The 57,671-nt window shown below is 73.1% G+C and carries 48 protein-coding genes, 1 tRNA gene and 2 riboswitches (2 of these 51 cut by a window edge); of the genes, 30 read left to right on the top strand and 19 right to left on the bottom strand.

The genetic code is table 11. The annotated features are described in order from the left end of the window. On the top strand, positions 1-1,914 hold the 3' portion of the coding sequence (locus AC0B61_RS00495; protein ID WP_471738363.1) for a putative bifunctional diguanylate cyclase/phosphodiesterase. It extends 204 nt beyond the left edge of the window; the window shows 1,914 of its 2,118 coding nt (coding positions 205-2,118); its start codon lies off the left edge, out of view; it ends in the stop codon at positions 1,912-1,914. 247 nt (positions 1,915-2,161) lie between these two features. Then, positions 2,162-5,674, top strand: coding sequence for a protein kinase domain-containing protein (locus tag AC0B61_RS00490; RefSeq protein WP_471738362.1), 3,513 nt, complete (start codon positions 2,162-2,164; stop codon positions 5,672-5,674). A gap of 161 nt (positions 5,675-5,835) precedes the next feature. Here AC0B61_RS00490 and AC0B61_RS00485 read toward each other — a convergent pair whose 3' ends face one another. Next, positions 5,836-6,465 (bottom strand): GTP cyclohydrolase II, encoded by a 630-nt coding sequence (locus tag AC0B61_RS00485; RefSeq protein ID WP_471738361.1) that lies wholly within the window; start codon positions 6,463-6,465, stop codon positions 5,836-5,838. Between the two features lie 279 nt (positions 6,466-6,744). On the opposite strand from AC0B61_RS00485, the gene gdhA reads away from it, so the two are divergent. The 3 genes from gdhA to AC0B61_RS00470 all read left to right on the top strand — a co-directional run bounded on the left by gdhA (position 6,745) and on the right by AC0B61_RS00470 (position 10,216). After that, positions 6,745-8,160, top strand: a complete 1,416-nt coding sequence (gene gdhA / locus AC0B61_RS00480) for an NADP-specific glutamate dehydrogenase (protein WP_471738360.1) — start codon at positions 6,745-6,747, stop codon at positions 8,158-8,160. A gap of 176 nt (positions 8,161-8,336) precedes the next feature. Continuing rightward, complete coding sequence (locus tag AC0B61_RS00475) at positions 8,337-9,212, top strand: AraC family transcriptional regulator (protein WP_471738359.1); 876 nt, start codon at positions 8,337-8,339, stop codon at positions 9,210-9,212. A 239-nt stretch (positions 9,213-9,451) separates the two neighbouring features. Beyond that, complete coding sequence (locus tag AC0B61_RS00470; RefSeq protein WP_471738358.1) at positions 9,452-10,216, top strand: VOC family protein; 765 nt, start codon at positions 9,452-9,454, stop codon at positions 10,214-10,216. On the opposite strand, the gene lnt is transcribed toward AC0B61_RS00470, so the two are convergent. Both lnt and AC0B61_RS00460 read right to left on the bottom strand, forming a co-directional pair. After that, positions 10,192-11,778: an apolipoprotein N-acyltransferase gene (lnt, locus tag AC0B61_RS00465; RefSeq protein ID WP_471738357.1), complete on the bottom strand. Its 1,587-nt coding sequence runs from the start codon at positions 11,776-11,778 to the stop codon at positions 10,192-10,194. The two genes, AC0B61_RS00470 and lnt, sit on opposite strands and share 25 nt — an antisense overlap. Before the next feature lie 94 nt (positions 11,779-11,872). Then, positions 11,873-12,064, bottom strand: a complete 192-nt coding sequence (locus AC0B61_RS00460; RefSeq protein WP_471738356.1) for a hypothetical protein — start codon at positions 12,062-12,064, stop codon at positions 11,873-11,875. A gap of 135 nt (positions 12,065-12,199) precedes the next feature. Here AC0B61_RS00460 and AC0B61_RS00455 point away from each other — a divergent pair, with 135 nt between their 5' ends. Beyond that, positions 12,200-13,429 (top strand): tetratricopeptide repeat protein, encoded by a 1,230-nt coding sequence (locus AC0B61_RS00455; RefSeq protein WP_471738355.1) that lies wholly within the window; start codon positions 12,200-12,202, stop codon positions 13,427-13,429. A 51-nt stretch (positions 13,430-13,480) separates the two neighbouring features. Here the strand turns inward: AC0B61_RS00455 and cobN are convergent, their stop codons facing one another. Then, positions 13,481-17,104 carry a cobaltochelatase subunit CobN gene (cobN, locus tag AC0B61_RS00450; RefSeq protein WP_471738354.1) on the bottom strand — a complete coding sequence of 1,208 codons (3,624 nt, stop codon included), beginning with the start codon at positions 17,102-17,104 and terminating at the stop codon, positions 13,481-13,483. Further along, positions 17,101-17,283, bottom strand: a complete 183-nt coding sequence (locus tag AC0B61_RS00445) for a hypothetical protein (RefSeq protein WP_471738353.1) — start codon at positions 17,281-17,283, stop codon at positions 17,101-17,103. Before AC0B61_RS00445 ends, cobN begins: the two co-directional genes overlap by 4 nt. A 65-nt stretch (positions 17,284-17,348) precedes the next feature. Continuing rightward, a riboswitch (cobalamin riboswitch) is annotated at positions 17,349-17,434 on the bottom strand. 238 nt (positions 17,435-17,672) lie between these two features. Between AC0B61_RS00445 and AC0B61_RS00440 the strand changes: the two genes are divergently transcribed. Genes AC0B61_RS00440 through AC0B61_RS00430 form a run of 3 tightly spaced genes read left to right on the top strand, consistent with a single transcriptional unit; the run spans position 17,673 to position 21,156 of the window. Then, positions 17,673-19,016 carry a hypothetical protein gene (locus AC0B61_RS00440; RefSeq protein WP_471738352.1) on the top strand — a complete coding sequence of 448 codons (1,344 nt, stop codon included), beginning with the start codon at positions 17,673-17,675 and terminating at the stop codon, positions 19,014-19,016. Next, positions 19,013-19,639, top strand: coding sequence for a precorrin-8X methylmutase (locus AC0B61_RS00435; protein WP_471738351.1), 627 nt, complete (start codon positions 19,013-19,015; stop codon positions 19,637-19,639). The genes AC0B61_RS00440 and AC0B61_RS00435 overlap by 4 nt, the downstream gene beginning before the upstream one ends. Then, on the top strand, positions 19,636-21,156 hold the full coding sequence (locus tag AC0B61_RS00430) for a precorrin-2 C(20)-methyltransferase (protein ID WP_471738350.1): 1,521 nt from the start codon (positions 19,636-19,638) through the stop codon (positions 21,154-21,156). The genes AC0B61_RS00435 and AC0B61_RS00430 overlap by 4 nt, the downstream gene beginning before the upstream one ends. Before the next feature lie 122 nt (positions 21,157-21,278). On the opposite strand, the gene AC0B61_RS00425 is transcribed toward AC0B61_RS00430, so the two are convergent. Beyond that, a complete protein-coding gene (locus tag AC0B61_RS00425; RefSeq protein WP_471738349.1) occupies positions 21,279-23,018 on the bottom strand; it encodes a TIGR03767 family metallophosphoesterase in 1,740 nt (579 codons plus the stop codon). A gap of 334 nt (positions 23,019-23,352) precedes the next feature. On the opposite strand from AC0B61_RS00425, the gene AC0B61_RS00420 reads away from it, so the two are divergent. Both AC0B61_RS00420 and AC0B61_RS00415 read left to right on the top strand, forming a co-directional pair. Further along, a complete protein-coding gene (locus AC0B61_RS00420; RefSeq protein WP_471738348.1) occupies positions 23,353-24,606 on the top strand; it encodes a cobalt-precorrin-5B (C(1))-methyltransferase in 1,254 nt (417 codons plus the stop codon). A gap of 137 nt (positions 24,607-24,743) precedes the next feature. Next, entirely contained in the window at positions 24,744-26,273 is a 1,530-nt protein-coding gene (locus AC0B61_RS00415; RefSeq protein ID WP_471738347.1) for a UDP-N-acetylglucosamine 1-carboxyvinyltransferase, read from the top strand. 22 nt (positions 26,274-26,295) lie between these two features. On the opposite strand, the gene AC0B61_RS00410 is transcribed toward AC0B61_RS00415, so the two are convergent. From AC0B61_RS00410 to AC0B61_RS00385, 6 genes are all read right to left on the bottom strand, one after another. After that, positions 26,296-26,496, bottom strand: coding sequence for a hypothetical protein (locus AC0B61_RS00410; RefSeq protein ID WP_471738346.1), 201 nt, complete (start codon positions 26,494-26,496; stop codon positions 26,296-26,298). A 21-nt stretch (positions 26,497-26,517) separates the two neighbouring features. Then, positions 26,518-27,021, bottom strand: coding sequence for a DinB family protein (locus AC0B61_RS00405; protein WP_471738345.1), 504 nt, complete (start codon positions 27,019-27,021; stop codon positions 26,518-26,520). A gap of 56 nt (positions 27,022-27,077) precedes the next feature. Further along, on the bottom strand, positions 27,078-27,821 hold the full coding sequence (locus AC0B61_RS00400; RefSeq protein ID WP_471738344.1) for a cobalt-precorrin-6A reductase: 744 nt from the start codon (positions 27,819-27,821) through the stop codon (positions 27,078-27,080). Beyond that, on the bottom strand, positions 27,821-28,582 hold the full coding sequence (cobM, locus tag AC0B61_RS00395) for a precorrin-4 C(11)-methyltransferase (protein WP_471738343.1): 762 nt from the start codon (positions 28,580-28,582) through the stop codon (positions 27,821-27,823). Before cobM ends, AC0B61_RS00400 begins: the two co-directional genes overlap by 1 nt. Then, on the bottom strand, positions 28,579-29,817 hold the full coding sequence (cbiE, locus tag AC0B61_RS00390) for a precorrin-6y C5,15-methyltransferase (decarboxylating) subunit CbiE (RefSeq protein ID WP_471738342.1): 1,239 nt from the start codon (positions 29,815-29,817) through the stop codon (positions 28,579-28,581). Before cbiE ends, cobM begins: the two co-directional genes overlap by 4 nt. 217 nt (positions 29,818-30,034) lie before the next feature. Next, positions 30,035-30,481, bottom strand: coding sequence for a gamma-glutamylcyclotransferase family protein (locus AC0B61_RS00385; protein WP_471738341.1), 447 nt, complete (start codon positions 30,479-30,481; stop codon positions 30,035-30,037). A 147-nt stretch (positions 30,482-30,628) separates the two neighbouring features. On the opposite strand from AC0B61_RS00385, the gene AC0B61_RS00380 reads away from it, so the two are divergent. Beyond that, the gene (locus tag AC0B61_RS00380) at positions 30,629-31,678 is read left to right on the top strand and encodes an EamA family transporter (protein ID WP_471738340.1); all 1,050 of its coding nucleotides are present in this window, start codon (positions 30,629-30,631) and stop codon (positions 31,676-31,678) included. On the opposite strand, the gene AC0B61_RS00375 is transcribed toward AC0B61_RS00380, so the two are convergent. Continuing rightward, a complete protein-coding gene (locus AC0B61_RS00375) occupies positions 31,605-32,237 on the bottom strand; it encodes a dihydrofolate reductase family protein (RefSeq protein WP_471738339.1) in 633 nt (210 codons plus the stop codon). The genes AC0B61_RS00380 and AC0B61_RS00375 overlap by 74 nt on opposite strands. A 183-nt stretch (positions 32,238-32,420) precedes the next feature. Here AC0B61_RS00375 and AC0B61_RS00370 point away from each other — a divergent pair, with 183 nt between their 5' ends. Further along, positions 32,421-32,996, top strand: a complete 576-nt coding sequence (locus AC0B61_RS00370; RefSeq protein ID WP_471738338.1) for a TetR/AcrR family transcriptional regulator — start codon at positions 32,421-32,423, stop codon at positions 32,994-32,996. A gap of 142 nt (positions 32,997-33,138) precedes the next feature. On the opposite strand, the gene AC0B61_RS00365 is transcribed toward AC0B61_RS00370, so the two are convergent. Beyond that, positions 33,139-33,702, bottom strand: coding sequence for an EF-hand domain-containing protein (locus AC0B61_RS00365; RefSeq protein WP_471738337.1), 564 nt, complete (start codon positions 33,700-33,702; stop codon positions 33,139-33,141). A 134-nt stretch (positions 33,703-33,836) separates the two neighbouring features. Further along, complete coding sequence (locus AC0B61_RS00360; RefSeq protein WP_471738336.1) at positions 33,837-34,247, bottom strand: cytidine/deoxycytidylate deaminase family protein; 411 nt, start codon at positions 34,245-34,247, stop codon at positions 33,837-33,839. Positions 34,248-34,479: 232 nt separating this feature from the next. After that, a riboswitch (ZMP/ZTP riboswitch) is annotated at positions 34,480-34,576 on the top strand. Positions 34,577-34,596: 20 nt separating this feature from the next. Here AC0B61_RS00360 and AC0B61_RS00355 point away from each other — a divergent pair. Beyond that, a complete protein-coding gene (locus tag AC0B61_RS00355; protein WP_471738335.1) occupies positions 34,597-36,054 on the top strand; it encodes a glycine hydroxymethyltransferase in 1,458 nt (485 codons plus the stop codon). On the opposite strand, the gene AC0B61_RS00350 is transcribed toward AC0B61_RS00355, so the two are convergent. Further along, complete coding sequence (locus AC0B61_RS00350; RefSeq protein ID WP_471738334.1) at positions 36,030-36,356, bottom strand: aldehyde dehydrogenase family protein; 327 nt, start codon at positions 36,354-36,356, stop codon at positions 36,030-36,032. The genes AC0B61_RS00355 and AC0B61_RS00350 overlap by 25 nt on opposite strands. A 251-nt stretch (positions 36,357-36,607) precedes the next feature. Between AC0B61_RS00350 and AC0B61_RS00345 the strand changes: the two genes are divergently transcribed. Continuing rightward, positions 36,608-37,609 carry a class I SAM-dependent methyltransferase gene (locus tag AC0B61_RS00345; protein ID WP_471738333.1) on the top strand — a complete coding sequence of 334 codons (1,002 nt, stop codon included), beginning with the start codon at positions 36,608-36,610 and terminating at the stop codon, positions 37,607-37,609. A 124-nt stretch (positions 37,610-37,733) separates the two neighbouring features. Here AC0B61_RS00345 and AC0B61_RS00340 read toward each other — a convergent pair whose 3' ends face one another. After that, positions 37,734-39,410: an APC family permease gene (locus tag AC0B61_RS00340; RefSeq protein ID WP_471738332.1), complete on the bottom strand. Its 1,677-nt coding sequence runs from the start codon at positions 39,408-39,410 to the stop codon at positions 37,734-37,736. Between the two features lie 338 nt (positions 39,411-39,748). Then, positions 39,749-39,833 (bottom strand) — tRNA-Leu (locus AC0B61_RS00335). A 344-nt stretch (positions 39,834-40,177) separates the two neighbouring features. On the opposite strand from AC0B61_RS00335, the gene AC0B61_RS00330 reads away from it, so the two are divergent. Beyond that, positions 40,178-40,744 (top strand): ATP-binding protein, encoded by a 567-nt coding sequence (locus AC0B61_RS00330; RefSeq protein WP_471738331.1) that lies wholly within the window; start codon positions 40,178-40,180, stop codon positions 40,742-40,744. Between the two features lie 63 nt (positions 40,745-40,807). Here the strand turns inward: AC0B61_RS00330 and idi are convergent, their stop codons facing one another. Next, positions 40,808-41,395, bottom strand: coding sequence for an isopentenyl-diphosphate Delta-isomerase (gene idi, locus AC0B61_RS00325; protein WP_471738819.1), 588 nt, complete (start codon positions 41,393-41,395; stop codon positions 40,808-40,810). A gap of 645 nt (positions 41,396-42,040) precedes the next feature. Between idi and AC0B61_RS00320 the strand changes: the two genes are divergently transcribed. From AC0B61_RS00320 to dxs, 14 genes are all read left to right on the top strand, one after another. Next, on the top strand, positions 42,041-42,796 hold the full coding sequence (locus AC0B61_RS00320) for a phosphocholine cytidylyltransferase family protein (RefSeq protein ID WP_471738330.1): 756 nt from the start codon (positions 42,041-42,043) through the stop codon (positions 42,794-42,796). Continuing rightward, on the top strand, positions 42,784-43,845 hold the full coding sequence (locus AC0B61_RS00315) for an iron-containing alcohol dehydrogenase family protein (protein ID WP_471738329.1): 1,062 nt from the start codon (positions 42,784-42,786) through the stop codon (positions 43,843-43,845). Before AC0B61_RS00320 ends, AC0B61_RS00315 begins: the two co-directional genes overlap by 13 nt. 91 nt (positions 43,846-43,936) lie before the next feature. Further along, positions 43,937-44,674, top strand: coding sequence for a CDP-alcohol phosphatidyltransferase family protein (locus AC0B61_RS00310; RefSeq protein ID WP_471738818.1), 738 nt, complete (start codon positions 43,937-43,939; stop codon positions 44,672-44,674). 89 nt (positions 44,675-44,763) lie between these two features. Continuing rightward, positions 44,764-45,609 (top strand): glycosyltransferase family 2 protein, encoded by an 846-nt coding sequence (locus AC0B61_RS00305; RefSeq protein WP_471738817.1) that lies wholly within the window; start codon positions 44,764-44,766, stop codon positions 45,607-45,609. Positions 45,610-45,754: 145 nt separating this feature from the next. Further along, a complete protein-coding gene (locus AC0B61_RS00300) occupies positions 45,755-46,696 on the top strand; it encodes an ABC transporter permease (RefSeq protein WP_471738328.1) in 942 nt (313 codons plus the stop codon). Next, on the top strand, positions 46,689-47,498 hold the full coding sequence (locus AC0B61_RS00295) for an ABC transporter ATP-binding protein (RefSeq protein WP_471738327.1): 810 nt from the start codon (positions 46,689-46,691) through the stop codon (positions 47,496-47,498). Before AC0B61_RS00300 ends, AC0B61_RS00295 begins: the two co-directional genes overlap by 8 nt. Positions 47,499-47,784: 286 nt before the next feature. Next, positions 47,785-48,729 (top strand): squalene synthase HpnC, encoded by a 945-nt coding sequence (gene hpnC, locus AC0B61_RS00290; protein ID WP_471738326.1) that lies wholly within the window; start codon positions 47,785-47,787, stop codon positions 48,727-48,729. 41 nt (positions 48,730-48,770) lie between these two features. After that, a complete protein-coding gene (gene hpnD / locus AC0B61_RS00285) occupies positions 48,771-49,628 on the top strand; it encodes a presqualene diphosphate synthase HpnD (protein WP_471738816.1) in 858 nt (285 codons plus the stop codon). A 127-nt stretch (positions 49,629-49,755) separates the two neighbouring features. Continuing rightward, the gene (hpnE, locus tag AC0B61_RS00280) at positions 49,756-51,189 is read left to right on the top strand and encodes a hydroxysqualene dehydroxylase HpnE (RefSeq protein WP_471738325.1); all 1,434 of its coding nucleotides are present in this window, start codon (positions 49,756-49,758) and stop codon (positions 51,187-51,189) included. Positions 51,190-51,383: 194 nt separating this feature from the next. Beyond that, positions 51,384-52,472 carry a polyprenyl synthetase family protein gene (locus AC0B61_RS00275; protein ID WP_471738815.1) on the top strand — a complete coding sequence of 363 codons (1,089 nt, stop codon included), beginning with the start codon at positions 51,384-51,386 and terminating at the stop codon, positions 52,470-52,472. A 7-nt stretch (positions 52,473-52,479) separates the two neighbouring features. After that, positions 52,480-54,576 (top strand): squalene--hopene cyclase, encoded by a 2,097-nt coding sequence (gene shc, locus AC0B61_RS00270; protein WP_471738324.1) that lies wholly within the window; start codon positions 52,480-52,482, stop codon positions 54,574-54,576. Continuing rightward, the gene (locus tag AC0B61_RS00265) at positions 54,573-55,253 is read left to right on the top strand and encodes a phosphorylase family protein (protein ID WP_471738323.1); all 681 of its coding nucleotides are present in this window, start codon (positions 54,573-54,575) and stop codon (positions 55,251-55,253) included. The genes shc and AC0B61_RS00265 overlap by 4 nt, the downstream gene beginning before the upstream one ends. Before the next feature lie 2 nt (positions 55,254-55,255). After that, positions 55,256-56,284, top strand: coding sequence for an adenosyl-hopene transferase HpnH (gene hpnH, locus AC0B61_RS00260; RefSeq protein WP_471738322.1), 1,029 nt, complete (start codon positions 55,256-55,258; stop codon positions 56,282-56,284). A gap of 234 nt (positions 56,285-56,518) precedes the next feature. Further along, positions 56,519-57,671 carry the 5' portion of a 1-deoxy-D-xylulose-5-phosphate synthase gene (gene dxs / locus AC0B61_RS00255; RefSeq protein ID WP_471738321.1) on the top strand. 758 nt of this gene lie beyond the right edge of the window, so only the first 1,153 of its 1,911 coding nucleotides appear in the window; it begins with the start codon at positions 56,519-56,521; its stop codon lies beyond the right edge, outside the window.

The following is a 57,671-nucleotide window of genomic DNA, read 5'->3' as shown; positions in this document are numbered from 1 at the left end:
GCGCACTTCACCGACCCGGTGCTGCTGTCCCGGGCCGTCGAACTGCTCCAGGCGCAACCCCTCACCGACGACCGCGGTCCCGCCCTGACCGGCGCCTTCGCGGCCGGCTGGGCCGCCGCCCTGCGCGAGCGCACGCTGAGCGAGCAGGAGGCGATCCGCACCGCCGCCGACACCGCCCGCAAGGAGGCCGAACGGGCACTGCGCGCCTCCGAGGCGCGGTTCCGCGCACTGTTCGAGAGCGCCGCCATCGGCATCGGCATCGGCGACACCGACGGCAACATCCTGGCCGTCAACAAGGCCCTGCAGGAGCTGTTCGGCGCGGGGCCGGCGGACATGATCGGCCGCCGGGTCGGCGACCTCGTGCACCCCGACGACACCCCGGGCGTGTGGGAGGCCTACGAGGAGCTGATCGGCGGCAAGCGCGACTACTTCCAGTTCGACAAGCCGTACTACCGCCAGGACGGCGAGGTGGTCTGGACCCACCTGACCGTCTCGCTGATCCGCGACGACGACGGCTCCCCGCAGTACCAGGTGGCCATGCTGGAGGACGTCACCGACCGCTACCGGCTCCAGGAGCGGCTGCGCCACCAGGCCACCCACGACCCGCTGACCGGCCTGCCCAACCGCGCGGCCTTCTTCGAGCGGCTGGAGAAGCTGTTCGAGGAGCCGGATCCGGGCGACCGGTTCGGCCTCTGCTACGTCGACCTCGACGGCTTCAAAGTGGTCAACGACAGCCTCGGCCACGACATGGGCGACCAGCTGCTGGCCGCCGTCGCCGCCCGGCTGAAGGCCGCCCTCACCCCGCTCGGCCACCTGGTGGCCCGGCTCGGCGGTGACGAGTTCGTCGTGCTGCTGGAGAAGTGCCGCGGCGAACAGGAGGCGGTGTCCGCCGCGAAGACGGTGCTCAAGGCGCTCGCCGGCCCGGTCCTGATCGGCGACCACAAGCTCGCCGTGGGCGCCAGCGTCGGCGTGCTGGAGCGGCGGGTGTCCACCACCACCCCGGGCGCGGCCGTGCGGGCCGCCGACCTCACGCTCTACCGCGCCAAGGAGGCCGGTCGCGGCCGCTGGACGCTGTTCGACCCCAAGGAGAACGCCCGCGCGGTCAGCCGCTACGCGGTGTCGGTGCGGATGCCCGCCGCCCTCGACCGCGGCGAGTTCTTCATCGACTACCAGCCGCTCTACCGCCTCGCGGACGGCCGGCTGGCCGCCGTGGAGGCGCTGGTGCGCTGGCGCCACCCGCAGCTCGGTGTGCTCGGCCCGGACGAGTTCGTCACCACCGCCGAGGAGACCGGGCTGATCATGCCGCTCGGCCGCTGGGTGCTGGAGCAGGCCTGCGGCCAGGCCGCGGACTGGATCAAGCGGTTCGGTGACGCGGCGCCGCAGCTCAACGTCAACCTCGCGGTCCGCCAGGCCCGCAGCGCCGCGCTGGTCACCGACCTCGGCCGAATCCTGGACGGCACCGGCCTGGACCCGGCCCGGCTGCAGCTGGAGATCACCGAGTCGACCGTGGTCGGACCCGAGGACGAGGCGCTGCGCACCCTGCACGGGCTGGTCGACCTCGGGGTGTCGCTGGCCGTGGACGACTTCGGCACCGGCTGGTCCAATCTCTCCTACCTGCGCGACCTGCCGGTCTCCGGACTGAAGATCGCCGGATCCTTCGTCGGCGACCTGCACGAACCGGGCAAGGACGAGTCCACCGGGTGGCGGATCGTCAGCGGCCTGGTGTCGATGGCGCACGCCCTCGGGCTGACCGTCACCGCCGAGGGCGTGGAGACCCGGCGGGACGCCGAACGGCTGCGGACCATGGGCTGTGACTGGGCGCAGGGCTGGCACTTCGGCCGCCCGGTGCGGCCGGCGGAGATCGCCCGGCGGATCACGGAGGAGCCGAAGGGCCGCCCGGTCGAGGAGCGTTGAGGCGCGGTTAGGGGGCGGGCGTACGGGGGGCCGGGTTGGGGTCCGACTCCGGTGCGCCGAGCCCCGGTTCCCGGCTGTCGGTCGCGCTTGCGTACCGGTCCTGCGACGGGTCGGTCCTGATCCGCGAAAGCGCCCGACACCCTTGCCCGCCATGCGGGATGATGACGCGTCAAAATCACCACCCCGGTACCGGCGCGCCCATGGTCACGGCCCCGCGCCGGTCCGGGCTGCGGGAGGGGATCGCCGCATGGGCACGACGGAGGGCGCGGACCCGGCCGAGGGCGACCGGCGCGGGCCGAGGTCCCGGTCGGGGGCCGGCGCCGAGCCGGGGGAGCAGCCGCGGAGCAGGGTGGAGCGGTGGTCACGGGGTCGGTGGCGCGGCTCCGAGGCCGGACCGGACGGGACGTCCCGGCTCGGGTCCGTCCCGCCGACCCGGGTGGACCCGGAGGCCGCGACCCGTCGGGTACGGGGCGTCGAACCGCGCCACGACTCGGAGGCCGCGACCCGTCGGGTGCCCGCGGCCGAGCCGCGCTTCGACCCGCAGGCGCCGACGAAGGTGCGCACGGGCGGTCGGGGCCGGTCCGACCCGGACGCGGTGACGGAGGTCGTCCGGCCCCGGCGTGGCGCCGCGCCGGGGCCGTCCTGGCAGGACAGCGTCGGGCCCGGGCCGAGCCCAGGCGGCGGCCCCGTCCCGGCTGGGGCCCCCGACCTCGACCCCGGCCCTGACCACGGCCCCGGGGCGGGTGGGCCGCGCGGCGCCGGTGCCCCGTCCGAGGACGCCTTCCCGGAGGCCCTGCGGGCCCGGTTCGTCCCGCTGGGCCGGGCCGGGTCCGGCTCCGAGGGCACCGTCTGGCATGTCCGGCGCACCGACGGCGGCGGCGACGCGGCCGTCAAGGTGGCCGCCATCGGGCAGCCGATGGACCACGACCTGCTCGACCACCTGCGCAACGACGGCTTCCGACGGCACGTCCCGCACCTGATCGACTTCGGGCGGGTCCGCCACCACGGGGCCCTGGTCGACTGGGTGGCCATGGAGTACCTGCCGGTCACCCTCGCCGCGCACGTCGCCGAACTGTGGCGCCGGGGCGGCCACACCGACCGGCGGACCACCGAGCAGATCGTCTACGAGCTGGTCGCCCTGCTCGACTTCTGGCAGCAGCGGATCAAGCGCAACCCGCTGGACTTCAAGCCGGCCAACATCCTGGTGCGCCCCGGCAGCGGAGCCGGCGAGTTCGTGATCGCCGACTTCGGCGGCGTCGACCGGCTCACCGACAGTCGCCGGTTCAGCTCCGCGATGATGGTCACCGTCGCCTACATGGCCCCCGAGCAACTGGCCGGCAAGAACCACCAGGCCGGGCCCTGGTGGGGCCTCGGCAACGTGCTGTACGAACTGTTCGTCGGCCGCCCCCGGTTCCTCGGCGCGGACGGCGAGCGCGCCGCCGACCAGGAACTGGAACTGGAACTGGTCATGGGCGAGGAGGTGGACCTCTCCGCCGTCCTCGACCCGCGCCAACTGCTGCTCCTGCAAGGTCTGTTCACCAAGAAACCGGAGGACCGCTGGACCGCGCCGCAGGTCCGCGGCTGGCTCGCCGGCGGCAGCCCCGAGGTGATCCGCCGTCGGCCTCAGGCCCACGCCCGGGCCCACCGGCCGGTCACCTTCCTCGGCAACCCGTTCACCGATCCGGTGCGGCTCACCGGGGCGCTGCTCAAGAACTCGGGCGCCGCGGCGCGCTGGCTCTCCACCGGGGGCGCGGAGCGGCTGCGGGACTGGCTGCGCGACGAGGTCGAGGACACCGTCTTCGACCTGCACTACCTCACCGACGTGGCCCGCGCGCCCGGCTCCCGGCGCGAGGCCGTGGCGGCCGTCGCCGTACTCGCCCTCGGCGCCGCCTTCGCCCCGTCCGCCACACCGCACTACCGCGACCGCCCGATCGACACCCCCGGGCTGGAACGCATCCTCACCGAGCCCGACGGCGCCGAGATCGTCGACGAACTGGTCCGCGGCGGAGCACCGGCCGTCGTCGCGCGCTACGACTGCTTCCACCCCGAGTGCGCGGGCGAGCACTGCTCACGACTCCTCGCGCTCGGCGGACTGCCGGACGTGCTCGCCGAGGTGGACCGGCTGGCCCGCACCGTCGGCGGCGGGCGGCGCGGCGGCGACGGACTCAGCCCGGAGGAACGCGAGGAGGCGCACCGGCAGGCGGTCTGGTTGAGCATCCGCCCCGAGGAACGCGCGCGGCTGCTGGGCCGGCTCTCGCCGCTGCCCGTCGCGCTGCACCGGCTGCCCCTGCCCGACCGGGTGTCGGAACTGGCAGCCCTGGTGGCGGCCGTGGCGGTGGACGGGGCGCTGACGGTCGGCGCCGGCGCCCGTACGGCCGTTCGCGCGGCGGCCCGGAAACCGGCACCCGACCCGGCCGCGGCCACCCCGCGGGACGTGGTGCGACGCCGCTGGTCGGCGCTGCGGCGCCAGGCCGTGGCGGCCGACCCGGCGCAGGCCGCCGGGCGAGCGGCGCTGGTCGCCGCCGAGGCGCTGAGGCGGCGCGGCCGGGGGCGTCCCGAGCGGCCCGAACCGGAGCCCGGGGTACGGCAGGAGGGCCGACTGACCCGGCTGTGGCGCAACCGGCGCCGACGGCTGCCGGTGGACTGGCGGGCCCGGCTGGAGGTTTGGTGGCCGCACGCCCGTGCCGCACTGCCGCGCCGGGCCGGGGCCGCCCTGCTGCTCCTTCTCGGCCTCGGACTGCTGCTCTGGGCGGGAGCGGTGCTCCGCTACCCGGTCGAGGCGGGCGAGAAGCTGAACATCGCGCCCGGCGGCGCCTTCGGCGGCCCCTTGCGGTCGGCCGGCGACCACGCGGCCCGGCAGGTGGCCGGCCAACTCGGCGCGGCCTTCGTCGCGGCCGTCGTCCTCGCCTTCTTCCCCGCCCGGGTCGGCGTCGGCACGGCTCTGCTGACCGGCGCCGGAGCCTTCACGATCGGCTACCTGCGGCTCGGGCCGCCGATGACGGGAGTGGAAGCGCCGCAGCCGGTGGCCGATCGGGTGGTCATGTTCGAGGGCGGGATGGGGAGTTGGGCCGGCATCGCGGCGGTCGTGGCGATCGTGGGGTCGCTGTGGCTGATCGAGCGGGCGTCCAACCGGCTGCTGAAGCCCGCCCAGGAGGCCCGGCGGCTGACCAGGCAGGCCTGGCAGCGGCTCGACCGGCGGGGCGGCCGGCGGGGCGCGCCGCGCTCGGGTGCCGCCTCCCGGCCGCGCTCGGGCCCGGGTGCGGGTACGGGTACGGGCCCGCGCCCGGTCGGTGGGCAGTGGCGTCCGGGCGGCGCGGGCGTGCGCGACCGGTTGGGGTTCGCGCTCGGGGCCACGGCGGTGCTGGTCCTGCTGCTGTGGGCGGCGGTCGAGGTACGGCTCGCAGCCACCGGGGTGCACCCCACACCGGCCTCCTGGGGGACGGGCGAGGCGGGTGCGGCCTACCAGGCCGGGTTCGTCATCCTGCTGGCGGTCGTGTCGCTGGTGAGCACCCTCGGCACCCGGCTCACCGCCCGGGCGCTCTTCGCGGTCTGGATCCCCGCCACGCTGTTCCTCGGCGCCTGGCCCAAGCCCCTGGGCCCGGTCGAGGCGTTGCGGATCCCGGTGTTCGAGGCACAGTTCCGCGCCATCGCGGGGCTGTGGGGGCACGGCGCCTTCTGGGCCGCGCTCCTGCTGGCGCTGCCGTTGGCGGCGTACGGAGTGCTGCGGACGGTGGGGGGACGAAGGGCGACTGACGGATAGCAGATGACAGATGACTGATGACAGGGAACAGGAAACAGATTTCAGCTGACAGATTTCGAAATCTGTCAGCTGTCATCTGTCGGCTGAAATCTGTTACCCCTCAGCCCTCAGCCGTCAGCCCTCGCTCATGTGGCGAGCGGCGCCACGCGCCTGTCGCCCGCTCAGCCGACCAGTCGGGAGAGCTCGATCGAGTGCCCCGTCCGTTCCACCTTCGCCCGCAGGTACCGGACGTTGCTCGCCGAGAGGTGTACGCCGGTCGGCACCCGGTGCCGCACGGTGATCCCGAGGTCGGCCAGCTGCGTCGCCTTGTCCGGGTTGTTGCTCAGCAGGTCGATGCCCGTGGTGTCGAGCGCGGCGAGCATCTGGGCGGCGGCGGTGTAGTCCCGGCCGTCCTCGGGCAGTCCGAGCGCGGTGTTGGCGTCGTACGTGTCCAGCCCGGAGTCCTGCAGGGCGTACGCATCAAGCTTGTTGTACAGCCCGATGCCCCGGCCCTCCTGCCGCAGGTAGAGGAGGTATCCGCCGGCCGTGCCGATCCGTTCGGCCGACTCGCGCAGCTGCGGCCCGCAGTCGCAGCGGTCCGAACCGAAGACGTCCCCGGTCAGGCACTCGGAGTGCAGCCGCACCAGCGGCGTCCCGCTCTCGGGGACCGTGCCGAGCGCGAGCGCGAGGTGCTCGGCTCCGTCGGTGAGGCCGTGGAAGGTGAAGACCTCGGCGTCGACGCGGTAGCCGTCGGGGAAGGTCAGCGGGATGCGTACGCGCGAGCGCACCGTGGCGGGGCCGGGCAGCGGCATGGGACGGGCCTCCGTCGATCGGGGTGGACCGGGCTGGATCGGGATCGGATGTTGACCGTACTCGGTAGTTCCAATTTGAACAACTGGTTCTCGACGGTGCCCTCGCGACCACGGAGCGCAGAACACCCCTCCCACGCCGTCTGTTCCCACGGCGGCATCCAACATGTGGAACAGCGCCGGGGCGGCGGTGTGGACACTGCGAGACTTCACCCGTTTCCTGGGCACGGGAACGCCCGAGCACGACCACCGACAACACGGAAGGGTCCTGATCAGATGCCCATGAGCCGCGACACGTCCACGTCCCCCGCCTCTGCCCCCGTCCCCGCCCCGGCCCCCGCCTCCTCCTTCGACGCCGAGCAGCGCGCGATCGAGGCGCTCTACGCGGACGTGGTCCGCCGCAACCGGGGCGAGACGGAGTTCCACCAGGCCGTCCACGAGGTGCTGGAGACCCTGGCCCCGGTGCTCGCCCGTCGCCCCGAGTTCGTCGACGCCCGGATCATCGAGCGGATCTGCGAGCCCGAGCGGCAGTTGATGTTCCGGGTGCCGTGGACGGACGACTCCGGAGACATCCACGTCAACCGCGGCTTCCGGGTGGAGTTCAGCAGCGCCCTCGGACCGTACAAGGGTGGCCTGCGCTTCCACCCCTCGGTCAACCTCGGCATCGTCAAGTTCCTCGGCTTCGAGCAGATCTTCAAGAACGCGCTCACCGGGCTGGCGATCGGCGGCGGCAAGGGCGGCTCCGACTTCGACCCCAAGGGCCGCTCGGACGCCGAGATCATGCGGTTCTGTCAGTCCTTCATGACCGAGCTGCACCGCCACCTCGGCGAGCACACCGACGTGCCGGCCGGCGACATCGGCGTCGGCGGACGCGAGATCGGCTACCTGTTCGGCCAGTACAAGCGGATCACCAACCGCTACGAGTCCGGCGTGCTCACCGGAAAGGGCCTCGGCTGGGGCGGCGCGCAGGTCAGGACCGAAGCCACCGGCTACGGCTGCGTGCTGTTCACCGCCGAGATGCTGCGCAGCCGCGGCGAGAGCCTGGACGGGCGCCGGGTGGTCGTCTCCGGTTCCGGCAACGTCGCCCTGTACGCGATCGAGAAGGCGCAGCAGCTCGGCGCGACGGTGCTCACCGCCTCCGACTCCTCCGGCTACGTGGTGGACGAGAAGGGCATCGACCTCGGCCTGCTCAAGGAGGTCAAGGAGATCCGGCGCGGCCGGGTCGCCGACTACGCCGAACTGCGGGGCAGCCACGTCCGGTTCGTCGAGGGACCGGGCGTCTGGAGCGTTCCCTGCGACGTCGCGCTGCCCTGCGCCACCCAGAACGAGCTGACCGAGGCCGACGCGCTCGCCCTGGTGCGCAACGGCGTGCTGGCGGTCGCCGAGGGCGCCAACATGCCCACCACCCCGGAGGCGGTGCGGGTGTTCCAGGAGGCCGGAGTGGCCTTCGGCCCGGGCAAGGCGGCGAACGCGGGCGGCGTCGCGACCAGCGCGCTGGAGGTGCAGCAGAACGCCTCGCGCGACTCCTGGAGCTTCGAGCGCACCGAGGAGCGGCTGGCCGGGATCATGAAGCACATCCACGACTCCTGCTTCGCCACCGCCGAGCGCTACGGCCACCCCGGCGACTACGTGGCGGGCGCGAACATCGCGGGCTTCGAACTGGTCGCGGACGCGATGCTCGCCCAGGGCCTGGTCTGAGCCCTCGGCCGCCGTCCCGCAGGCTTGCCGACTGACGGGCCTGCGGGCTGCTGACCCGTAACTGATGCCCCGGCGACCCGGCGATCGGTACCCGACCGGAGCGGGCACCGATCGTCGGGTACGGCAGAGTGGGCCCCTCCTACGGTGGTGATCCGTAAGGGAAGGACGGGGTTGGCGTGATCGAGCACCTGAACCGGGCGATGGAGCACATCGAACCGCACCTGGACGGCGAGGTCGACGTGGCCGAGCTGGCCCGCATCGCGATGACGTCGGAGTACCACTTCCGGCGGCTGTTCTCGATGCTCGCCGGGATGCCGCTCTCGGAGTACGTACGGCGTCGGCGGCTGACCGTCGCGGGGGCCGAAGTCCTCGACGGCGAGCGGACGTTGCTCGAGATCGCGGTCCGCTACGGGTACACCTCGGGAGAGGCGTTCGCCCGGGCGTTCCGGGCGATGCACGGCGTCGGGCCGGGGGAGGCCCGGCGTGACGGTGCGGTGCTCACCTCCCAGCCCCGGATGTCCTTCCGGCTCGTCGTGGAAGGAAGCAGCAGTATGGAATACCGGATCGTCGAGAAGCCGGACTTCCGGATCGTCGGCAAGAAGGCCCGGGTCACCCTGATCTACCAGGGGATCAACCCGGGGATAGCCGAGTTCATCAAGGGACTCGGCAAGGAGACCGTCGAGCGGATCACCGCGCTCACCGGGAAGGATCCGGTCGGCATCGTGTCGGTGAGCGACGACTTCTCGCCCAACCGGGAGGAGGGGTCCGAACTCGACTACTGGCATGCGGTGGTGGCGCGCGAGGACGCCGTCGCCCCGGCGGACCTGGACGTCCTCGACGTCCCGGCCGGCACCTGGGCGGTGTTCACCAACACCGGGCCGTTCCCGCAGGCGCTGCAGGAGATGTGGGGGGACGTGGCCGGCCAGTGGTTCCCGTCCAACCCGTACGAGGCCCGGCCGGGACCGGAGATCCTGCAGACCCGGTTCGTCCCGGGCACGGGTGACGCCGAGGCGGAGCTCTGGATCCCGGTGGCGCGGGCCGTGCGGAGCTGAGGGCGCGGCGGCGAACAGCCGACAAGTAACGGCGAACAGATGACAGATTTCGAAAGCTGTCATCTGTTCGCTGTCATCTGTTCGCCACCCGCCCCCGCCCCCGCCACCCGGCACCCTCCCCCCACCCCGCTCCCCGCCCCGCCCCCGTTCGGCTCACCAGCGCCCGCCCCCGGCCCTCCCCGCCCCGCATCCTGGGCGGGGAGGGCCGGGGACCGAGAACAAGCTGGAGAGCAGAACCCATGAAGCAGACCTCCGTGACCACCAACGCGCCCTGCTGGATCGAGCTGGGCACCTCCGATCCGGCCGCCGCCAGGGCCTTCTACAGCGAGCTGTTCGGCTGGCGGGAGGACGACCGCTCGCGCCCCGCGGGCGGCGACTACGCCCAGATGCTCGTCGGCGACGCCCCGGCCGCCGCGATCACCCCGCGCTACGCACCGCGGCAGCCCACGGCCTGGACGGTCTGCTTCGCGGTCGACGACGCCGACGCCACCGCCGCGAGGATCGCGGACTCCGGCGGCAGCATCCTCAAAGAGCCCACCGACGTACTCGACCACGGCCGCTTCGCGGTGGCCGCGGACCCGTCCCGCGCGGTGTTCATCCTCTGGCAGGCCCGCGCCTTCCGGGGCGCCGGGGTGTTCAACGAGCCCGGCTCGCTCGGCTGGGTGGAACTGCTCACCCGCGACCCGGCCGGCGCGACCTCCTTCTACCCGGCGGTCTTCGGCTGGTCCGTCGCCCCATCCGAGCACTACACCCAGTGGGGTCTGGCCGGCCGGGACTTCGGCGGCATGCTGGCGATGGACGACCGCTTCCCGCCCGAGGCGCCGCCGCACTGGCTGCCGTACTTCGCCGTCCCCGATGTCGACGTCACCGTCAGCCGGGCGGCGGCCCTGGGCGGGGACGTGCTGATGCCCGCCTCCGGGGTGCCGGGCGGCCGGCGGATCGCCGTGCTGCGCGACCCGCAGGGTGCCGCGTTCGGCGTCTACACCTCCGGCACGGAGGGCTGACCGGAACGCAGTGCGGCGCGCGAGCGCCACCCCGCCACCGCCGCCCCCGCCGTGACGAGCAGCGCCCCCATCGGCACCACGTCGCCGACCCGGTCGTACCAGGTCAGTGTGCCGGGTGCGGTGAGCGGCAGCCGGACGGTCAGCGCGCCGGTGCTGTCGGTGCCCATCCGGGCGAGTTCCCGGCCCTGGGCGTCGAAGGCCGCCGAGACCCCGGTCAGCGAGGCCTGGACGGCCGGTCGGCCGGTCTCGGCAGCCCGGATCGCGGCCAGCGCGACGTGCTGCTCGGGCGCCCAGGTGTGCTGGAAGGTCGAGGTGGAGGACTGGTAGACCAGCACCCGGGCGCCGTCCCGTGCGGCGGTGCGGGCCATGTCGGGGAAGGCCGACTCGAAGCAGATCAGCGCCCCGACCGGCAGCGGCGAGCCCGTCCGGTCGGTGGCCGGGAGCACGTGGAACCCGGCGCCGGGCGCGCGGTTCTCGCCCGCCGCCCGGCTGACTCCGGCGATCCAGCCGAGTGCCGGCCGCAGCGGGATGTACTCGCCGAACGGCACCAGCCGGATCTTGCGGTAGCGGTCCGCCACGCCTGCCGGGGAGACCAGCACCGCGTCCTTGGAGATCCGCCCGTCCGCCTTGCGCGCGTCCTCCCCGGCGATGACCTGGGCGCCGGTGGTCGCGGCGAGCCCGCGCAGTACGTCCAGCGCGGCGGGATCGTGGTCGAGGTCGGCGGTGGTACTGCTCTCGCCCCACACGACCAGGTCGACGGGCTGCCCGACCAGCGTGGCGGTGGCCCGGGCGCTGGCATCGAACCGGGCCTGGGGATCCTCCACGATGCCGGCCTGGACCAGCGCCACGGTGACTGAGCCGGACCGGACGGGCGCCTCGCGCAGCGCGAACAGCAGCGGACCGGAGGCCAGAACCAGCACCGCGGCCGACGCCGCGACGGCCCGCGGCCGCCAGTGCGCCGCGGTCAGCGCGATCAGTATCCCGGTGTTCACCGCCGCCACCGCCGCGCTGACCAGCCAGATCCCGCCCGCCGACGCCAGCCCGAGGACCGCCGGGTGCTGCCACTGGGTGGCGCCGAGCAGCGCCCACGGGCCGCCGAGCGCGTGCCAGGACCGCGCGTACTCGGCGGACACCCAGACCGCGGGGACGACCGCCAGCGCGAGCCCGGCCCGACGGGTGGTCAGCGGCGGGTGCAGCAGCCGGTGCACGGCGTACCCGACGGCGCCCTGCAGCGCCCCGAACAGCACCGCGATCACCGGCAGCGCCGGTCCCACGGACGGGATCAGCCAGTACATCGCGGTCAGGATGAACCCCGCCCCGCACCACCACCCGCGGACCGCCGCCTCCCGCCCCCCGGGCGCCCGCTGCATCAGCAGCAGCCCGGGGACGAGCGCGATCCACGCCAGCCAGGCCTGCCCGGGCGCCGGGAACGCGAGGACGGGCACCGCCCCGGCCGCCAACGCGCCCACCCGCGCCCGGTAGCGGTGCGGCGAACGCGGCTCCCGTTCGTCCGTGGGGGGCGTGCTCCGGGCTGGGCTGGCGAGAGCGATGCGGCGCGACATGCCCCGTATTGTCCGCTCGGGAGCCGATTTCTGCCAGGTGTCCGCACGTGAAGTTGACGTCCCGGCCCGCCGGCGATGGATGACGGGACGGCTTTCAGGAGAGCAGCCGGATCACCTCGGAAATGACCTGTGTCAGGAGATTGGCCGCGGAAAGCGCGGTCACCGCCGTTCGGAGCGGTTCGTGAATCTTCTGAGCGATGGCCTTGGAATTCCGCGCGATGGCCTTGGAGTTCCGCGCGGGCGCCTTGGAATTGCGGTGGCGGCGGGATTCGTTGTTCTTCGTCATGCTTCCAATGTGCGGCCGCGGAATGTGTCGTTTACGGCCTGAGGCACAGGAATACCAGACGGTACGAAGTCGGACTCTACGCGACGCGGCTGGTGTAACGTGCTACAAGGAATTACCGGAATAAGGGGGCAAAACGTGCAAAACGCTGGACCGCTCGCGGATCTCGCGGCCGCACTCCGCGAGCTGCACCTGAACGCCGGCGAGCCGAGCACCCGCAGGATCGCCGCGCAGACCGCGGGTGCCGTCAGCCACAGCACCGTTCACCAGGCCCTGGCGGGTCGGCGGCTGCCCCGGTGGGGAGCGTTGGAACTGGTGGTGGAAGCTCTCGGCGGGAGCCCGGAGGAATTCCGTGCGGCCTGGAAGTCGGCCCGCCTGGCGGAGGACGGCCGCCTGGTGGGGAGTGGCGGAGTGGCGGACAGCGGGGCGCCGGGCAGCGGGGCGCCGGACGGCGGGGCGGCGAACGGCCGGTCGGAGTGTGCGGGGCGGCCGTCGGCCGTCGAGGGCGGCGTTCGCTATCGGTTGGCGGACTGGCAGGAGATTTATCGGGGCCGCGACAGCATCGCGTTCCGGATCGCCGCTCCGCTGCTGGCGGAAGAACGGTTTGTGGAGGCCGCCGATTTCCTGCGGCGGGAAATCGGAAAGAATTCCGGCAGCCCGCTGACGGTGCTCTATCTGCGGTGCCTCGCGGCCACGGACGAGGATGCCTTCGCCGAGGTCCTGGCCTCGCTCCGGGACGTGGAGATGCAGACGGCAGAGGCCGCGGACGCGGTCGCCGGCCTCTTCGAGGACCACCTGGGCGATCAGGAGGCGGCCCTCCGCCACATGCGGAACGCGCTGCGGAAGGACCCGGGCAACGGGCGGTTCGCGTGGTCGGTGGGAAGCTACCTGGAGGACGACCTGGATCGTTCCGAGGAGGCGCTGCCGTACTACCGGCGGGCGGCCCGGCTCTCGCCGGACGACGATCTCTGCGTCGGCGAGTGCGTCAAGGCGCTGATCAGGGCGGGCCACTTCGCCGAGGCGGAGCAGGTGGGCCGTTCCCCGCGCACGCCGGGCCTGGAGGTCAAGGAGGCGTTGGCCCAAGCTCTCGCGCTCCAGGGCAAGTTCACCGAGGCGGAGGAACTTCTTCGCTCGATCGAGCGAAGCCGCTCCTACGCCGCCCTCATCCTGGCCCGCGTGCTGATCGCGGCGGAGAAGTACGACGACGCGCTGGCCCTGCTGGAGGGGCGCCTCCACGACGAGATGCACGGCCTGGCCTTCCAGGCCGTCCACCTCGACGTCCTCGTCGCGGCCGGCCGGGACGACGAGGCCGCCCGCATGCGGGCCCGTCTCGTGGCCGAATGGCGGGAGCGCGAAGGCCGGTTGTGACATCGCACGGCCGCCGCCCCTCCCGGAGGGCGGCGGCCGCACGGCCGAGGATCAGCCCTCGTCGCCCCCGTCGCCCTCCAGGTCCCCTTCGGTCTCCAGGAAGGCCGCCTGCAGCTGGGCGATCAGCTCCGGGTCCGGCTGCTCCCACAGGCCGCGGCTCGCCGCCTCCAGGAGGCGTTCGCTGATGCCGTGCAGCGCCCACGGGTTGGCGCCCGCGAGGAACTCCCGGTTGACCGGGTCGAGCACGTACTCCTGGGTCAGCTTCTCGTACATCCAGTCCGCGACCACGCCCGTCGTGGCGTCGTAGCCGAACAGGTAGTCGACCGTCGCGGCCATCTCGAAGGCGCCCTTGTAGCCGTGGCGGCGCATCGCCTCGATCCAGCGCGGGTTGACCACGCGGGCGCGGAAGACGCGGGCGGCCTCCTCGGTCAGCGTCCGGGTGCGGACCGTCTCCGGGCGGGTGGAGTCGCCGATGTAGGCGGTCGGCGCCTTGCCGGTGAGGGCGCGGACGGTGGCCACCATGCCGCCGTGGTACTGGAAGTAGTCGTCCGAGTCGGCGATGTCGTGCTCGCGGGTGTCGGTGTTCTTCGCGGCGACGGTGATCCGCTTGTACGCGGTCTCCATCTCCTCGCGGGCCGGCCGCCCGTCCAGTCCGCGCCCGTAGGCGTAGCCGCCCCAGACGGTGTACACCTCGGCCAGGTCGGCGTCGGTGCGCCAGTCGCGGCTGTCGATCAGCTGCAGCAGGCCGGCGCCGTACGTGCCGGGGCGGGAGCCGAAGACACGGACGGTGGCCTTGCGCTCGTCGCCGTGGACGGCGAGGTCGGCCTGGACGTGGGCCCGCACGTAGTTGGACTCGGGAGCCTCCTCCTGGGCGGCGGCCAGGCGCACCGCGTCGTCCAGCAGGGCGACCACGTGCGGGAAGGCGTCCCGGAAGAAGCCGGAGATGCGCAGCGTCACGTCGATGCGCGGGCGGTCCAGCTCGTCCAGTTGGATCGGCTCCAGGCCGGTGACGCGGCGCGAGGCCTCGTCCCAGACCGGGCGTACGCCGAGCAGGGCGAAGGCCTCGGCGATGTCGTCGCCGGCGGTGCGCATGGCGCTGGTGCCCCAGAGCGAGAGCCCGACCGAGGGCGGGTAGGCGCCGTCGTTGTCGGCCCGGTAACGCTCGATCAGCGAGGCGGCGAGCGCCTGGCCGGTCTCCCAGGCGAGCTTGCTGGGGACGGCCTTCGGGTCGACGGAGTAGAAGTTGCGGCCGGTCGGCAGCACGTTGACCAGGCCGCGCAGCGGCGAGCCGGAGGGGCCGGCCGGGACGAAGCCGCCCTGCAGCGCGTGCAGGACGGCGTCCAGCTCGTCGGTGGTGGCGGCCAGGCGCGGCACCACCTGGGTGGCGGCGAAGGCCAGGACCTCCCGGACGGCCTCCGGCAGCCCGGCGGAGACCTTCTCGACCGCCTCGGGCGCCCAGTCCTCCGCCTCCATCGCCTCGACCAGGGCGCGGGCCTGGGCCTCGGCCGCGTCGGTGGCGCCGAGGGTCAGTGCCGCTTCGTCCAGGCCGAGCGCCTCGCGCAGGCCGGGCAGTGCGCTGACGCCGCCCCAGATCTGCCGGGCCCGCAGGATGGCGAGCACGAGGTTGACCCGGTCGGTGCCGGTCGGTGCCTGGCCGAGGACGTGCAGGCCGTCGCGGATCTGGGCGTCCTTGATCTCGCAGAGCCAGCCGTCGACGTGCAGCAGGAAGTCGTCGAAGCCGTCGTCCTCGGGGCGCTCGTCGAGGCCGAGGTCGTGGTCGAGCTTGGCGGCCTGGATCAGGGTCCAGATCTGGGCGCGGATCGCGGGCAGCTTGGCCGGATCCATCGCGGCGATGTTGGAGTGCTCGTCCAGCAGTTGCTCCAGTCGCGCGATGTCGCCGTAGGAGTCGGCGCGGGCCATCGGCGGGACGAGGTGGTCGACGAGGGTGGCGTGGGCGCGGCGCTTGGCCTGGGTGCCCTCGCCCGGGTCGTTGACCAGGAAGGGGTAGACCAGCGGCAGGTTGCCGAGGACGGCGTCCGGACCGCACTCGGCGGACAGCGCGGCGGTCTTGCCGGGCAGCCACTCCAGGTTGCCGTGCTTGCCGAGGTGGATGACGGCGTGGGCGCCGAAGCCGCCGTCCTCCTGCGCGGCCTCGATCCAGCGGTAGGCGGCCAGGTAGTGGTGGCTCGGCGGCAGGTCGGGGTCGTGGTAGATGGCGACCGGGTTCTCGCCGAAGCCGCGCGGCGGCTGGATCAGGACGAGCAGGTTCCCGGACCGGATCGCGGCCAGCACGATGTCGCCGTCCGGGTTCTGCGAGCGGTCGACGTACAGCTCGCCGGGGGCCGGCCCCCAGTGCTCCTCGACCCGCTCGCGCAGCGCCTGCGGGAGGGTGGCGTACCAGCGGCGGTAGTCGGCGGCGGGGATGCGCACCGGGTTGCGGGCCAGCTGGTCCTCGGTGAGCCAGTCCTGGTCGTAGCCGCCGGCCGCGATCAGGGCGTGGATGATCGCGTCGCCCTCGTGGCCGTCCTCGGTGCCGTCGTCCAGGCCGGGCAGGTTGTTCCCGAGGTCCATGCCCTCCTCGCGCAGCCGGTGCAGCAGGCGGACGGCGCTGGCGGGGGTGTCCAGGCCGACGGCGTTGCCCACCCGGGCGTGCTTGGTCGGGTACGCGGACAGCACCAGCGCGAGGCGGCGCTCGGCGGCCGGGACGTGCCGCAGCCGGGCGTGGCTGACGGCGGTGCCGGCGACGCGGGCGGCGCGTTCCGGGTCGGCGGCGTAGACGGTGAGGCCGTCCTCGTCCAGCTCCTTGAAGGAGAACGGGACGGAGATCAGGCGGCCGTCGAACTCGGGCACGGCGATCTGGGTGGCGGTGTCCAGCGGGGACAGGCCGTCGTCGCTGCTCTCCCACTGGGCGCGCGACCAGGTCAGGCAGAGCGCCTGCAGGATCGGGCGGTCCAGCGCGGCGAGCGCGCCCGCGTCCCAGGCCTCCTCGTCGCCGCCGGCCTGTGCGTCGGCCGGGCGGGTGCCGCCGGCGGCGAGGACGGTGGTGACGATCGCGTCGGCCTCGCCCAGCGCGGCCAGCAGCTCGGGCTCGGCGCCGCGCAGCGAGGCGCAGTAGTAGGCCCTGGCCCGGGCGCCCTGGTCCTCGACGGCCCGGCAGAGCGTCTCCACGAAGGCGGTGTTGCCGCTCATGTGGTGGGCGCGGTAGTAGAGCACCGCGACCGTCGGTCCGTCCGTCGTACGGGCTTCGCGCTCCAGCGGGCCCCAGGCCGGTGCGGAGGCGGGCGGGGCGAAGCCGTGGCCGGTCAGCAGGACGGTGTCGGAGAGGAAGGCGCCCAGCTCGGCCAGGTTGGCGGCGCCGCCGTGGGCCAGGTAGGCGTGCGCCTCGGCGGCGATGCCGGCGGGCACGGTGGACAGCTCCATCAACTGGGCGTCGGGGGCCTGCTCGCCGGTGAGCACCACCACCGGGCGGGGGCCGGCCAGCAGCAGGTCCAGGCCCTCCTGCCAGGCGCGGCGGCCGCCGAGCAGGCGGACCACGACGAGTTCGGTGCCCTCCAGCAGCGCGGGCAGGTCCTCGGCGGCGAGCCGGGCCGGGTTGCCGAGCCGGTAGCGCACCGGGCCTTCGGCGGCGCGGGCACTGAGCAGGTCGGTGTCGGACGTCGACAGCAGCAGGATCATGCGAAGGCCCTCCTGGCCTCGTGGGTGGCCAGGTCGGCCGTGAAGACGGCCGGGTCGGCCGTGAAGTGGGCCGGGATGGCCGCGATAGGGGCCGGGGCGGCCGAGGTGTCGGCCTTGGCGGCCGGGACGACGGCCGGGGCGGCCGTGCGGGAGACGGCCGGGGACGCGTGTGCGGGCATGCGACAGCGCTGGTGCATTTCTGCCTTCCTCGGGGTCCGCGCCCCGGGCCGGTGGAGGACGGCAGGAGTTCCTGGCTCCCGCGGCCGACCGGCTTCCCGGTGAACCGCGGTCACAGTGGCGGGACCGCACCGGGCTTGCACCGGTTTCCTCCCCTGCGCCGTCGCTGGCGTGCGGACGGTCCGCCAGGACCGCCCGCGCAGCATCGTACGGGGTGCGGCTGACCTGGGGGAGAGTGAGCTTTCGGACGCGGGCTCCGGCGGGCTGGCCCACGCGTCGGCGCATGCGTCGGCTTGCGCGTCGGCTCACGCGGCGGCTTGCGCTCGGCGCGTGCGTCGGGGTGCGCCGGAGTGTGATGCAGCGGACGGAGGCAACCGATCGGATCATCTGTATGCTCGCCGCCATGCCACCGACACCCGACGCCACCGCGCCGGGCGCCGCCGTGCCCGACCGGGAGGTGCCCGACCGGGGGCACGCCGACGCCTGCCCAGGGGCGCTGCGCCTGCACCCGGCCGACGACGGCTCCCTGGCCCGGATCCGCCTGCCCGGAGGGCTTCTGGCGGACCGTCAGGCCATTGCGCTGGCCGAGGCCGCCGAGGCCCTGGGCGACGGGGAGTTGGAGACCACCTCGCGCGGCAACGTCCAACTGCGGGGCCTGGCTCCGCAGTGCGCGGCGGACCTCGCCGAGCGGCTGCGCGCCGTCGGCCTGCTGCCCTCGGACACCCACGAGCGGGTCCGCAACATCGTCGCCTCGCCACTTGCGGGGCTGGACGCCACGACCTCCGCCGACGTCCAGGCCTGGGTACGGGACCTGGACACCCGGCTGTGCGCGAGCGACTGGGCGGCCGGGCTCTCCGGCAAGTTCCTGTTCGCGCTGGACGACGGGCGGGGCGACGTCGCCGCGCTCGACGCCGATGTGACATTGATCGCAGGACCGGACGGGGCAGCCGTGCTGCGCCTCGGGCGCTCCACCCACGGGCACCCGGTCGAGCCGGGGCGGGAGGTGACGGCCGTGCTGGACGCGGCCCGCTCCTTCCTGGACGCGCTGCGGGTGGACGGGCGCCGAGCCTGGCACCTGCGCGAAGTACCCGACTTGCTGCCGGCCGGTTCGGTGCCGCTGCCCGCCTTCGCCGGTGCGGCCCCCGGAGTCGGGGCGCTGCCCGGCGGGCTCTCGGTGGGCCTGCGCTTCGGACGGGCGAGTGCCGCGCAGTGGCGGGCGCTGGTCGCCGCCTCGGCCGGTCGGCTGCGGCTGACGCCCTGGCGGGGCGCCGTCCTGCCCGGTGCGGGGGCCGAGCGGCTGCCCGCACTCGCCGCCGCCGGGTTCCGGACCGAACCGGGCTCGCCCTGGGACCGGGCCACCGCCTGCACCGGGCTGCCGGGGTGCGCCAAGTCGCGCGCCGACGTCCGCTCGGACGCGGCCCGGGCGCTGGACGCCATCGGCGCGCGGGGCCCGGGCGGTGCACCGGTCGTGGGCAGTGCACCGGTTGTGGCCGCCGGGCCGGGCGCCGGCGGCGCATCAGACATGGTCGCCGGGCCTTCCGGCGCGGTGCCCGTCCACTGGTCGGGCTGTGAACGACGCTGCGGCCACCCGGCCGGGCGGTGGGTGGACGTGCTCGCCACTGGGCACGGCTACCGGGTGACGGTGAACGGACCGGCGGCCGCCCACACGGCCGTCGACGTGACGAACGAGGAGATGGCCGAGGCGGTCGCCGAGGCCAGGAGGACCACGAAGTGATCGAGTACGAGAAGGACGGGGCGTCCATCTACCGCCAGTCCTTTGCCACCATCCGCTCGGAGGCCGATCTGGCCGCCCTCCCGGCTGACGTCTCCCAGGTCGCGGTGCGGATGATCCACGCCTGCGGGATGGTCGACCTGGTCGAGGACCTGGTGTACTCGCCCGGCGTGGTCGCCTCCGCACGCGCCGCGCTGCACGCCGGTGCGCCGATCCTCTGTGACGTCAACATGGTCGCGAGCGGAGTGACCCGCAAGCGGCTGCCCGCCGACAACGAGGTCGTCTGCACCCTCACCGACCCGTCGGTGCCCGAACTCGCCCGGACGATGGGCACCACCCGCAGCGCCGCAGCCATGGAGCTGTGGCTGCCCCGGCTGGAGGGCGCGGTGGTCGCCGTCGGCAACGCGCCGACCTCGCTGTTCCGGCTGCTGGAGATGATCGAGGCAGGCGCGCCGCGACCGGCCGCCGTGATCGGCGTCCCGGTCGGCTTCATCGGCGCCGCCGAGTCCAAGCAGGCCCTGGCCGAGCACCCGTCCGGCCTGGAGCACCTGGTGGTGCGCGGCCGGCGCGGCGGCAGCGCGATCGCCGCCGCCGCCGTCAACGCGATTGCGAGCGAAGAAGAGTGACGGAACATCAGAACCCGCCGGTCGGCCGACTGTGCGGTGTCGGGCTCGGCCCGGGCGACCCTTCACTGGTGACCGTCCGCGCTGCCGAACTCATCGGCAAGGCCGACGTGGTGGCGTACCACAGTGCCCGGCACGGCCGGTCCATCGCGCGCTCGATCGCCGAACGGTACCTGACGGGTGGTCAGCTCGAGGAGAAGCTGGTCTACCCGCTCACCGTCGAGACCACCGACCACCCGGGCGGCTACCGGGGCGCGCTGGACGACTTCTACGAAGAGGCCGCCGCCCGGCTGGCCGCCCACCTGGACGCGGGGCGCGACGTCGTGGTCCTCGCCGAAGGCGACCCGCTCTTCTACGGCTCCTACCAGCACATGCACAAGCGGCTCGCACACCGCTATCCGACCGAGGTGGTGCCCGGCGTGACCTCGGTCAGCGCGGCGGCAGCACGGCTGGGACAGCCGCTCACCGAGGCCGAGGAGACGCTCACCATCATCCCGGGCACCCTGCCCGAGGAGGAGCTGACCGCGCGGATCGCGGCCGCCGACTCCGCCGTGATCATGAAGCTGGGCCGCACCTTCCCGGCCGTTCGCCGGGCCCTGGAGCGGGCGGGGCGCCTGGCGGACGCCCAGTACGTGGAGCGGGCCTTCATGGCGGGCGAGCGCATCGCGCCGCTCGCGGAGATCGACGGCGAGACGGTGCCGTACTTCTCGGTCGCGGTGCTGCCCAGCAAGGTCGCGCCGCTGGAGCCCGAGGTCCGGCTGTCGGACGGCACGGGCAGCGTGACCGTCGTCGGCACCGGGCCGGCCGGGCCGCTCTGGCTCACCCCCGAGGCGCGCGGCGCGCTGGCCGAGGCCACCGACCTGGTCGGCTACACCACCTACCTGGCCCGGGTGCCGGAACGCCCCGGGCAGCGGCGGCACGGCTCGGACAACAAGGTGGAGTCCGAGCGCGCCGAGTACGCCCTGGACCTCGCGCGGCGCGGACACCGCGTCGCCGTGGTCTCCTCCGGCGACCCGGGCGTGTTCGCGATGGCCACCGCCGTACTGGAGGTCGCCTGCGAGGACGCCTACCGGGACGTCCCGGTGCGGATCCTGCCGGGGATGACCGCCGCCCACGCGGCCGCCTCCCGGGCCGGCGCCCCGCTCGGGCACGACTACGCGGTGGTGTCGCTCTCGGACCGGCTCAAGCCCTGGGGCGCGGTGGCCAAGCGGCTGCGCGCGGCCGCCGAGGCGGACCTGGTGCTCGCGCTGTACAACCCGGGCTCGAAGTCCCGGACCACCCAGGTCGGCCTCGCCCGGGACCTGCTGCTGGAGTACCGGGCGCCGGAGACCCCGGTGGTGATGGCGCGCGACGTCGGCGGCCCCACCGAGCGGGTACGGATCGTCCGGCTGGGCGAGCTGGACCCGGCGCTGGTCGACATGCGGACGATCCTGCTGATCGGCTCCTCGCAGACCCGGGCGGTCGAGCGGGGCGGCGGCGTGGAGGTCGTCTGGACGCCCCGGCGCTACCCGGAGGAGTGACGGGGGGCGGGGTGACAGCTGACAGCTGACAGATTTCGTTAGCTGTCATCTGTCATCTGTCATCTGTCAGCTGTCGCCGGTCATCCGTCCGCTGTCCGCTGTCGCCTGCTACCCGCCGGCCCTCACCGGGTCGGCTTGGTGACCAGCAGCTCCGTGTTGTGGTCCTCGCCCGCGCCGAGCAGTGCCGTCGGCCGCCCGTTCGGGTCGTTGTACGACAGCTCGCGGTAGAGCGCCGCGAGGTTGGCGTCCGAGCTGCCGCCGAAGTCCGTCGCGTACGGCGCGGAGGACTCGATCAGCGTGGTGAACAGCGAGAGTGTGCCGTCCCCGTTGTCCGCGATCTCGATGATCCGGCCGTGCTGCGGGTAGTCGATGTGCGAGGCGGTGTTGATCTCCCAGAACGCCCGCTCCGGCACCGCGTGGCCGTGCGGCGTGATCTTGTTCATGTGGGTGTGCCCGTTCACCCACGCGACCACGTTCGGGTAGCGCTGCAGCAGCGCCACCAGCTCGTTGCCGTCGTGCCGCTTCTCGAAGATGTTGCGCGGGTCCGGCAGCAGGTTGCCCATGGTGCTGCTGGTGTGGTGGCTGAAGAGCAGGATCACGTCGTCCGTGCTCCCGCCCGCCGTCCTGCGCCCGTCGGCGTCGTACCAGTGCCCGCTGTGCGCCTGCAACTGCTGTTCCAGCCAGCGCAGTTGGGCGGTGCCCAGTGAACCGTCGGCGAAGCCGGCCTGGTTGGTGGTGTCCAGGCTGATGCCCACGACCTTCTCCGAGATGCGGAAGGTGTAGTAGAGCTTGCCGCTGCTCGCCATGTCCGAGGTGAAGCCGTGCCCGTACGGGCCGGCGCCGGTGGCCGCCGGGTCCAGGTGGGCCTTGGCGAACTCCTTGAGCGTGAACGGCTTGCGGCGCTCGTCCGGGGTGATCCGGCGCACCGCCTCGCCGCTCGCGATCAGCTTCGCCAGCAGCAGCACGGCGCCGGCCGGGTCGCGGCGCAGCGAGTCCATCAGCTGGGCGGCCGTCGCGTCGTCGCAGCCCTCCAGCTTGTACTGGCCGGTGTAGAGGTCGTTGAGCAGGCCGAGGTCCGGCAGCGAGCCCTCGATGCTGTCGTCGTGGTTGCCGACGGTCGTGTACCAGGGCGTGCGCAGGCCCGGCGCGTCGAAGGGCCGGCCGGCGGCGGAGAGGAAGCCGGGTATCTGCGGGAAGCCCTTGGCCTTGTAGCCGTCGCTGTAGGCGAGTTCGGGGTTCCAGAAGGCCGCGTTGCCGGAGTTCTGCACGCCTTCGTAGCGGCTCGGGTCGCCGGTGTTCTGGGCCAGTCGGCCGCCGCCCATGACCTTGAGGTACCAGTCGAGTTCGGCGAGTTCGTGGTTGTCGGTGTTGTCGCCGGTGGCCATCACCATGCTGAACGGCATCCCGGTGTAGGGGCCGCCGTCGAGCGAGTTGACCCGCTCGACGAGGGCCGACACGCCACGGGCGTTCAGGGCCTCCTGCGGCCGGTAGGCGCTGCCGTTGAACCGTGCCAGGTACTCGAAGCGCACCGGGGACTCGGTGTCCACCAGGTGCAGGTCGCTGAACTGGACGAAGCTGGCCAGCCCGGTGCGGCGGTCGTCCCGTCCGGTGCCCGGCGCCGCCAGGTCGCCGCGCACCACCAGCGGCCACCCGGGCCCGGCCGTCAGCCGCTTGTAGGTGCCGGTGCCGACCGGCGTGGCCACCTGCTCCAGCGTGGTCCCGGTGACCTTGACGGCCCGCGCGGCCGTGGCCGCCAGCGCCTGGTCGCGCGTCGCGGCCGAGGCGAACTGCGCGCCGCCCAGCGACAAGGCGGACCACGCGGCGGCCACCGACGTACCCGTCAGGAACGTACGCCGACTCATCCCTGCCACAAAAACCCCCACATGCTGATGGCCCGGACGGGCGGACAATCCCGCGCGCCGGACCGACGTGTCATGAACCCGCTTCTGGCGGACCGCCAGATTACTCACTGGTAGGGGTGGGGTGCGAGGCCCGTGCGGCGAACTCTTCGGGAACGTGCGACGGCCGCAGCTCCGCGGCGCGCGCACGCCGCTGGGGTCCGCCGGCGGCGCGATCCGCCGCAGGCCACCCCGGTCGGGGCCCGACCGGGCGAGTGGGGGAAAATCGGCGACGGCGGCCGGTGCGGCCGCCCGGGAACGCAGGACGGCGCGGGCGCCGTCGGAAGCGAGGCGCAGGGTGGCCGCAGCGGGAGCCGAGGCGGGAGGCCGAGCCGGTCAGCTGAAGAGCAGCGGCCTGCGGCACGGCTGGACGACGGGCGCCTGCGCCACCGCCGCCACCAAGGCCGCGTACACCGCGCTGCTCACCGGCGAGTTCCCCGACCCGGTGGTCATCACCCTGCCCAAGGGCCAGCAACCCGCCTTCGCACTCGCCGCCGAGCACCTGGCCACCGCCTCGCACCTGGCCACCGCCTCGCACCTGGCCACCACTGAGCGCCTGGCCACCACTGAGCGCCTGGCCACCACTGAGAGCTTGGCCACCGCCGCCGAACCGCCCGCCGGTGGGGCCGGGCAGCCGTACGCCATGGCCGCGGTGGTCAAGGACGCCGGCGACGACCCCGACGTCACCCACGGCGCGCTGATCCGCTCGACGGTGCGGGCCGGCGAGCCCGGCGCCGGGGTGGTGTTCCGGGCCGGCCCGGGGGTGGGGACGGTCACCAAGGCCGGTCTGCCGCTGCCCGTCGGCGAGCCGGCGATCAACCCGGTGCCCCGGCAGATGATCAGGGACGCCGTCGCCGAGGTGGCCGCCGAGCACGGCGGCGCCGGGGACGTCGTGGTCGAGATCTCCGTCGACCACGGTGCGGAGATCGCCCGCTCGACCTGGAACCCGAGGCTCGGCATCCTCGGCGGTCTGTCCATCCTCGGTACCACCGGGATCGTCGTCCCCTACTCCTGCTCGGCGTGGATCGACTCCATCCGCCGCGGCGTGGACGTGGCCCGGGCGGCCGGGCGTACGCACGTGGCCGGCTGCACCGGTTCGACCTCGGAGAAGGTCGCGGTCGGTGTGCACGGGCTGCCCGAGGACGCGCTGCTCGACATGGGCGACTTCGCCGGCGCCGTCCTCAAGTACCTCAAGCGCCACCCGGTGGCCCGGCTGACCATCGCGGGCGGCTTCGCCAAGCTGTCCAAGCTCGCGGCCGGCCACCTCGACCTGCACTCGGCGCGTTCCCAGGTGGACAAGGGGTACCTGGCCGAACTGGCCCGGCAGGGCGGGGCGGACGAGGCGCTGGCCGCCGCGGTGGCGGCGGCGAACACCGGGCTGGAGGCGGTGCAGTCGTGCCGGGCGGCCGGGGTGCCGCTCGGTGACCTGGTCGCCGAGGCGGCCCGGGCGACGGCGCTCGGCGTGCTGGTCGGCTCGCCGGTCGCGGTGGACGTCATCTGCATCGACCGGGCGGGCACCATCGTCGGTCGGGCGGAGCCGCTGGGTCCGTGACGCTGTCGCAGATACGCGACAGCATCATGTGATGATGTGAAGATGCGGCGTCCATACAGGGCGAGAAACGGACAAAAGTAGCACTGCGCCGCTCCCCGGTTCTGTCGCCATCTCAACCATGAGATATGGTCTGGCGAGTGACAGGCGACTACCTCACCCGTATCGGCACCCTCATCCGTACCGCACGCCAGCACCGCGGCTGGTCCCAGGCGCAGCTCGGAGAGGCACTCGGCACCAGCCAGAGCGCGGTCAACCGCATCGAACAGGGCAAGCAGAACGTCAGCCTTGAGATGATCGCCCGCATCGGCGAAGCCCTCGACAGCGAGATCGTCTCCCTCGGCTACTCCGGCCCCATGCACCTACGGGTCGCCGGCGGCACCCGCCTCTCCGGCGCCATCGACGTCCGCAGCAGCAAGAACGCCTGCGTCGCGATCCTGTGCGCCTCGCTGCTGACCACCGGCCGGACCACGATCCGCAGCGTAGCCAGGATCGAGGAGGTCTACCGCATCCTCGAGGTGCTGACCAGCATCGGCGTCAAGAGCCGCTGGATCAACGACGGCCGCGACCTCGAACTCACCCCGCCCGCCGAGCTGGACCTCGCGGCGATGGACGTCGAGGCCGCCCGCCGCACCCGCAGCGTGCTGATGTTCCTCGGCCCGCTGATGCACCGCGCCCAGCACTTCGCCATCCCGTACGCGGGCGGCTGCGACCTCGGCACCCGCACCGTCCAGCCGCACCTGACGGCGCTGCGCCGCTTCGGCCTGGAGGTCGCCACCACCGGTGGCGCCTACCACGCCTCGGTCGAGCAGGGCACCCCGATGGACCGCCCGATCGTGCTGACCGAGCGCGGGGACACCGTCACCGAGAACGCCCTGCTGGCCGCCGCGCGGCACGACGGCGTCAGCGTCATCCGCAACGCCTCGCCCAACTACATGGTCCAGGACCTGTGCTTCTTCCTGGAGGAGCTGGGCGTCAGGATCGAGGGCATCGGCACCACCACCCTCACCGTGCACGGCGTCCCGGAGATCACCCGCGACGTCGACTACACCCCGGCCGAGGACCCGGTGGAGGCGATGAGCCTGCTGGCCGCCGCCGTCGTCACCTCCTCCGAGCTGACGATCCGCCGGGTGCCGATCGAGTTCCTGGAGATCGAGCTCGCGGTGCTGGAGGGCATGGGCCTCGACTACGACCGCACCCCCGAGTACCGGGCCCACAACGGCCACACCCGGCTGGTCGACCTCACCGTGCGCCCCTCCAAGTTGACCGCGCCGATCGACACCATCCACCCGATGCCGTTCCCCGGCATCAACATCGACAACGTGCCGTTCTTCGCCGCCATCGCCGCGGCCGCCCACGGCACCACGATGATCCACGACTGGGTGTACGACAACCGCGCGATCTACCTCACCGAGCTGACCCGCCTCGGCGCCGACGTCAAGCTCCTCGACCCGCACCGCGTCCTGGTCCAGGGCCCCACCCGCTGGCGCGCCGCCGAGATGATGTGCCCGCCGGCCCTGCGCCCGGCCGTGGTCATCCTCCTCGCGATGCTCGCCGCCCAGGGCACCTCCGTCCTGCGCAACGTCTACGTCATCAACCGCGGCTACGAGGACCTCGCCGAGCGCCTCAACTCCATCGGCGCCCGGATCGAGACCTTCCGCGACATCTGACCCACCACCCCGCCGCCCGGCCTCACCCGCTGAGCCCGGTCAACAACACGGCCACGTCCAACCCGGTGTTCAAGTACTCGACGAACACCGGGTTGTTCAGCGCCCGGGGCGAGCGCCGCTCCCGGACCAGCCGGACCGCCTCGCCGCTGTCACGGCCGAGCAGCGTCAGCGCCTGCGCCACCACCACCAGCTCCGAGCGGTTGTAGCCCCAGTGACAGCGCACCAGCGTCCGGCGGCTCCGGCGCTACTCGCCGGTGGTGCCGTCGAGGTGTTCGCGGAGGAGGTCGGCGTGGCCGTTGTGGCGGGCGTACTCCTCGATCATGTGGGTGAGGACCCAGCGCAGCGAGAAGACCTCCTCGCCGTAGTGGCCCAGGACGTCCAACGACTCTGCGGCGGCGACGAGTTCCCTGGCGTGGGCGCACTCGCGGTGCCAGATGGCAAAGGCCTCGTCCGGGTCGGCGGTGTCGGCGTCGAACTCGGCGAAGGAGCCGTCGGGGTGCTTCCAGAAGCCGGGCACGGCCTCGTGGTTGAGGACGTTGCGGAACCAGCTGCGTTCCACCTCGGCGGCGTGCCGGACCAGGCCGAGCAGGGACAGCCCGGAGGGTGCCAGCGCCCGGGTGCGGAGCTGGTCGGCCGTCAGGCCCGCGCATTTCATCGCGAGGGTGTGGCGCTGGTAGTCCAGGAAGCCTGCGAGGGTGGTGCGTTCGTCGGCGGTGCGTGGGGTCGGGGTGCGCTGATCGTCGGCCATCGGGCCATCCTGCCCGGGCGGTCGGCGGGGCCGCCCGGCAATTCCACCAGTGGGACTCAGCCCGGTTGCTCCAGCCAGCGCAGCGCGCCCGCGACGTCCGGCGCGACCGGCACGCCGTCCGGTACCGGCGGACGGCCCACCATGACCACGGGCAGCCCGAGTTCGCGGGCGGCCGTCAGCTTGGGGGCGGTCGCGGCGCCGCCGCTGTCCTTGGTGACCAGGACGTCGATGCGGTGTTCGCGCAGCAGGGCCCGTTCGCCGTCGAGCGTGAACGGCCCCCGGTCCAGCAGGACTTCGAAGGAGGGCGGCAGCGGCGGCTCGGGCGGGTCCACCGAGCGGGCGAGGAAGTGGACCCCGTCGAGGTGCGCGAACGCGGCGACGCCCTGCCGTCCGATGGTGAGGAAGACCCGCTCCCCTTGGCGCGGAAGCAGTTCGGCCGCCGCCGCGGCGAGCGAGGGGACGGGGAGCCAGCGGTCCCCGGTGACCGGCGCGAAGCCGGGGCGGCGCAGCACCAGCAGCGGCACGCCGGTGGCGGCGGCCGCGAGTGCGGCGTTGTGGGAGATGCCGGCGGCGAACGGGTGAGTGGCGTCCACGACGGCGTCCACCTGTTCGGCGCGCAGCCAGTCGGCCAGGCCGTCCGGGCCGCCGAAGCCGCCGATCCGGACCTCTCCGGCGGGCAGCCGGGGGCGGGCGACCCGGCCGGCCAGCGAGCTGGTGACCCGCAGCGACGGACGGCCGTCGAGGGCGGCGGCCAGCGCCCGCCCCTCCGTCGTCCCGCCGAGGACGAGCAGGTGCCGCATCACGCCCCGCAGGGCTCGTGCGGGCGCTCGCGGTCCGCCGAGTAGAGGTGGCTGTCGCGGAAGTGCTCGGCGGCGAGGGTGCGGCCGACGATGATGACGGCGGTGCGGACCACACCCGCCGCCTTGACCTGTTCGGCGATGTCGCCGACGGTGCCGCGCAGCACCAGCTCGTCGGGGCGGCTGGCCATCGCGACGACGGCGGCCGGGCAGTCGGCGCCGTAGTGCGGGAGCAACTGCTCGACCACGTCGTCCACGTACCCGGCGGCCAGGTGCAGCACCAGCAGGGCGCCGCTGCGGCCGAGGGTGGCGAGGTCCTCGCCTTCGGGCATCGGGGTGGCGCGCTTGGCGATCCGGGTCAGGATGACGGTCTGGCCGACGGTCGGCACGGTCAACTCCCGCTTCAGCGCTGCCGCGGCGGCGGCGAAGGCGGGTACGCCGGGAACGACCTCGTACGGGATCCCCGCCGCGTCCAGGCGGCGCATCTGCTCGGCGACGGCGGAGAACACGGACGGGTCGCCGGAGTGCAGCCGGGCCACGTCATGGCCCTCGCCGTGGGCGCGGGCCATCTCGTCGATGATCAGGTCCAGCGTCATCCGGGCGGTGTCGATGAGCCGGGCCCCGGGCGGGCACTCGTTCAGCAGTTCGCGCGGGACGAGGCTGCCGGCGTAGAGGCAGACGTCGGCGCGGGCCAGGAGGCGCTGGCCGCGCAGGGTGATCAGGTCGGCGGCGCCCGGGCCGGCGCCGATGAAATAGACGGTCACGAGGCGTCCTCCTGGGGGTTTTCGGTCTTGACGGCGGACCACTGGGTGACCGGCATTGCCTGGCGCCACCCGGTGAAGCCGCCCACTGGGACGGCGTGGGCGACGGCGAGCTTGACGAGCTCACCGCCGTGGCGCCGGTACCACTCGGCGAGCAGCGCCTCGGACTCCAGCGTCACGGTGTTGGCGACGAGTCGGCCGCCCGGGCGCAGGGCCGCCCAGCAACGGTTCAGCAGGCCGGGCGCGGTGAGGCCGCCGCCGATGAACACGGCGTCGGGGGCCGGGAGTTCGGCGAGTGCGGCGGGGGCGGGGCCGGTCACCACGCGCAGCCGGGGCACGCCGAGCGCGGCGGCGTTGCGGGCGATCCGGTCGGCGCGGGCGGGGTCGCGCTCGACGGTGACGGCTCGGCAGTCGCGGTGGGCGCGCAGCCACTCGATGGCGATCGAGCCGGAGCCGCCGCCGACGTCCCAGAGCAGTTCGCCGGGGGAGGGCGCGAGGGTGGCGAGGGTGGCGGCGCGGACGTGCCGCTTGGTGAGCTGGCCGTCGCTCTCGTACGCCGCGTCGGGCAGGCCGGGGACGAGGGAGGTGCGGGGGCCGTCGCCGAGGTCGACGGCGATGACGTTCAGCGGGTCGCCGGGCGGGTGCGGCCAGCCGTCGGCGGGGCCGTCCAGGTGCCGCTCGGCGGGCGCACCGAGCTGCTCGAGCACGTGCAGCCGGGCGTTGCCGTAGCCGCGGGCGGTGAGCAATGCGGCGACGGCGGCCGGGGTGGCGGCGTCGGCGCTGAGCACCAGCAGGCGGCGGCGAGGGTGGAGGGCGAACGCGAGGGTGTCCAGCGGGCGGCCGACCAGGCTGACCACCTCCGTCGCCTCCAGCGGCCAGCCGAGCCGGGCGCAGGCGTAGGCGACCGAGGAGGGGTGCGGCAGGACGCGCAGGTGTTCGGCGCCGACGGTCTCGGCGAGGGTGCGGCCGATGCCGTAGAACATCGGGTCGCCGCTGGCCAGGACGGCGACGCGGCGGTCGGCGTGGGCGGCGAGCAGGCCGGGGACGGCCGGGCGTAGCGGGGAGGGCCAGGGGACGCGCTCGGCGGTCACCTCCTCGGGGGGCAGCAGGTCCAGCTGGCGGGGGCCGCCGACGACCACCTCGGCGTTCCGCAGCGCGGCCCGTGCGGTGGCGGCCAGGCCGGACCAGCCGTCGGCCCCGATCCCGACGACGGTGATCGGGGATGGCAGCTGGGGCACCGGGTGGCTCCTCGTCGTTCGATCCGGGGGCGGCGCCAGCGATCCCGCTGGCCGGGGCAGCCTACCTGGCGGTATTCGGGCGGTACGCGGGTGGTTCGGGCTGGATCCCGGGGGTGACAGCTGACAGCTGACAGATCACAGCGAACAGATGACAGCGAACAGATGACAGCGAACAGATAACAGATTTCAAACTCTGTCATCTGTCATTGGTCGTCTGTCACCCGTCACCCGTTCTCCGTGGTCCGTCTCCCCAGTCCCCCGACTCGATCAGTGCCGGTCGTTCGTGCAGCCGCGCCTCGGCCGTCGGCCCGGCGAGGTACACCCAGGCCTCCCGCAACTCGCCCGCCGCCGTCCGCACCGCCATCCGTCGGCGCACGTACAGTCCGGTCCCGTCCGCCCGGCACTCCTCCAGCGTGTCCAGGGCCGCCAGCGCTCCGGCGTACGCGCTGGGGCGGACAGTGATCAGCTCGCCCGTGATCCGGCGCCCGGGCGTCGTGTCCGGCACCGCGTACGGGAAGCCGGGGCCCGCGTGCAGCGAGGCACCGTCCAGCGCCGCCGGACGGATGTCCGTGCAGCGTCCGGCCAGGTGGACGGCGTGGTTGCGGCCGCCGCTGCGCAGGGTGCCGTAAACGAAGAACGGCAGGGCGTCCTCGGATGCGGACACGGGTGCGACCTCCTCGCGTTCGAGCTCCTCGCTGGGGCGCGCCCACGGTACGTCCTGCGGTCCGGTTCGTGATACCGACTGGCGCGCCGGGCCGCCGATGCGCTGTCATGGCTGGTGTTCGGCCAGCACCGTCCAAGGGGGACACGCATGACATCGCCAGCCTCGCCGCAACCGGCCACCACCCCCACCACACCCACCAGCCCCGCAACCCCACCAGCCGCCCCCACCTCCCTCGGCAAAGCCGCCCCGGCCCCCCGCCTCGGCGGCGCGGTCTGGCTGGCCCTCGCAGTGGTGTACGTCGTCTGGGGCTCGACCTACCTGGCGATCCGGATCGCCGTGGAGACGATGCCCTCCTTCCTCTCCGCCGCCGCCCGCTTCCTCACCGCAGGCCTTCTGCTGGCCGGCTACCTGCTGGTGCGTCAGGGCCCGGCCGGACTGAAGGTGAGCGGGCGGCAGTTGGCCTCCGCCGCCCTGGTCGGCGTGCTGCTGCTGACCGGCGGCAACGGGCTTGTGGTCCTGGGCGAGACCTCCGTGCCCTCCGGCCTGGCCGCCCTGCTGGTGGCCGCCGTCCCGCTGTGGATGGTGGTGCTGACGGCCTTCGGCGGCGAGCGCCCGAAGCCGGCCGAGCTTGCCGGGGTGCTGCTCGGACTGGTGGGCCTCGGAGTGCTGTCGGCTCCGGCGATCGGCGGGTCCATCAAGCCGCTGGGCGTGATCCTGATCATCTTCGCCACGCTGCTCTGGGCCCTCGGCTCCTTCGCGAGCAAGAAGATCCCGATGCCGGCCAACGTGCTCGCCGCGAGCGCGTACCAGATGCTGGCCGGCGGGGTCTGCAACCTGCTGATCGGGTTGGTGCGCGGTGAGCAGCGCGGGTTGGACCTCGGGGCCGTCTCCGGCCGTTCGTGGCTGGCCCTCGCGTACCTGGTGCTGTTCGGCTCGCTGCTCGCCTTCACCGCGTACGCCTGGCTGCTGCGCGCCGCCCCGCTGACGCTCGTCGCCACGTACGCGTACGTGAACCCGGTGGTCGCGGTGCTGCTGGGCTGGCTGGTCCTGGCCGAGCCGCTGACCGGCCCGACGCTCGCGGGCGGGGCGATCGTGGTGGCGGGCGTCTGCCTGGTGGTGAGCGTCAGCCGGCGGTCGGGGCGGTCCGGGCGTCCGGGGCGTCCGGCGAAGGCGAAGGCGACGTCCGCGCGTAGGTGAGGATGACGTTCCCGCGCTCGAAGATCCGGCTGTCGGTGAGCGTGAAGGCGCGCGGCTCGAAGTCCGCGCGGAACAGCGGGATGCCCGCCCCGGCCACCACCGGGTACTGCTTGATGATCAGTTCGTCGATCTCGGGCAGCAGCTGACCTGCCAGGTCGGCGCCGCCGCAGAGCCAGATGCCGAGCCCGTCCTCCTGCTTGAGCCGGCGTACGACGCTCAGCGGGTCCTCGGCGGTGACCTCCACCGCCGGGTCCGGGCTCGTCCCCAGGGTGCGGGAGAAGACGATCTGCCGCAGGTGGGCGTACGGGCTGGTGAGCCCGACGGCCAGCCCCGGATCGTAGGTGCCGCGGCCCATGACCACGGTGTCGAAGCGCTTGTTGGGGGCGTCCGCGACGCCGACCGCCGCGCGGCCGGGGGTGGGGAGGGTCTCCGGGTACTCGGAGAAGAGCGTCGGGGCGTAGTCGGCGGTGAGGTGCGGGAGGAAGAAGTCGAAATCGCCGTTCGGAGCGGCGATGAAGCCGTCGATGGTGGCGCCGATGAAGTAGCTGAGCTTGCGCATCCGGGTCCTTGGGGTCGAGGTACGGGGTCGTCGGCGGTACGGGTTCGGTCGCGGGGTGCGGGGCGGATTCGGCCCGCGCCGCGAACAACTGCAGTTATAGTACTTCGCATGTAGTGGTTGCAAGTGCTTTCAGGGCACCGGACCCCTGGAGGCGCGAGAAAGCGCAGGAGAGAGAATCGGCCCATGGTCCAGAACCCCGCCCGCCGCACCGCCCTCGCCGACGCCGCCATCGAGGTCCTCGCCCGCGAGGGCGCCCGCGGCCTCACCTTCCGCGCGGTCGACGCCCAGGCCGGCGTCCCCAACGGCACGGCCTCCAACTACTTCGCCAACCGGGACCACCTGCTCCACCAGACCGCCCGGCACATCCACCACCGGATCACCCCGGACCCGGAGGTCGTCGCCGAGCTGCTGCGCGCCCCCCGTGACCGCGCCCTGGTCGCGGCCCTCATGCACGACCTCGTTCGCCGCATCACCGCCGACCGGGCCGGGTACCTCGCGATGCTCGAACTGCGCCTGGAGGCGACCCGCCGCCCCGAACTCCGGGCCCAGCTCACCGGCACCATCCGGGACGACCTTGACGCCAACATCGCCTACCACCTGGGCGAGGGCTTCCCCGGCGACCGGGAGACCGTCGTCGTGCTCTACCTCGCCATGACCGGCCTGGTCATCGAACACCTCACCCTGCCCGAGGTGTTGGGCGTCGACGGCCTCGCGGCGCTGGTCGACACCGTCGTCGAGCGGATCGTCCCGACGGCCTGAACGGGACGCTCCCCTCGCCGGCCCCGCCCCGCCCCGCCCCCGCCCCCGCCCCCGCGCATCGGGCTCGCGGGGACGGCCTCCGCCTGACGCGGCGGTCGCGAGGGCGGCGGTGGCGAGGCCGGCGTCGGTGGCCGGCGGCGAGTCAGAAGGCGTAGGGGGGCTTCCCCGTCCACCAGTTGCCCGGCGCGTCCGGGTCGCGGCTGGTCCAGTACTCGATGATCGCGTTGGTGAACTCGGCTGCGGACAGCACGCCGTCGCCGTCGGTGTCGAGGTGTCGGAAGGCCGTGTCGGCGTCGTCGCGGCTGAGGCCGGCGAAGTGGCCGCGTTGGAAGACGAAGAACTCGCCGGCGTCCACGGTTCCGCTGCGGTCGGCGTCGGCGATGGCGAGGAAGGCTTCGGCGAGTGCGCCGAGGCTGTCGCGCGCGGCTTCGGGATCGTCGGCGAGCGAGCCGGTGGAGGTGGTGAACTGGTGGCGGTTGATCGCCTCGGTGCCTACGGGCAGCCCGGCGAGGTGCAGGTCGTGCCAGATCGTCAGGTAGGCGCGGACGATGGCGGCCTCCGCCGCCGAGCCTTCCTGGTGGCCGAGGGAGCGGGCCACCGAGTGGCCCATCAGGAGGTGGTCCCGTTCGGTGATCAGTCCGTCGCCGTCGGCGTCGAGGTGATCGAAGCCGTGATTGATCTTCGCGATGAGCAGGTCGTCCGACAATGTGCCCCCTCGGGCTGGCGATTCCTCGGTCTGTCGCGTCACATCGCCTGCACGCTAACGCCTTGAGCCGCACTCGCGCAGTCGAACGAAGGGCCCACGGTCGGTCCGGTTCACCCGCCGGGCTCGTCCGCGGCTCAGTCGCCCTGGTGGTCCGCCCAGACGTACGTCTCCGGCAGCAGGTCCAGCACCGGCACGCTGCGCAGCCCGGACCCCTGCCCGACGATGATCCGCACCTGCGGGAAGTAGTCGATCAGCACCTGCCGGCAGCGCCCGCACGGCGGGATCACCCCGCGTTCCCGGTCGCCGACCGCCACCACGGTGGTGAGCTCGTACGCCCCTTGCCCGGCCGCCGCCCCGATGAGCACCAGCTCCGCGCACGGCCCGCCGGTGAAGTGGTAGGCGTTCAGGGCGGTGACGATCCGGCCGTCGGCGTTGCGCCCGGCCGCTGCCACGGTGTGGTTGTCGCCCCGGGCGTGCCGCCGTACGACCTCCAGGGCTGCCTCGACGAGTTCCGTGTCGACGTTCGGCTGATCGCTCTCGGACATATCCGGTACACCTCTCCGGTCGGACCTGACAGCTTCGATCATGAACCGTCCGCCCCCGGTCGTGCCAACCCTCTGCGCCGACCCACGAGGACCGCACGCACCAGCGCCGCGCCGGGGCGGTGGGGTACCGGGGCGGTGATGTGTCGGGGCGGGTGGGTCTCGGGGCGGCGTTCCGCACTCTGAGACCGCACCCTGCGACCTCCGCCCCGGCCCGTCCGATGTTGGTACCATCCCGATGAGCCGCGACTGGCGCGTAGGGATGGAATCAACCATCGGGAAGCGGCCCCGTGAAACCTCACGTGTCGTTGCCGAGCGCCTGGGCCATCCGCATCCCCGTCAGGAGACCGCCTTGGCCCAGCAGCCCCACACCGCAGCGACCCCCGTCGCCGACACCGCCTTCCGCAGCGCCCTCGACGTGGTCGCCGGCGTCGAACCCAGGATCGCCGCCGCCATCGGCCGGGAGCTGGCGGACCAGCGCGCCTCGCTCAAGCTGATCGCCAGCGAGAACTACGCCTCCCCGGCCGTGCTGCTCGCCATGGGCAACTGGCTCAGCGACAAGTACGCCGAGGGCACCGCCGGCCGCCGCTTCTACGCGGGCTGCCGCAACGTCGACACCGTCGAGACCATCGCCGCCGAGCACGCCCGTGAACTGTTCGGCGCCGACCACGCCTACGTCCAGCCGCACTCCGGCATCGACGCCAACCTCACCGCCTTCTGGGCCGTCCTCTCGCAGCGGGTCGAGAGCCCGGCACTGGAGCGCGCCGAGGTCCGCAACGTCAACGACCTCACCGAGGAGGACTGGGCGAGGCTGCGCCACGAGCTCGGCAACCAGCGGATGCTCGGCATGTCGCTGGACACCGGCGGCCACCTCACCCACGGCTTCCGCCCCAACATCTCGGGCAAGATGTTCGAGCAGCGCAGTTACGGCACCGACCCGGTGACCGGTCTGATCGACTACGACGCGCTGCGCGAGACGGCCCGCGAGTTCCGCCCGCTGATCATCGTGGCGGGCTACTCCGCCTACCCCCGGCTGGTGAACTTCCGGACGATGCGCGAGATCGCGGACGAGGTCGGCGCCACCCTCATGGTCGACATGGCGCACTTCGCCGGCCTGGTCGCGGGCAAGGTGCTGACCGGCGACCACGACCCCGTGCCGCACGCCCACATCGTCACCACGACGACCCACAAGTCCCTGCGCGGTCCGCGCGGCGGCATGGTGCTGTGCACGTCCGAGCTGGCCGAGCACGTCGATCGGGGCTGCCCGCTGGTCCTCGGCGGCCCGCTCTCGCACGTCATGGCCGCCAAGGCGGTCGCCCTCGCCGAGGCCCGCCGCCCCGAGTTCCAGGAGTACGCCCGCGCCGTCGTCACCAACGCCCAGGCTCTCGCCGAGGGCCTGCTGCGTCGCGGCGGCAAGCTGGTCACCGGCGGCACCGACAACCACCTCGTCCTCGCCGACGTCTCCGGCTACGGCCTGACCGGCCGCCAGGCCGAGGCGGCACTGCTCGACTCGGGCATCGTCACCAACCGCAACTCCGTCCCGCAGGACCCGAACGGCGCCTGGTACACCTCGGGCGTCCGCCTCGGCACCCCGGCCCTCACCACCCGCGGCCTCGGCATCGCCGAGATGGACGAGATCGCCGAGCTGATCGACACCGTCCTGCGCGCCACCAGCCCCGCCACCACGGCCGCCGGCGCTCCGTCCAAGGCCAACCACACCCTCGACGCCGCCCTGCGCGACGCCGTCTCCAAGCGCGCCGCCGACCTCCTCGCCCCGTACCCCCTCTACCCGGGCGTCGACCTCGTCTGAGGCCACCGCGCGATGCGTCCGGGGGTGCCGGGCCCTTCCCTGACACCCCCGATAGCACCCCAATCGCCCTGGTACTGCGGCGACTTGTACGGCAGGAACTCCTCCAGCCCGTGGCGGACCAGCTCACGGCCGAGGCCGGAGCCCTGGTAGCCGCCGAAGGATGCGGGCGGGTTGAAGCGGCCGCCGTCGAGGTCGACCCGGCCGGTGTCGAGGTCGACCTGGCCGGTGCCGAAGCGGCGGGCGAAGGCGGTGGTGGTGTCGGTGTCGCGGGCCCAGACGCCGCCGGCGAATGTGCCGGTCACCCCGGGCCGAACCGCGCGGTGTACCTCCGGCGGCTCCGTGACGGTTACGGAAAATCCTTGTGCGGAAACCTCCACACGGTGGTCGGTGCGCGGGTACATTGCAGCGAACTCAGTTGCGGTGCCCTCCCGTTGGCGATGCTTCGACGCGCCGCGCGCGGTCGAGGGCCGGCGCGTGCTGCCTCCGGCGGGTGCTGCCGTCCCCTGCTGAGCTTCGGTCCGACATCCGCAGGTCCATGCCCGAAGGAGTTCCAATGACCGACGCCGCCTTGCCGGGCGAGCCGCAGCAGCACGTCGAGCCGGCGAGTCTGGACGACGTCCAGGGGTGGTTCTGGGACCACGACCGGCATTCCTTCGACTGGTTCCTCGGACGGCAGGAGAAGACCGGTGCCACCGGCGACCTGCTGGAGATGGGGGCCTACCTCGGCCGCAGCGCGATCGTGATCGGCGAACACCTGCAACCCGGCGAGACGTTCACGGTCTGCGACCTCTTCGACTCGGACGCGCCCGACGACGAGAACGCCGCCGAGATGGACCTGTCCTACCGCAAGACGCTGACCCGCTCGGCCTTCGAGACCAACTACCTCGCCTTCCACGACGAGTTGCCGGAGATCATCCAGGCTCCGACCTCCGTCCTGGCCCGCGGGCGCATACCCGCCGGCGCCTTCCGCTTCATCCACATCGACGCCTCCCACCTGTACGAGCACGTCGTGGGCGACCTCCAGGTGGCCCGGGTCGCGTTGCAGCCCCAGGGCGTCGTCGTACTGGACGACTACCGGGCCCAGCACACCCCGGGCGTCGCGGCCGCGACCTGGGAGGCCGTGTTCAACCACGGGCTCAGGCCGGTCCTGCTCACCGAGTGCAAGTTCTACGGCACCTGGGGAGACCCGGAGCCGTTCCAGCGCGAGCTGCTCGACGGGGTCGACCTCGCGGCCGGCTGCCGCCTGAGCGCCGACAGCCTCAACGGGCGCCGGGTCCTGCGCATGACCGGCGACTCGGAGGGCATCGCCCCGTTCCGGGGTTCGCGCCACCAGGCGCGGCTGGCCGCCGAGTCGGTCCGGCACGAGGCCCTGCGGTCCGCGGAGGAAGCCCGCCGGTCGGTCCGGTCGGACCGGGACGAGGCCGCCCTCGACCTCGCGGCCCGGCGGGCCCGGGCCGCCGAGGCGCGCCGCCCCGTCAACGTCGCCAAGCGCGCGGCCCGGGACCTCCTCCCGCCGGTCGTCACCTCCGTCATCCGCCGCGCCCGCCGCGGCTGACCGGCCGGCGACCCGCGCCTGTACAACCCCCGCGCCCGCACGCCCCCCGTCGCCCGCACATCCCCCTCCGGAGACGCCGAAGGGCCGGTCGGAACACCGACCGGCCCTCACCACGACGTACGGCTCAGACCCGCGAGGTCTCACCCTCCGCAGCCTGCACCGAAGCGGCGCCCGCCGCGCCCGCGGCCTCCGCAGCCTCCGCGTCCGCCAGTTCCTGCCGGACGGCGGCCAGCGACGGGTTGGCCCAGGCGCTGGCGACGCCCCAGCGGTAGAACGCGAGCCCGATGACGGCGACGATCAGCAGGTCCCAGCCCTGCGGCAGGTACCCCTGTCCGCCGAAGTCGCTGCTGCCGGCCCAGGAGACGCCGGCCATCACGAACAGGTAGGCGACCATCCAGGCGCCCGCCTTCAGGTGCGGCTTCAGCTCGGCGAAGGGCTTGCGCAGCTCGTACCAGGCCCAGATCGGCAGGCCGGCGGCCATCAGCAGGATGACCTTGCCGGTGAGCGGCCAGCGGGCCCAGTAGAGCACCAGCGAGCCGAACACCATGGCGACCGGGGCGATGACCGGCATGGCGCGCAGCCGGACCGGCCGCGGCAGGTCCGGGGCGAGGCGGCGCAGCGCCATCACGGCGACCGGGCCGGTGATGTACGAGATCACGGTGGCCACCGAGACGATCTCGGCCAGCGAGCCCCAGCCGCGGAAGACGGCGAGGAACAGGAAGGCGACCACCAGGTTGAGCACCAGCGCGGGGCGCGGGATGCCGGTCTTGGCGTCGACCTTGCCGAAGATCTTGGGCAGGTGGCCGTTCTCCTGCACGCCGTGGATCATGCGCGAGGTGGTGGCGGCGTAGATCATGCCGGTGCCGGACGGCGAGATGAAGGCGTCCGCGTACAGCGTGATCGCGAGCCAGTTGAGGCCCCAGGCGATGGCGAGGTCGGCCAGCGGCGAGGTGTAGCCGAGCCCGCTCCAGCCGTTCGCGAGGTCGCCGCCCGGGATGGCGCCGATGAAGGCGATCTGCAGCGCGACGTAGATCACCAGGGCGATCAGGATCGAGCCGATGACGGCCTTGGGCAGCGACTTGCCGGGGTTGCGGGCTTCGCCGGCCAGGTTGAGCGGGGACTGGAAGCCGTTGAAGGCCCAGACGATGCCGGACACCGCGACGGCGGTGAACACCGCGCTCCAGCCGTTCGGCGCGAAGCCGCCGGGGTTGGTGAAGTGTGCGGTGTCGAAGTGCGCGAAGAGCAGCGCGCCGGCGGTCAGCGTCGGCACGACGACCTTGAAGACCGTGATCGCGGTGTTGGTCTTGGCGAACAGCGTGATCGCGAACCAGTTGAGGGCGAAGTAGACGATCAGCAGCACGCTGGCCAGCGCCACACCGCTGAGAGTCAGCTCCTGGCCGTCGAAGAGCCCCTTCGCCCACCCGAAGTGCCAGGAGCTCATGTACTGGACGGAGGCGGTGGCCTCGCCCGGGATGACCGAGACGATGGCGATCCAGTTGGCCCAGGCGGCGAGGTAGCCGGCCAGCGACCCGTGCGAGTACTGGCCGTAGCGGACCATGCCGCCGGCCTTGGGGAACATCGACCCCAGCTCGCTGTAGGTGAGGGCGATGGTCAGAGCCACTGCGGCGCCGATCACCCAGGCGAGGATCGAGGCCGGCCCGGCGAGCTTGGCGGCCCGTTCGGCGCCGAACAGCCACCCGGATCCGATGATCGACCCCAGCCCCACCGCGGTCAGGCTGATGGTGCCGAGCGATCGGCGGTAGTTCTGGTGTGATGCCGTCGAGGATTCGCTCTCACTCAACGTATCGGTCCTTTCGCTCGGGGTTCATCGGCTGGTGTCGGTGTTTTTGCGGTTTTGAGTCGGCATTCCGGACAAACGCACAGCAGCTTATGGTCCGAAAACGGGCGAATACCTCAGGGGAAGCTCAAACCGTCCGATCGTTGCCATCTCGTGTCCGGTTTCCGGGCCGGCGAGCCCCTGCGGAGAGACCGGCGCCACATCGGCGCGGGGCTGGTGATCGCGGAGAGCCCACCGAGAAGCGACCGTCGGCCGGGAAACGCCGTCGGCCGAGAAACGCCGACGGCCGGAAAAGGAAATTCCCCGTGGGTTCCTTTCGGATCCCACGGGGAATTCGTCTGTGTCCGAGGGGGGACTTGAACCCCCACGCCCGATAAAGGGCACTAGCACCTCAAGCTAGCGCGTCTGCCATTCCGCCACCCGGACGGGGTGTGCTGCTTCGGAGGTTTCTCTCGCCCCCTCGGCGACAGAGAGAACATTACCAGGGTTCCGGAGTGCTTCTCACCTGCGTTTCCTCGGGCCCGCGCCCCGGGCCCGCCGCACGGCTGGGGAGGCGCGCCGTACCCGGCACGGGGGCCCGCCGCACAGGTTGGTACGGCTGGCGAACGCGCTCGACCCCCGCCCGAACCGATGGCGACCGCGAAGGAACCGGTCGACTCCAGCGCCTCGCGCGGTCGGTTCCGGGCGGAAAGTGATCCGACACGGGCAACTTGTCGACGGTGCCACAGCCGTCGGGACGGCTCTCCTAGCCTCTGTGGACCGAGGGCGCCATGAGCGGATCGCCTGATTCCCGGGTCGCGGACGAAGGGCGGCTGGACGTGGAGCAGATCAGCGGGACGGCGGAGGCCGAACCCAGACGCGACAGGCCGGGGAACGGGCCGGGCGCCGCAGCCGCGCCCGGCGGCCCGGCCGAGGGGGTGTGGCGCTTCCCGGTGCCCGCCGCCCAGGCCTCGGTGCCGCGCACCCGGCACGCGGTGCGCGACCGCCTGCTGGCCCAGGGCATGGCCGGGGTGCGCTACCAGGAGCTGGTGGACGACCTGCTGCTGATCGTCTCGGAGCTGGTGAGCAACGCGGTGACGCACGCCGCCGAGCTGTCGCCCGAGGTGGTCACCGAACTGTCGGTGCGCGGGGGCTGGGTGCGGGTGTCGGTCGAGGACGGCGATCCGTACCGGCCGAAGGCCCTGGAGAACGACACCGGGCGCACCGGCGGGCGCGGCCTCCTGCTGGTGAAGAGCGTCACGCTGCAGGCCGGCGGGGTGTGCGACGTCGAGCGGACGGGGGAGGGCGGCAAGGTCATCTGGGCCTCCCTGCCCGTCCCCCCGGAGCCCGAGCGCTGAGCGGCCCCGCCCGAGCGCGGCCCGGCCCGAGCGCGGCCGTCCGCTCCGCGGGGCCGGGGCCGACTACCAGTCCCGCCCGGCGATCTCCCGGATCCCCGGCAGCGCCGCCTCGAAGACGGTCTCGAACCAGACCGAGAACGGCCGCTCGGCCCGCAGCTCCTGCAGCTCCTGCGCGCTCACGAAGGCGAAGTCGTCCACCTCGTCCGGGTTCGGCTCGACCGGCGCGGTGACCAGTCCCACGAAGAGGTGGTTCCACTCCCGCTCGATCAGCCCGGAGGCCTCGTCCGGCAGGTCGTAGCGCACGGTGCCGGCCTCGCAGAGCAGTGCGGGCGCGACGCCCAGCTCCTCGGCGGTGCGCCGGGCGGCGGCGACGAACGGGGGTTCGTCCGGGTACGGGTGGCCGCAGCAGGTGTTCGACCAGACGCCGGGGGAGTGGTACTTGCCGAGGGCGCGACGCTGGAGCAGCAGCCGGCCCTGGCGGTCGAAGAGGAACACCGAGAAGGCGCGGTGCAGCCGGCCCGGCTGCTGGTGGGCCCAGTGCTTCTCGGCGGTGCCGATGGTGACGCCCTCGTCGTCGACCAGTTCCAACAGGATCTCGGTGCCGGTGGCCGGGGTGCCGGGAGCCGAGGCGGCCCGCGGGTCGACCGTCACGTCGGTCTCCACGTCGAGACCGGTGTCGATCTCGGCGCCGAAGTGCGTCGGGTCGGTCGGCAGACTCTGGGGCATGGGGCCTCTTTCGGGGAGCGGGAGCAACGGGAGCATCGGGTGGGTCCGGCGCACGGGATGGAGCGCGGCGGACGCAGCGGGGGCACCGGCGCCGGCGTCGGACTCCAGTCTGCCGTATGGGTGGCGCCCGGCAGGGGTTCCACGCACAACCGGGCGGATCATGACCCGGGGGAGTCGGAATCCGCGCAGAGACGGGTCCGAGAAGCGCCCGTAAGGGTCATCCCCGTCGCAGAATCGTTCGACGCCCGTTCGGTGGCCGTTCGACCGGTCCGGCGGGACCCGGCGGCACTCGGTGGGACACGGCGGGATACGGCGGTACACGGCGGGGATCCGACCGGGCTCGGCGGGAGCCGCCGGGAGCCCGGAGTCACCTCGTCGTCACCTTGCCGTTCCCGGGCGCGTTCGGGCGGATCGTCCAAGTCGCCTACCATCACATACGACACGGTGCCCGGACCTGTGCAGGTACCGGCGCGCCGCTGCCCGGCCCGGTCGCACGCCGGTCCGGCGGAGCAGCGGCCGCGCCCCCTCGGCACAATCCGCGCGCACAGCACGACGGATCAGGAGACCCGCATGATCGGCCTCGTTCTGGCAGCCGGCGCCGGCCGCCGGCTGCGCCCGTACACCGACACCCTGCCGAAGGCGCTGGTGCCGGTCGACGGGGAGCGGACCGTCCTGGACCTCACCCTCGGCAACTTCGCCGAGGTCGGACTGCGGGAGGCCGCGATCGTCGTCGGCTACCGCAAGGAGGCGGTGTACGACCGCAAGGACGCCCTGGAGGCCGAGTACGGCGTCAAGCTCCACCTCGTCGAGAACGACAAGGCCGAGGAGTGGAACAACGCGTACTCGCTCTGGTGCGCCCGCGAGCTGTTCACCGAGGGCCTGCTGCTGGCCAACGGCGACACCGTCCACCCCGCCTCCGTCCAGCGCACCATGCTGGAGGGCAACCGGCGCCTGATCGACGACGGCGCCGCCCCGGGGATCCTGCTCGCCCTCGACACGGTGAAGAAGCTCGCCGACGAGGAGATGAAGGTCGTCGTCGACCCGGCCGCCGGCATGCGCCGCATCACCAAGCTGATGGATCCGGCCGAGGCGAGCGGCGAGTACATCGGCGTCACCGTGATCAACCCGTCCGCCGCCGCCGACCTGACCGACGCGCTGCGCGCCACCTACGAGCGCGACCCGCAGCTGTACTACGAGGACGGCTACCAGGAGATGGTCGACCGCGGCCTGCGCATCGACGTGCAGCCGATCGGCGAGGTCTCCTGGGTCGAGGTCGACAACCACGACGACCTGGCGAAGGCGCGGGAGATCGCGTGCCGGTACTGACCCGACTGGTCCCGTCGCCGTTGTTCGTGGAGATCCGGTCGGGCGCGCTGGACGCGCTCGGCGGGATCCTCGCGGACCAGCGGCTGTCGGCTTCGGGCCGGATCGCGGTGGCGATCAGCAACGGCTCCGGCGCGGCCATGCGCCGGCGCCTGGAGCCGGCCCTGCCGGGCGCCGACTGGTACAACGTGGACGACGGCAGCCTGGACAGCGCGGTGCGCCTGGCCGAGGCGATGCGCGGAGGGCACTACGACGCGATCGTGGGCCTCGGCGGCGGCAAGATCATCGACGCCGCCAAGTACGCCGCCGCCCGGGTCGGCCTGCCGTTGGTCGCGGTCGCCACCAACCTGGCCCACGACGGCATCTGCTCGCCGGTCTCCACGCTCGACAACGACGCCGGCCGGGGCTCCTACGGGGTGCCCAGCCCGATCGGCATCATCGTCGACCTGGACGTGATCCGGGAGGCCCCGCAGCGCTTCGTGGCGGCCGGCATCGGCGACGTCGTCTCGAACATCTCGGCCTGCGCGGACTGGGAGTTGTCGCACGCGGTCACCGGCGAGCCGGTCGACGGGCTGGCCGTCGCGATGGCCCGTTCGGCGGGCGAGAACCTGCTCCGGCATCCAGGGAACACTCAGGATCAGGACCTCCTGACGGCCCTCGCCGAAGCCCTGGTACTGTCCGGCATCGCGATGAACATCGCGGGCAGCACCCGGCCCTCGTCGGGCGCCTGCCACGAGATCTCGCACGCCCTGGACGTGCTGTACCCCAAGCGGTCCGCCCAGCACGGCGAACAGGTCGGCCTCGGCGCCGCGTTCGCCGGGTTCCTGCGGGGCGAGCACGAGCTGACCGGTCTGATCGTGGAGCGCCTGGCGAGCCACGGCCTGCCGGTGACCGCGGCTCAGATCGGTTTCACCGACGCGGAGTTCACCGAAGCGGTGCACTACGCTCCGAACACCCGGCCAGGGCGCTTCACCATCCTGGAACACCTCGACCTCTCCCCTTCCGCAATCAGGGACGCGTACGCCGACTATGTCCAAGCCGTCAACAGCTGACCCCTCCACCACGGGCGCCGAACGGCCCCCGGTGGACCTGACCCGCCGGCCCTCGATCGAGGAACTGCGCGCGGTGATCCACCCGGAGGGCATGCTCCAGCGTCGCAGCGCCGAGCACTGGGCCGGGCGCCTGTACATGCGGAGGATCTCGCTGCGGATCACCCGCGTGCTCTCCACCGTGACGGCGATCACGCCCAACGGACTGACGTACCTGATGATGCTCACCGGCATCCTGGCCGGCGCCGCGCTGGTCCTGCCGGGCATCGTCGGCGCGGTCCTGGGCGCGCTGCTGATCCAGGTCTACCTGCTGCTGGACTGCGTGGACGGCGAGGTGGCCCGCTGGCGCCGGCAGACCTCGCTCACCGGCGTCTACCTGGACCGGGTCGGCCACTACATGTCCGAGGCGGCCCTGCTGACCGGCCTCGGCCTGCGCGCCACCGACCTGCTGCACCGCGAGGGCGGCGGCTCGCACTGGGAGTGGGCCTTCCTCGGCACGCTGGCGGCGCTCGGCGCGATCCTGATCAAGTCCGAGACGGACCTGGTGGACGTGGCCCGGGCCCGCAGCGGTCTGACCGCCGTCGAGGACAGCGCCTCGGTGCCGCGATCGACCACCGTCGCGAAGGCCCGCCGTGCGGCCTCCCTGCTGAAGTTCCACCGGCTGGTCGGCGCGGTCGAGGCCTCGCTGTTCATCCTCGCCGCCGGCATCGCCGACGCCGTGCACGGCGGGCTCTTCTTCACCCGGCTCGCGGTGGTCGTCCTGGCGGCGATCGCCATGCTGCAGACCGTGCTGCACCTGCTGAGCATCGTCCTCTCCAGCAGGCTGCGATGAGCGGGCGGAACGAGCGGACGACCGCGACGCGCGCCGCCGACGCCGTCGGCACCGCGGCGGACTTCCGCCTCGGCGCCGTGATCATCACGATGGGCAACCGGCCGGCCGAGCTCAACGCCCTGATCGAGGCCGTCCGCGCCCAGGAGGGCCCGGCGGTCGAGCTGGCCGTGGTCGGCAACGGCGCCCCGCTGCCGCCGCTGCCGGAGGGCGTGCGCACCGTGGAGCTGCCGGAGAACCTCGGCATCCCGGGCGGGCGCAACGTCGGCATCGAGCTGTTCGGCCGGGACGGCGAGGAGGTCGACGCCGTCCTCTTCCTGGACGACGACGGGAACCTGCCGCGCACCGACTCGGCCCGGCTGCTGCGCGAGGCCTTCACGGCCGACCCGGAGCTGGGCATCGTCTCCTTCCGGATCGCCGATCCGGACACCGGCGTCACCCAGCGCCGGCACGTGCCCCGGCTGCGCGCCAGCGACCCGCTGCGCTCGTCCCGGGTGACCACCTTCCTGGGCGGCGCGAGCGCGGTGCGCTGCAAGGTGTTCGAGCAGGCCGGCCAGCTGCCCGCGGAGTTCTTCTACGCGCACGAGGAGACCGACCTCGCGTGGCGCGCGGCGGACGCGGGCTGGGCCATCGACTACCGCGCGGACGTGGTGCTGCACCACCCCTCGACCTCGCCCGCTCGGCACGCCTCCTACTTCCACAACGTGGCCCGCAACCGGGTCTGGCTCGCCAGGCGGAACCTTCCGGCCCTGTTGGTGCCTCTCTACCTGGGAACCTGGTTTCTGCTGACCCTCGCCCGACGGCCCTCCCCCGAGGCGCTGAAGGCGTGGTGGGCCGGATTCCGGGCGGGCTGGCGCGAACCCTGTGGTCCGCGGCGGCCCATGCGTTGGCGTACCGTTTGGCAACTGACCAGCCTGGGCCGACCACCGATCATCTGATCTGATCAAATGGTCGATCGTTGCGGCCGGTGACCACACACCGGCCGGCTCCCCCCGAGACCCCCAGTGGATCCCCCTCGGCGCGCGGTCGGCGGACTCCCCCCGTCCACCGGCCGCCCCGACCGATCCCCCGTGAAGGACGAATGTGTCGACAGTGAGTGAACCCGTCAGCCTCTCGGCCCCCAGGGGGGCGGACGCCGGCCTGACCCCCAAGCAGCTCGCCGACAAGTACGGCCTGTCGGTGAGCGGTGCCCGGCCGGGTCTGTTCGCCTACACCAAGCAGCTCTGGGCCCGGCGCCACTTCATCTGGGCCTTCGCCACCGCCCGCCTGGTGGCCCAGTACACCGACGCCAAGCTCGGCCAGCTGTGGCAGGTCGTGACGCCGCTGCTCAACTGCGCGGTGTTCTACCTGGTCTTCGGCGTGATCCTGGCGAACAAGAACGGCTTCCCGCCGGACACCTACATCGCCTGGCTCTGCATCGGCGTCTTCGTCTTCCAGTTCACCCAGAACGCGGTGCAGTCCGGTACCCGGGCGATCTCCGACAACCTCGGTCTGATCCGCGCGCTGCACTTCCCCCGCGCCAGCCTGCCGATCGCCTTCACCGTGATCCAGCTCCAGCAGCTGCTGATCTCGATGGTCGTGCTGGTCGTCACCGTCCTCGCCAGCGGCATCGCCCCCGGCCGGACCTGGCTGCTGGTCCTCCCGGCGCTGATCCTGCAGACGATGTTCAACACCGGCATCTCCCTGATCATGGCCCGGATCGGCGCCAAGACCAGTGACATCTCCCAGCTGATCCCGTTCGTGATGCGGGCCTGGATGTTCCTGTCCGGCGTGATGTTCAGCATCCAGGACCGGGTCCACGAGTGGGCGTACTACATCCAGGTGATCTGCGCCGTGAACCCGGCCTCGGTCTACATGGACCTGCTGCGGCACGCCTTCGCGCCGATCATCTACAACAAGCACCAGACCGCGCACCAGAGCCTGCCGCCGCACCAGTGGACGTACGGCATCCTCTGGGCCGTCGGGCTGTTCGTCATCGGATACGTCTTCTTCTGGAAGGCCGAGGAGGAGTACGGCCGTGGCTGACACCGACCTGAGCAAGCACGACACCGTTCCGAGCTCGGACGCCGTGCGCGAGCCCACCGTCATCGTCGACGACGTGCACATCGTCTACCGGGTGCACGGCGCCGGCTCCGGCAAGGGCAGCGCCACCTCGGCGCTGAGCCGCATCATCAGCCGCAAGCGCGCCGCCGGCGTGCGCGAGGTGCACGCGGTCAAGGGCGTCAGCTTCACCGCCTACAAGGGCGAGGCGATCGGCCTGATCGGCTCCAACGGCTCCGGCAAGTCGACCATGCTGTCGGCCATCGCGGGCCTGCTGCCGACCGAGAAGGGCGGCATCTACACCAACGGCCAGCCCTCGCTGCTCGGCGTCAACGCCGCGCTGATGAACGAGCTCACCGGCGAGCGCAACGTCGTCCTGGGCTGCCTTGCGATGGGGATGTCCCCGGCCGAGGTGCGGGCGCGCTACCAGGAGATCGTCGAATTCTCCGGCATCAACGACAAGGGCGACTTCATCTCCCTGCCGATGCGCACCTACTCCTCCGGCATGGGCGCCCGCCTGCGCTTCTCGATCGCGGCCGCGAAGACCCACGACGTGCTGCTGATCGACGAGGCCCTGGCCACCGGTGACCAGGCCTTCCAGCAGCGCAGCAAGCGGCGGATCGAGGAGCTGCGCGCGTCCGCCGGTACGGTCTTCCTGGTCAGCCACGACAACAACTCGGTCCGCGAGGTCTGCGAGCGGACAATCTGGATCGAGGCCGGCGAACTGATCATGGACGGCCCGACCGACGAGGTCGTCGGCCGCTACGAGCGCGGCGAGCGCCCTTAGCCCCTCCGGGCCCGCCAGGGCCGGTTCCGGAACCTCCGGGACCGGCCCTTCGCCTTGCCCCGTCGTTACCCCGGGTGGCCGCCGCCGCGGGGGTGAGCGCCCCACCCGGCGGGCGGGGCGGTCTTCTCCGGCGCGGCGCGCGGTGTCAGGCTGGTGGCTGCGGGGCCGGTGTGCCGGAGGTGGCGCCCCGCTCGGACGCGTGTCCGAGTCGGGCCGGTCGTACCCAGCGGTGTAGAACGGGGGAGTGACAGCAGTGTCGGCTTCGGCCCAGCCCAGTGATACGCCGGTGAACCGTTCCGCGGGTCAGACCCTGGACAAGGCGGGTGCGGAGAACTTCCCGGTCGCCCCGTTCTTCCTGCCCGCGGCGTGGCGCAACGACCTGATGGCGGTGTACGGCTTCGCCCGCCTCGTCGACGACACCGGCGACGGGGACCTGGCCGACCCGGCCGCCACCGCCCGGCTGCTCGGGGTCGAGTCGGCGCCCCCGGCCACCCCTTCGGCCCAGCCCGGCCCGCCGACCCCGCAGGACGTCGCCTTCCGGCTCGCCCTGCTCGACGGACTGGAGCACGACCTCGACCGGGTGTTCGAGACCACGCTGCACCCCGGAGCCGACCGTCCCCGCCACCCGCTGATGCGCGCCCTCGTCCCGCTCGTCGAACGGCACGGCCTGACCCCCGAACCGTTCCGCCGTCTGATCGAGGCCAACCGGGTGGACCAGACCACCGCTCGCTACGCCACCTACGACGACCTGATCGGCTACTGCACGCTGTCCGCCGACCCGGTCGGCCGCCTCGTGCTGGCCATCGCGGGCGTCTCCACCCCCGAGCGGATCGCGCTGTCCGATGCCGTCTGCAGCGCCCTCCAGGTGGTCGAACACCTGCAGGACGTCGCCGAGGACCTCGCCCGCGGCCGGATCTACCTCCCGACCGAGGACCTGGAGCGCTTCGGCGTCACCGAGACCGACCTCGCCGCCCCCTCGGCCGACGGCGCGGTGCGCGAGCTGATCGCCTTCGAAGCGGAACGGGCCCGCACCCTGCTCGACCGCGGCGCACCATTGGTAGGTACGGTTCGGGGAAGGCTTCGACTGCTCCTGGCGGGATTCACCGCAGGCGGCTATGCGGCCCTGGCGGCCGTCGAGGACGCCGGGTACGACGTGCTCGCCCAGCAGGCGAAGCCGGACAAGCGCCGCCTCGCAGCGAAGGCGGCGGCCATCTTCGCGAAGGGAAGGTGAACGCCCGAGTGGCGGCATCACCACTGGCGTCGGCCCAGGTCATGGCGGCTTACCGGTACTGCGAGGCAGTCACCGGGCTGCAGGCGCGCAACTTCAGCTACGGCATCCGGTTGCTGCCCGAACCCAAGCGGCTGGCCATGTCGGCCCTGTACGCCCTGGCCCGCCGGGTGGACGACATCGGCGACGGCGACCTCCCGGCCGACCGCAAGGCCGAAGCGCTGCTGCGCACCCGGGAACTGGTGGACGAGGTCCGCTCCGGGGTGGTCGCCGAGGACGACACCGACCCGATCAAGGTCGCCCTGGCCGACACGGCCCGGCGCTTCCCGATCCCGCTCGGCGGCTTCGACGAGCTCATCGACGGCGTCGAGATGGACCTCAAGGGCGCCGAGTACCAGACCTACGAGGAACTGAAGGTCTACTGCCGCTGCGTGGCCGGCGCGATCGGCCGGCTCTCCCTGGGCGTCTACGGCTGCGACGACCCCGAGCTCGGGGCGCGCCACGCGGACACCCTGGGCCTGGCGCTGCAGCTCACCAACATCCTGCGCGACCTGCGCGAGGACGCCCTGAACGGCCGCATCTACCTGCCCACCGAGGACCTGGTCCGGTTCGGCTGCGAGCAGGGCTTCGCGCTGCCCAAGCCGCCGGTCGGCGCGGACTTCACCGGCCTGGTGGCCTTCGAGGCCGCCCGCGCCCAGGCCGCCTTCGAGGAGGGACTGCGGCTGCTGCCGATGCTCGACCGCCGCAGCCGCGCCTGCACCGCCGCGATGGCCGGCATCTACCACCGGCTGCTCGGCCGGATCGCCGCCGACCCCGAGTCGGTGCTGCGCGGCCGGGTCTCGCTGCCGGGCTGGGAGAAGGCGTACGTCGCGCTTTCCGGGCTCGCCGGGGGGCGTTCTTGATTCTCACCGCAGTTCTGTCACGCTGTGTCAGCGGGGAATCACGTGCGGGCAGTTCCGTGTTGACCGAACGAGTACCGGCTTCAGTGACCGCCTCCCGGCGGTCCAGCGACTGCAAGGGGGAGGGCCGATGACCGGGCGAGCCGATGCCGCGCGCCCGGCCGCCGTCGTGATCGGCGGCGGTCTGGCCGGAATCACCGCGGCACTGCGCCTGGCCGAGGCAGGTCACCAGGTCACCCTCGCCGAGGGGCGCCCCCGGCTCGGCGGGCTGGCGTTCTCCTTCCAGCGCGGCGACCTGACCGTCGACAACGGCCAGCACGTCTACCTGCGCTGCTGCACCGCCTACCGCGGCCTGCTGGAGCGGCTCGCCGCCACCCGGCTGGCACACTTGCAGGACCGCCTCGACGTCCCGGTGCTGTCCGTCACCGGCCCCGACGCCGCCCCGGTGCGCACCCTCGGGCGGCTGCAGCGGGCCGGCCTGCCCGTCCCGCTGCACCTGGCGGGCAGCCTCGCCCGCTACCCGCACCTGTCCCTGGCCGACCGCGCCCGGGTGGTCCGCGGCGCGCTCGCCCTGAAGGGCCTGGACCTCGACGACCCGGCACTGGACCGGATCTCCTTCGGCGAGTGGCTGCGCCGCAACGGGCAGAACGCGGCCACCCAGGCCGCCCTGTGGGACCTGGTCGGCGTCGCCACCCTGAACGCCCGGGCCGACCAGGTGTCGATGGCGCTCGCCGCGAAGGTGTTCAAGACCGGCCTGCTCTCCGACCCGGGGGCCGCCGACATCGGCATCGCCGCCGCCCCGCTCGGCGCGATCCACCACGACCGGGCGATCACCGAACTGGAACGCCTGGGCGTCAAGGTGCTGCTGCGTGCCCGGGTGGCGGAGCTCAAGCCGTCCGCGCCGCAGCACGCCGTCCGCCTGGAGAGCGGGGAACTGCTCACCGCCGACACCGTCGTCCTGGCCGGCGCCCAGGACAGCGCGGCCGCGCTGCTGCCGCCGAACGCGATCCCGGGGCAGGACCGGCTGGCCGGCTTCGGCACCGCGCCGATCCTCAACGTGCACGTGATCTACGACCGCAAGCTGGTGCGCCGGCCGTTCTTCGCCGCCCTCGGCTCACCGGTCCAGTGGGTCTTCGACCGCACCGCGCACTCCGGCCTGGCCGCCACCCCGCTCGGCCTGGCCCACCCGGGCGCCCAGTACCTGGCGCTCTCGCAGTCCGCGGCGCAGGACGAGATCGACCTGCCGGTCGCCGAGCTGCGCCGCCGCTACCTGCCCGAGCTGAGCCGGCTGCTGCCGGCCGCGGCCGGGGCCCGGGTGCTGGACTTCTTCGTCACCCGGGAGCGCACCGCGACCTTCGACCCCGCTCCGGGTAGCGGGGCACTGCGCCCGCCCGCCCGCACGGACGTCCCTGGCCTGCTGCTGGCCGGCTCGTGGACGGCCACCGGCTGGCCCGCGACCATGGAGGGCGCCGTGCGCAGCGGCCACGCCGCCGCCGACGCCGCGCTCGCCGCGGCCGGCGCCCGGGTGCCGGTGGACCGCGGCGACGGGAGGTGGCCCAGGTGACGGCGGGCCCCGCCGCCGGAGAGCCCGCCAGAGCCGGCGGGCGTACCGTCGAGCGCATCGGCGGAATCGACCGGACCGGCCGCGACGGCCGTACCGACACCGTGGGCACCGGCACCACCCGAATCGACACCAGCCGCACCGACGGCACCCGGCCGCCCCGTGCGGTCCGGCACCACGAGGGAGAGGGAACGCACGTGGAGTCACGCACCGGCTTCGCCGTCGGAGGCACGGCGCACGCCGAACCGGTCTCGGTGCCGGAGCTGCTCGCCCGCAGCCGTACGCTCTGCACCCCGCCGCTGCGGGCCGCGGTCGCCCGTCTGGCCGCACCGATGGACACCGTCGGGGCCTACCACTTCGGCTGGATCGACCGGGACGGCACCCCGGCCGCGGGCGACGGCGGCAAGGCCGTGCGGCCGGCGCTGGCGCTGCTGTCCGCCCGCGCCACGGGTGCGGCGGCCGAGGTCGGTGTGCCCGGCGGGGTGGCAGTTGAACTGGTGCACAACTTCTCCCTGCTCCATGATGATCTGATGGACGGTGACGAGACCCGGCGGCACCGGGCCACCGCCTGGACGGTCTTCGGCCCGGCCCAGGCGATCTTGGTCGGCGACGCCCTGGCGACGCTCGGCACTGAGGTGCTGCTCGACGCCGCGGTGACCGGCGGCGCGAGCCCCACCGACGCCGCGCGCGCCGTCAGGCTGCTCACCACGGCGACCCGCCGACTGATCGACGGCCAGGCCATGGACGTCGCCTTCGAACAGCGCGACAGCGTCACCGTCGCGGAGTGCCTGGAGATGGAGGGCGGAAAGACGGCGGCCCTGCTGGCCGCCGCCTCGGCGATCGGCGCCGTCCTGGCCGGGGCCGACGACAAGGTCTCCGACTCCCTCCAGCGCTACGGCCACCACCTGGGGCTCGCCTTCCAGGCGGTGGACGACCTGCTCGGCATCTGGGGCGCCACCGAGGTCACCGGAAAGCCGCACTGGGGCGATCTGCGCCAGCGCAAGAAGTCCCTGCCGGTCGCCGCCGCGCTGGCCGAGGGCGGTCCGGCCTCCCGCCGGCTCGCCGAACAGCTGGCCGACCCGAAGGGCCGCGGGGAGGAGGGCGAGCCCGAGCTCGCCGCCCGCGCCGCGCTGATCGAGGCGGCCGGCGGCCGGGCCTGGACCCAGGAGGAAGCCCGCCGCCAGCACACGACTGCCCTCGCCGCCCTGGACGAGGTGCCCATGTCCGACGAGGTGCGCGAGCACTTCGTCGCACTCGCCGAATTCGTGGTGGTACGAGAGAGGTGACGTTACGTTGACAGCAACCGCGGACGGCCGGCTCGACCCTGAGTACGATCCTGAGCCGGTCGCGGTGGGCGACCACCCCCCGGCCCTCCTGGGCGCGGGGCGGTGGCAGCCCGAGGACGCCGACCGGCTCCGGCCGGCCGATGGGGCGGACCTCCGACCGGCCGACGCGCGGGAGGCCCTGGCCCGCGCCACCACCCACCTGCTCTCGCTGCAGTCCTCCGAGGGCTGGTGGAAAGGCGACCTGGAGACCAACGTCACCATGGACGCCGAGGACTTACTGCTCCGCCAGTTCCTCGGCATCCGGACCGAGGAGCTCACGAACGCCACCGCCGAGTGGATCCGCTCCCACCAACGTGAGGACGGAACCTGGTCCACCTTCCACGGCGGGCCGCCCGAACTGTCCACCACCGTCGAGGCCTACGTCGCGCTCAAGCTCGCCGGCGACGACCCGAACGCCCCGCACATGCTCGCCGCCGCGCGGTACGTCCGCTCCGCCGGCGGCATCGCGGCCGCCCGGGTGTTCACCCGGATCTGGCTCGCCCTGTTCGGCTGGTGGCCCTGGGACCGGCTGCCGGAGATGCCGCCCGAGATCATCTTCCTGCCCAAGTGGCTGCCGCTGAACATCTACGCCTTCGGCTGCTGGGCCCGGCAGACCATCGTCCCGCTGACCGTCGTCTCGGCCCACCGGCCCGTCCGCCCGGCGCCCTTCCCGCTCACCGAACTGCACACCGACCCGGACGACCCCTGCCCCGAACGGCCGCTCGCCCGCGCCACCACCTGGGACGGCATGTTCGAACGCCTCGACAAGGCGCTGCACGCCTACCACCGCCGGGCCTTCCGCCCACTGCGCCGCCTGGCCGTCTCCCAGGCCTGCCGCTGGATCGTCGAACGGCAGGAAGCCGACGGCTGCTGGGGCGGCATCCAGCCGCCCGCCGTCTACTCCCTGATCGCCCTGCACCTGGAGGGCTACGAGCTGGAGCACCCGGTGATGCAGGCCGGGCTCTCCTCCTTCGACCGCTTCACCGTGCACACCGAGGACGGCAAGCGCTGGCTGGAGGCCTGCCAATCCCCCGTCTGGGACACCTGCCTGGCCACCATCGCCCTGGTCGACGCCGGGCTCCCGGCCGACCACCCGGCGCTGGTCTCCGCCGTCGACTGGATGCTCGGCGAGGAGATCCGCAAGCGCGGCGACTGGGCCGTCCAACGGCCCGGGCTCGCCGCCGGCGGCTGGGCCTTCGAGTTCGAGAACGACACCTACCCCGACATCGACGACACCGCCGAGGTGGTGCTCGCGCTGCGCCGGGTGGCCCACCCCGACCCGGCCAAGGTCGACGCGGCGGTGGACCGGGGCGTGCTGTGGAACCTCGGCATGCAGTCCAAGAACGGCGCCTGGGCCGCCTTCGACGTCGACAACACCAGCACCCTGCCCAACAAGCTGCCGTTCTGCGACTTCGGCGAGGTGGTCGACCCGCCGTCCGCCGACGTCACCGCCCACGTGGTGGAGATGCTCGCCGAGACCGGCCGCGCCCGCGACCCGCGCACCCGGCGCGGCATCGAGTGGCTGCTGCGCAACCAGGAGGCGGACGGCTCCTGGTTCGGCCGCTGGGGCACCAACTACATCTACGGCACCGGCTCGGTGCTGCCCGCCCTGGTCGCGGCCGGCGTCCCGGACGAGCACCCGGCGATCCGCCGGGCGGTGCGCTGGCTGGAGGACCGGCAGAACGCCGACGGCGGCTGGGGCGAGGACATGCGCTCCTACGACGACCCGGCCCGCTGGGCCGGGCGCGGCGACTCCACCGCCTCGCAGACCGCGTGGGCGCTGATGGCGCTCCTCGCGGCCGGCGAGGGCCCGGACGGCCGGGCCAACCCGGCGGTGGACCGCGGTGTGGACTGGCTGGTGCGCACCCAGCTGCCCGAGGGCACCTGGGACGAGCCGCAGTTCACCGGCACCGGCTTCCCGTGGGACTTCTCCATCAACTACCACCTGTACCGGCTGGTCTTCCCGGTCACCGCGCTCGGCCGCTACCTGCACGGCAACCCGACGGTCAACCGGGACGGCGGCGGCCGGGCGAGCGGCAACCCGGCGATCGGGGTCGCGCGGTGACCACCGCCCCCCTGCTGGTGCTCTGCGCGCTGGGCCCCGAAGTCTGGGCCCTGCGTGGCGGTGACTGGCGCGGCTCGGCCGGCGGATCCCCGGTGCTGGTGCGCACCGGGGTCGGCCGACGGCGTGCCGGGCAGGCCGTCCGACGGCTCCTCGGCTCCGCCCCCGGCAGCTACGGCGCGGTCGTGGTGGCGGGCTTCGGCGCGGCGCTCGGACCGGGCGTGCTGCCCGGCGACGTGGTCGCCGCCGACGGCGTGCGCGACGCCGAGGGCCACCTCTACCGGGTCGACTCCGGACCGGAGCTCAGCCGGGCGCTGAAGGAGCGCGGGCTGACCGTCCACACCGGCGTGCACCACACCGCCGACCACGTGGTGCGCGGCATCGAGCGGCGCGCGCTGCACCTGCAGGGCGCGCTCGCCGTCGACATGGAGGCCGCCGCCGTCCTGGCCGCGCTGCGGGAGACCCGGCCGGCGCTGCCCGCCGCCGTCCTGCGGGTGGTGGTCGACACCCCCGAGCACGAGCTGCTGCGGCTCGGCACCTTCCCGGCCGGGGTGCGGGCCTGGCGCACCCTGCGGGCGACGGTGCCCGCGCTGGTCGACTGGTACCGGCAGGAGCACGCGCCCGGCCCCGCAGAACCGAACCACCCCACATCCGCGACGCTCCCACAGGAGGCGAGCTAGCCATGGCCATGCCGTTGCGCCAGACCGTGCGGGTCGGCACCTACCTCATGCAGCAGAAGCTGCTCAAACGACGGGACAAGTTCCCGCTGATCGTGGAGCTGGAGCCACTGTTCGCCTGCAACCTCGCCTGCGAGGGCTGCGGCAAGATCCAGCACCCGGCGGGAGTCCTGAAGCAGCGGATGCCCGTCGCCCAGGCGGTCGGCGCGGTGCTGGAGTCGGGTGCTCCGATGGTCTCGATCGCCGGCGGCGAGCCGCTGATGCACCCGCAGATCGACGAGATCGTCCGCCAACTGGTCGAGCACCGCAAGTACGTGTTCCTGTGCACCAACGCGCTGCTGCTGCGCAAGAAGATCGAGAAGTTCACCCCCTCGCCGTACTTCACCTTCGCCGTGCACATCGACGGCATGCGTGAGCGGCACGACGAGTCGGTGGCGCAGGAGGGCACCTTCGACGAGGCGGTGGCCGCGATCAAGGAGGCCAAGCGGCGCGGGTTCCGGGTCACCACCAACAGCACCTTCTTCAACACCGACACCGCGCAGACCGTCATCGAGGTGCTGGACTTCCTCAACGACGAGCTGAAGGTGGACGAGATGATGATCTCGCCCGCCTACGCCTACGAGAAGGCCCCCGACCAGGAGCACTTCCTCGGCGTCGAGCAGACCCGGGAGCTCTTCCGCAAAGCCTTCGCCGGCGGCAACCGCAGGCGCTGGCGCCTCAACCACAGCCCGCTCTTCCTGGACTTCCTGGAGGGCAAGGCCGACTTCGAGTGCACCCCGTGGGGCATTCCCAACTACTCGCTGTTCGGCTGGCAGCGGCCCTGCTACCTGATGGCCGACGGCTACGTGCCGACCTACCGCGAGCTGGTCGAGAAGACCGACTGGAGCAAGTACGGCCGCGGCAAGGACCCGCGCTGCGCCAACTGCATGGCCCACTGCGGCTACGAGCCGACGGCCGTCCTCGCGACCATGGGATCGCTGCAGCAGTCGCTGCGCGCCATCACCGAGACCGTCAGCGGCAACTACGGCCGCTGAGGCGGGAGTCGTCGCCCCGGGCTTGGACCTCAGGTCGGAAACCCGGGGCGGCACGTCAGGCCGGCCTGTGCGGTCGTACGGCAGGCCGGTACGCAAAACCGGTACGCCAGACCGGCACATCAGGCCGGCACATCAGACCGGTACCCCGGCCCGGGCCTCGCGCCCGGGCCGGCTCCGCCCCCCCCCGCGGGGCCGGAGGCACCACCGCACCGCTTCCAGTCGCGAGGTGTACCCATGTCACTGCTCTCCCGCGTCACGTCGCCGGCCGAGCTGCGCAAGCTCCCGGCGGCCGAACTCCCGCTGCTCGCCGACGAGATCCGCGACTTCCTGATCGACGCCGTCACCCGCACCGGCGGACACCTCGGGCCCAACCTGGGCGTGGTGGAACTCACCATCGCCCTGCACCGGGTCTTCGACTCGCCGTACGACCGGATCGTCTTCGACACCGGCCACCAGAGCTACGTCCACAAACTCCTCACCGGGCGCCAGGACTTCACCCGCCTGCGGATGCGGGGCGGCCTCTCCGGCTACCCCTCGCGCGCCGAGTCCGAGCACGACCTGGTCGAGAACTCGCACGCCTCCACCGCACTCTCCTACGCCGACGGCCTGGCCAAGGCCGCCCGACTGCTCGGCCAGCACGACCGGCACACCGTCGCGGTGATCGGCGACGGCGCGCTCACCGGCGGGCTCGCCTGGGAGGCCCTGAACAACATCGCGGAGGCCCGCGACCGGCCGCTGGTCATCGTCGTCAACGACAACGAACGCTCCTACGCCAAGACCATCGGCGGGCTCGCCCACCACCTGGCCACGCTGCGCACCACCCAGGGCTACGAGCGCTTCCTCGCCCTCGGCAAGGAGGCGCTGCAGCGCACCCCGCTGGTCGGGCAGCCGATCTTCGACGCGCTGCACGGTGCCAAGAAGGGCTTCAAGGACGCCTTCGCGCCGCAGGGCATGTTCGAGGACCTCGGCCTCAAGTACCTCGGGCCGATCGACGGCCACGACCTGGGCGCGGTCGAGCAGGCGCTGCGCCAGGCCCGCAACTTCGGCGGGCCGGTCATCGTGCACTGCCTGACCGTCAAGGGCCGCGGCTACCGGCCGGCCGAACAGGACGAGGCCGACCGCTTCCACGCCGTCAACCCGATCGACCCGTACACCTGCCTGCCGATCTCGCCCAGCGGCGGCGTCTCCTGGACCTCCGTGTTCGGCGACGAACTGCTCACGCTGGGCTCCGAGCGGCCGGACCTGGTGGCGATCACCGCGGCGATGCTCCAGCCGGTCGGCCTGGCGGCGTTCGCCAAGGCGTACCCGGCGCGGACCTTCGACGTCGGGATCGCCGAGCAGCACGCCGTCACCAGCGCCGCGGGACTGGCGACCGGCGGGCTGCACC

The organism is Kitasatospora sp. NPDC023385 (assembly GCF_055664045.1).
This window is presented reverse-complemented; position numbering and strand designations above follow the sequence as displayed.

Excerpts from the sequence above, each read along its gene's own strand:
- AC0B61_RS00490 (WP_471738362.1), top strand. The coding sequence starts at position 2,162 with ATGGGCACGACGGAGGGCGCGGACCCGGCCGAGGGCGACCGGCGCGGG.
- AC0B61_RS00485 (WP_471738361.1), bottom strand. The coding sequence starts at position 6,465 with ATGCCGCTGCCCGGCCCCGCCACGGTGCGCTCGCGCGTACGCATCCCG.
- gdhA (WP_471738360.1), top strand. The coding sequence starts at position 6,745 with ATGAGCCGCGACACGTCCACGTCCCCCGCCTCTGCCCCCGTCCCCGCC.
- AC0B61_RS00470 (WP_471738358.1), top strand. The coding sequence starts at position 9,452 with ATGAAGCAGACCTCCGTGACCACCAACGCGCCCTGCTGGATCGAGCTG.
- lnt (WP_471738357.1), bottom strand. The coding sequence starts at position 11,778 with ATGTCGCGCCGCATCGCTCTCGCCAGCCCAGCCCGGAGCACGCCCCCC.
- AC0B61_RS00460 (WP_471738356.1), bottom strand. The coding sequence starts at position 12,064 with ATGACGAAGAACAACGAATCCCGCCGCCACCGCAATTCCAAGGCGCCC.
- cobN (WP_471738354.1), bottom strand. The coding sequence starts at position 17,104 with ATGATCCTGCTGCTGTCGACGTCCGACACCGACCTGCTCAGTGCCCGC.
- AC0B61_RS00445 (WP_471738353.1), bottom strand. The coding sequence starts at position 17,283 with ATGCCCGCACACGCGTCCCCGGCCGTCTCCCGCACGGCCGCCCCGGCC.
- AC0B61_RS00440 (WP_471738352.1), top strand. The coding sequence starts at position 17,673 with ATGCTCGCCGCCATGCCACCGACACCCGACGCCACCGCGCCGGGCGCC.
- AC0B61_RS00425 (WP_471738349.1), bottom strand. The coding sequence starts at position 23,018 with ATGAGTCGGCGTACGTTCCTGACGGGTACGTCGGTGGCCGCCGCGTGG.
- AC0B61_RS00405 (WP_471738345.1), bottom strand. The coding sequence starts at position 27,021 with ATGGCCGACGATCAGCGCACCCCGACCCCACGCACCGCCGACGAACGC.
- AC0B61_RS00400 (WP_471738344.1), bottom strand. The coding sequence starts at position 27,821 with ATGCGGCACCTGCTCGTCCTCGGCGGGACGACGGAGGGGCGGGCGCTG.
- AC0B61_RS00380 (WP_471738340.1), top strand. The coding sequence starts at position 30,629 with ATGACATCGCCAGCCTCGCCGCAACCGGCCACCACCCCCACCACACCC.
- AC0B61_RS00375 (WP_471738339.1), bottom strand. The coding sequence starts at position 32,237 with ATGCGCAAGCTCAGCTACTTCATCGGCGCCACCATCGACGGCTTCATC.
- AC0B61_RS00370 (WP_471738338.1), top strand. The coding sequence starts at position 32,421 with ATGGTCCAGAACCCCGCCCGCCGCACCGCCCTCGCCGACGCCGCCATC.
- AC0B61_RS00360 (WP_471738336.1), bottom strand. The coding sequence starts at position 34,247 with ATGTCCGAGAGCGATCAGCCGAACGTCGACACGGAACTCGTCGAGGCA.
- AC0B61_RS00345 (WP_471738333.1), top strand. The coding sequence starts at position 36,608 with ATGACCGACGCCGCCTTGCCGGGCGAGCCGCAGCAGCACGTCGAGCCG.
- AC0B61_RS00330 (WP_471738331.1), top strand. The coding sequence starts at position 40,178 with ATGAGCGGATCGCCTGATTCCCGGGTCGCGGACGAAGGGCGGCTGGAC.
- AC0B61_RS00320 (WP_471738330.1), top strand. The coding sequence starts at position 42,041 with ATGATCGGCCTCGTTCTGGCAGCCGGCGCCGGCCGCCGGCTGCGCCCG.
- AC0B61_RS00310 (WP_471738818.1), top strand. The coding sequence starts at position 43,937 with ATGCTCCAGCGTCGCAGCGCCGAGCACTGGGCCGGGCGCCTGTACATG.
- AC0B61_RS00305 (WP_471738817.1), top strand. The coding sequence starts at position 44,764 with ATGGGCAACCGGCCGGCCGAGCTCAACGCCCTGATCGAGGCCGTCCGC.
- hpnD (WP_471738816.1), top strand. The coding sequence starts at position 48,771 with ATGGCGGCTTACCGGTACTGCGAGGCAGTCACCGGGCTGCAGGCGCGC.
- hpnE (WP_471738325.1), top strand. The coding sequence starts at position 49,756 with ATGACCGGGCGAGCCGATGCCGCGCGCCCGGCCGCCGTCGTGATCGGC.
- hpnH (WP_471738322.1), top strand. The coding sequence starts at position 55,256 with ATGGCCATGCCGTTGCGCCAGACCGTGCGGGTCGGCACCTACCTCATG.